Source organism: Pseudomonas sp. FW305-7 (assembly GCF_058786735.1).
Window position 1 is genome coordinate 1 of the sequence record NZ_JBYSZA010000040.1, and the last position, 46092, is coordinate 46092.

Genomic DNA, 46092 nt, shown 5'->3' on the forward strand with positions numbered 1-46092 from the left:
CGCGATAGCGGTGTGTCAGGTCATGACTGACACACCGCTATCGCGAGCAGGCTCACTCCTACAAAGGTTTTGTGTTGTAGGTTAGTTCTTTACTGCTTTCCAGATCTTGCCAACGACCGAGACAACCGCCAACACCACTGCACCGGCAATAATCCCCGCTACACCGTTGAGCAGCATCGGCACCACAAAGCCGGCACTTCCCGCCGCCGCGCCAACGCTTTCAATCCAGTGATGCACCACTGGAATGCCGTGAGTGAGGATGCCGCCGCCGACCAGGAACATCGCCGCCGTGCCCACCACCGACAGGGTTTTCATCATGTACGGCGCCGCCGTCAAAATACCGCTGCCGATTTTTCTGGCCACTTGCCCAGGCTTCTGCGTCAGCCACAAGCCGAGGTCGTCGAGCTTGACGATGCCCGCCACCAGACCGTAAACGCCGACGGTCATGACAATCGCGATGCCCGACATCACGATGACCTGCTGAGTCAGCGAGGCATCGGCCACCGTGCCCAGAGTGATCGCGATGATTTCTGCCGAAAGAATGAAGTCGGTGCGGATCGCGCCTTTGATCTTGTCCTTCTCGTACGCCACCAGATCAGTGGCCGGATCGGCTACGGCCTCGGTCAGCTGCGCGTGCTCGGCGTCATCTTCAGTCTTGCTGTGCAGGAATTTGTGCGCGAGCTTCTCGAAACCTTCGAAACACAGGTACGCGCCACCGACCATCAACAGCGGCGTCACCAGCCAAGGCACGAACGCACTGATCGCCAACGCCGACGGCACCAGAATCAGTTTGTTGACGAACGAGCCCTTGGCCACCGCCCAGACCACGGGAATTTCCCGCTCGGCGCGCACGCCGGAGACTTGCTGGGCATTCAGCGCCAAGTCGTCGCCGAGCACCCCGGCGGTCTTCTTGGCGGCCATTTTGCTCATCAACGCCACGTCATCCAGCACGGTGGCAATATCGTCGACCAGCACCAGCAAACTGCTTCCTGCCATGAATCCTGTTTCCTTCTATGTATGAATGTTGCGAAGCATAACGCGACCACAGACCACACGGGGCATTCTTGAGCGTCGCGCGAGGCCGGTGCTACCATGCGCAACCGCCAGAACAGGCAAGGAACCACCGGGTTTATGAGCACAATCCGCGAGCGCAACAAAGAACTGATCCTGCGTGCCGCCAGTGAGGAGTTTGCCGACAAGGGCTTCGCTGCGACCAAAACCAGCGACATCGCCGCCAAGGCAGGATTGCCCAAGCCCAACGTCTACTACTACTTCAAGTCCAAGGAAAACCTCTATCGCGAGGTGCTGGAAAGTATCATCGTGCCGATTCTGCAAGCGTCGACACCGTTCAACCCGGATGGCGTGCCGAGCGAAGTGCTCAGCGGCTACATCCGCTCGAAGATCCGCATCTCCCGCGACCTGCCCTTCGCCTCCAAGGTCTTCGCCAGCGAAATCATGCACGGCGCCCCGCACCTGAGCGCCGATCTGGTCGAGCAGCTCAACGGCCAGGCCAAGCACAACATCGACTGCATCCAGAGCTGGATCGACCGTGGCCAGATCGCCCCGATAGACCCCAATCATCTGATGTTCAGCATCTGGGCCGCGACCCAGACCTACGCCGACTTCGACTGGCAGATTTCTGCAGTCACCGGCAAGGACAAGCTGGACGAGGCGGATTACGAGGCGGCAGCGCAGACGATTATTCGATTGGTGCTCAAAGGGTGTGAGCCGGACTGATAGACCGTGGTGCGGCTATCGCTGGCAAGCCAGCTCCCACAGGGATTTGTATTGTTTACTGAATCTGCGTTCAACACAGCTCCCACATGGATTTGTGCTGTTTGCTGAATCTGGGTTCAACACAGCTCCCACAGGGATTTGTGCTGTTTGCTGAATCTGGGTTCAACACAGCTCCCACAGGGATTTGTGCTGTTTGCTGAATCTGGGTTCAACACAGAAACCTGTGGGAGCTGGCTTGCCAGCGATGGCGGCGACTCGGTCCTGGATTAAACCCAGATAGCATCCCACAGTGGATAGTCGCCAAGCTTTTCCACCAAGCCTGCCCGCAATGGGTTGGCCACTACATAGCGCGCCATTTTCACCAGATCATCTTCCCGCCTCAATGCGCGATCATGGAAACCCTGCTGCCAAAGCGGCCCACTTCTACCACTTGAAAGATTCACTTCACGCGTAATCAGGGACTTGGTCTCGCGCATCAACTTGTGCAGAGAACAATTCTCCAATTCGACAAGCCAATGGAAATGGTCAGGCATGACAACCCACGCCAATGATTTTGCCAGTCCAAGATCTTGCGCCCGACGAAACTGCCGAACAACCAATCGGCCCAACGCGAAATCGGAAAAGATCGGTTCGCGATCTAGTGTGTTAGTGGTCAGTAAGTAGATTCGATGGTGCTCGGCATAGCGGCCGGTTCGCAGACGATGTGATGCGGGAAGATCAGGCAATCCATTGCCCCTTCATGATGTGTTCATCAGAAGGCTAGACCTCAGTGGTCTATCTGGCTGTGCCAGTCTTTTATCTTGATGTGTCAGTCAGTCCGCCATCGCTGGCAAGCCAGCTCCCACAGGGATTTGTGTTGCTCGCTGAATCTGGTTTCAACACATAAACCTGTGGCAGTTGGTTTGTGTTGTTCGCAAAACCCACGTTCAACACAGAAACCTGTGGGAGCTGGCTTGCCAGCGATGGCTATCGATCAGACGCCAGAGAACATGCATTCACTGCACATCCGCGGCGATCTTTCGTTTCACCCCTCCTCGCCCATCACCCAACGCAGCGCCTGCGGAAACGAAGTTTTCCAGTCATCCGGGTAGAAGTGTCCACCTTCATGGGTACGGGACTTCACCTCATTGCCGTCACTGAACAGCTGGCGGAAATCGACCGTCATCTGCTGATTGCCCGGCCCTTCTTTTTTACCGTTGATCACAAACACCCTTTTGCCACGAGCCTTGCTCACTGTTGGGGTCGGCTGCATGCCGCCGGGTGAGACCAGCAGCGCACCCGCGTAATCCTCCGGATGCTGGGCCAGCAAGGCACCCGCGTGTTGCGAACCCTGGGAGAAGCCCATCAGGTAGACGCGTTTGCGGTCGATGCACTGCTGCGCTTCCAGCTCTTTCAAGCCTTTCTGTACAACCTTGTGCGTGCCTTCGAAACCCGGGCCGATCCAGCGGAAACTGTTGGTGGCATTGATCATTTCCGTGCCATTGATGCCGAGAATGATTGCCCCGGTATCTGCCAGTGGCTGATCACTTTCATCCAGTTCACCGTTGATGCCGTAACCGTGCAGCCACACCACGACCGGACGGCAAGCTTTGGGCGCGGGAATGCCGACAGACGGGTTGAGCACCGAAATCGCGCCGACCTTGCCGACGGCGATTTTCTTGTAGCGCTCCTGAGCATTGGCCAGCACGGATTTATAGGTGGCGGTGTCGCGCAACTCGGAGAAATCCTCGTCACCGGCCAGCAACGGGCCGAACCACAGGCCGCGATCATCGGCCTCTTTGAGAAAGCGCAGGGCCAGCTTGTCATCGCCACGGCGGGCAAACAGTGCAGCGACCTGGTAAGGCGCCTTCAGTTGCTTGGGATCTTCACGGGTGGCCGCCAGATAAACCGCAATCGCCTGCAGCGTATCGGTGTCTTCGAGCTTCTCGGCCCGTTCCATCAACTCGGACACATCGTCGGCATTGAGCAACGCGGACACCACCGGGCTAAGCGCCTGGAACGCGATTTCGTCGGCGTCCAGCGGTTCGGCGGCGTGCAGAAAGGTCGTGCAGAGGGTCATGGCCGTGGCCAGAGAAATACGAATGAGCGTTTTCACGCTGATCTTCCTTGATACAAAAACGGGGCGGCAGTCTATCGACGCCACCCCGATTCGTCACCACCTCAATGCCAACCGGGGTGATTGCGTTCAGATCAAGAAGCCACTCCCGCGTCCGCTTTCAAATCCAGCGCCTCCACCGCTTTGATCGCGACCTGTTCATCGATGTCCGACAGATCGCCGCTGATGCCGATCGCACCCAGCACGTTCCCCGCCTGATCGCGGATCAGCACACCACCCGGTGCCGGCACAACGCTGCCCTGGCCCATGCTGTTCAGCGCGGCAATAAACGCCGGACGTTGTTGCGCGTCGAGCGCCAACAGGCGTGAGCCCTTGCCCAGCGCGATGGCGCCCCAGGCTTTGCCGATGGCGATCTGCGGGCGCAGCAGGCTGGCGCCGTCTTCGCGTTGCAGAGTGATCAGGTGCCCGCCGGTATCGAGTACCGCGATAGTCAGCGGCGCGGCGTTGATGCCCCGCCCGGCGCTGATGGCCTGGTTGACCAGGTTGACTGCGACTTTCAAGGTTAAAGCGCTCATGGTGCCGTCCTCATTTTGTTATTGGGAAAGTCGTGGGTCTGCGGTTTTCTGCCGCAGCCCGATGCAACAAATAGAACACAATGAGTTATTTTTTTGTATACAATAATTCTCGAAAAGCGCCACATGCGACGAAAAGCCACAGTCATACAGGCTTCCGACGAATGAAACAGGCGCTTGAGAAAATGGATTGACCTGCGCCGTCCGCCGTGAATACACTCTGCGCAAAGCCACTTGTATACAATTACAAAACGTAAAGAGGCACAAAACCATGAGCAAAATGAGAGCAATCGAAGCCGCCGTTCTGGTGATGCGCCGTGAAGGGGTTGATACCGCTTTTGGCATCCCGGGCGCTGCCATCAACCCACTGTACTCCGCCTTGCAGAAAGTCGGTGGCATCGATCACGTCCTCGCTCGCCACGTTGAAGGCGCCTCGCACATGGCCGAGGGCTACACCCGCACCAAGGCCGGCAATATCGGCGTGTGCATCGGTACTTCCGGCCCTGCCGGTACCGACATGGTCACCGGGCTCTACAGCGCCTCGGCCGACTCGATTCCAATCCTCTGCATTACCGGCCAGGCACCCCGCGCCCGTATGCACAAGGAAGACTTCCAGGCGGTCGACATCACCAGCATCGTCAAGCCCGTCACCAAGTGGGCGACCACTGTTCTGGAGCCGGGCCAGGTGCCTTACGCGTTCCAGAAAGCTTTCTATGAAATGCGCTCTGGCCGTCCAGGCCCTGTGCTGATCGATCTGCCGTTCGACGTGCAGATGGCCGAAATCGAATTCGACATCGACGCTTACCAGCCACTGCCGCTGGCCAAACCGACCGCGACCCGCGTTCAGGTCGAGAAGGCCTTGGCTCTGCTCGATCAGGCTGAGCGCCCACTGCTGGTGGCCGGCGGCGGCATCATCAACGCTGACGCCAGCGACCTGCTGGTCGAGTTCGCTGAGCTGACCGGTATCCCGGTTATCCCGACCCTGATGGGCTGGGGCACCATCCCGGACGATCACCCGCTGATGGTCGGCATGGTCGGCCTGCAGACTTCGCACCGTTACGGCAACGCCACGATGCTCAAATCCGACGTGGTGCTGGGTATCGGTAACCGTTGGGCCAACCGTCACACCGGTTCGGTTGACGTCTACACCGAAGGCCGCAAGTTCATTCACGTCGACATCGAAGGCACGCAGATTGGTCGTGTGTTCACGCCGGATCTGGGCATCGTGTCCGACGCCGCTGCTGCACTGACCGTGTTCATCGAAGTGGCCCGTGAATGGCAAGCCGCCGGCAAACTGAAAAACCGCAGTGCCTGGCTGCAGGATTGCCAGCAGCGCAAAGCCAGCCTGCACCGCAAGACCCACTTCGACAACGTGCCGGTCAAACCGCAGCGCGTTTATGAAGAGATGAACCAGGTATTCGGCAAAGACACCTGCTACGTCAGCACCATTGGTCTGTCGCAGATTGCCGGCGCGCAGTTCCTGCACGTCTACAAGCCGCGTCACTGGATCAACTGCGGCCAGGCAGGCCCGTTGGGCTGGACCATTCCGGCAGCGCTGGGCGTGGTCAAGGCCGATCCGAGCCGGAAAGTCGTGGCCCTGTCGGGGGACTATGACTTCCAGTTCATGATCGAAGAACTGGCGGTCGGCGCTCAGTTCAAACTGCCTTACATCCACGTCGTGGTGAACAACTCGTACCTGGGTCTGATCCGTCAGGCCCAGCGCGGGTTCGAAATGGACTACTGCGTGCAGCTGTCCTTCGATAACCTGAACGCGCCGGAACTCAACGGTTACGGGGTTGACCACATTGCAGTGGCCGAAGGACTCGGCTGCAAGGCGCTGCGTGTGTTCGAACCGTCGGAAATCGCCCCTGCCCTGCGCAAGGCCGAACAGATGATCGAAGAGTTCAAGGTGCCAGTGATCGTCGAGATCATTCTGGAGCGTGTGACCAACATCTCCATGGGTACCGAGATCAACGCTGTCAACGAGTTCGAAGACCTGGCGCTGGTCGGCAACGATGCGCCAACGGCGATTTCGCTGCTCGACTAACTGCTGACCGCTCTCCCAGTGGGAGCGGGCCATGTGGCGAGGGAGCTTGCTCCCGCTGGGGCGCGAAGCGGCCCTGAAATCCTGGGTCTGCTACGCAGCCCAGCGGGAGCAAGCTCCCTCGCCACACAAGCTCGCTCCCAAATGGGGAACCTCACAAGATTTACGGGAGACCACCATGCCGCGTTTCGCAGCCAACCTGTCCATGCTGTTCACCGAACAGGATTTCCTTGCCCGTTTCGACGCCGCCGCCAAGGCCGGTTTCTCGGGCGTTGAATACCTGTTCCCGTACGACTTCAGCTCTGCCGAAATCAAGGCCAAGCTCGACGCCAATGGTCTGACCCAAGTGTTGTTCAACCTGCCGGCCGGTGACTGGGCCAAGGGCGAGCGCGGTATCGCCTGCCTGCCGGATCGCGTTGAAGAGTTCCGCGCCGGGGTCGATCTGGCCATCGCTTACGCACAAGTACTGGGCAATACCCAGGTCAACTGCCTGGCCGGTATCCGTCCGCAAAGCGTTGACGATGCCACGGTAGAAAAGACCTTCGTCGCCAACCTCAAGTACGCGGCCGACAAGCTGCAGGCAGCGGGCATCAAACTGGTGATGGAAGCGATCAACACCCGCGACATCCCGGGCTTCTACCTGAACAACACGGCGCAAGCCCTGTCGATTCGCGAGCAGGTCGGCAGTGCCAATCTGTTCCTGCAATACGACATCTATCACATGCAAATCATGGAAGGCGATCTGGCCCGCACCCTGCAATCGCACCTGGGCGAGATCAACCATGTGCAACTCGCGGACAACCCGGGGCGCAACGAGCCGGGCACCGGTGAAATCAACTACCGCTTCCTGTTCGAACACCTCGACCGCATCGGTTATCAGGGTTGGGTGGGTTGCGAGTACAAGCCGCTGACTACCACTGAAGCGGGCCTCGGCTGGTTGAAGACCCACAACGCAATCTGAGTTCGAGTTTTCAACATGGGTCTGGACTTGAAACCAGATCCCCTGTGGTGAGGGGATTTATCCCCGACCGGCTGCGCAGCAGTCGTAAAACCTGCACCCGGGATTGGAACTGATTGGCGCTAAAAACTGGGGCAGCTTCGCTGCCCATCGGGGATAAATCCCCTCGCCACAAAAGCCCATCGGTTGCAAACCGGGGGAAAGACAAAAACAAGAGGATTTTCTCATGGCTAAAATCGGATTTATCGGCACCGGCATCATGGGCCACCCAATGGCGGCGAACCTGCAGAAAGCCGGTCACAGCCTGTTCCTGTCGGCGCATCACGACGCCGCCCCGGCTGATCTGGTTGCCGCTGGCGCCGTCGCCCTGGCCAACCCGCGCGAAGTGGCGCAGGAAGCTGAATTCATCATCGTCATGGTCCCGGATACCCCACAGGTCGACGACGTGCTGTTCCGCGCCGACGGCGTGGCGGCCGGCATTGGCAAAGGCAAAGTCGTCATCGACATGAGCTCGATCTCGCCGACCGCCACCAAGGCGTTCGCCGCGAAGATCAACGAGAAAGGCGCGCAGTACCTCGACGCACCAGTGTCCGGCGGTGAAGTCGGCGCCAAAGCTGCGACCCTGAGCATCATGGTCGGTGGCGACGCCGATGCCTTCGAACGCGCCCTGCCGCTGTTCCAGGCCATGGGCAAAAACATCACCCTGGTGGGTGGCAATGGCGACGGTCAGACTGCCAAAGTCGCGAACCAGATTATCGTAGCGCTGAACATTCAGGCCGTCGCTGAAGCCCTGCTGTTCGCTTCGAAAAACGGTGCTGATCCAGCCAAGGTGCGTGAAGCGCTGATGGGCGGTTTCGCTTCCTCGAAGATTCTCGAAGTACACGGCGAGCGCATGATCAAAGGCACCTTCGATCCAGGCTTCCGCATCAGCCTGCACCAGAAGGACCTGAACCTGGCCCTGCAAGGCGCCAAGGAGCTGAACATCAACCTGCCGAACACCGCCAACGCCCAGCAAGTGTTCAGCACCTGCGCGGCCATCGGTGGCAGCAACTGGGACCACTCGGCGCTGATCAAAGGTCTGGAACACATGGCCAACTTCTCGATTCGCGACAAAAAATAATCTGCGCCTCTGGCTCACTCCCTGTGGGAGCGGGCTTGCCCGCGATGGCATCGACGCGGTCTGCCTGCAAGACCGCAGCGCCTGAATCGCTGGCAAGCCAGCTCCCACAGGGAGCGGGTCGCTGCACCGTTGTCGCTCCACTCCAATAACAAGAATTCCGGGAGCCCGCCATGTCGGTCGATCCGCAACAACTGCTGCGCGAGCTGTTTGCCACAGCCATCGACGCGGCCCATCCGAACCAAGTCCTCGAAGCTCATCTGCCCGCCGACCGCACTGGCCGCGTGATCGTCATCGGTGCCGGCAAAGCCGCCGCTGCCATGGCGCAAGTGGTCGAGCGCTGCTGGGAAGGTGAAGTCTCTGGCCTGGTAGTGACCCGTTACGGTCACGGCGCCCCGTGCGAAAAAATCGAAGTGGTCGAAGCCGCGCATCCGGTGCCGGACGCTGCCGGTCTGGCCGTGGCCAAACGCGTGCTCGAGCTGGTCAGCAACCTGACTGAAGACGACCGTGTGATCTTCCTGTTGTCTGGCGGCGGCTCTGCCCTGCTCGCCTTGCCGGCCGCAGGCATCACCCTCGCCGACAAGCAATCGATCAACAAGGCCCTGCTCAAATCCGGTGCGACCATCGGCGAGATGAACTGCGTGCGCAAGCACCTCTCGGCGATCAAGGGCGGCCGCCTGGGCAAGGCCTGCTGGCCTGCGACGGTTTATACCTATGCGATTTCCGATGTACCAGGCGACCTCGCTACGGTCATCGCTTCCGGCCCGACCGTGGCCGACCCAAGCACCTCCACCGAAGCGCTGGCGATCATCAAGCGCTACGGCATCGAGATCCCGGCATCCGTGCGCAACTGGTTGCAAAGCCCTGAGTCGGAAACCGTAAAACCCGGTGATCCGAGTCTCGCCCGCAGTCACTTCCAGTTGATCGCCCGTCCGCAGCAATCGCTGGACGCCGCTGCGGTGAAATGCCGTCAGGCCGGTTTCAGTACGCTGATCCTCGGCGACCTCGAAGGTGAATCCCGTGAAGTGGCGAAAGTCCACGCCGGCATCGCTCGGCAGATCATCAACCATGGCCAGCCACTCGCCGCGCCGTGCGTGATTCTCTCCGGTGGCGAAACCACCGTCACCGTGCGCGGCAATGGCCGTGGCGGACGCAACGCCGAATTCCTTCTCAGCCTGACCGACAGCCTCAAAGGCCAGCCCGGCGTCTATGCCCTGGCCGGTGACACCGACGGCATCGACGGCTCGGAAGACAACGCCGGCGCCATCATGACCCCGGACAGCTACGCCCGCGCCGCCGCCCTCGGTCTGAGCGCCAGCGATGAGCTGGATAACAATAACGGCTACGGCTATTTCGCAGCGCTCGATGCGCTGATCGTCACCGAGCCGACCCGCACCAACGTCAACGACTTCCGCGCCATTCTGATCCTCGAGAGTTCTAAATCATGACGCCTGATAAAAAGGTCAAAATCCTCGCCACACTCGGGCCTGCGGTCGATGGCATCGAAGACATCCGCGAGCTGGTCGAGGCCGGGGTCAACATCTTCCGCCTCAACTTCAGCCACGGCGATCACGCCGACCACGCCAAGCGTTATCAGTGGATCCGCGAAGTCGAGCGCCAGCTCAACTACCCGCTGGGCATTCTGATGGACTTGCAAGGGCCGAAACTGCGCGTCGGCAAGTTCGCCGACGGCAAGGTGCAGTTGCATCGCGGTCAGGCATTCCGCCTCGATCTGGACGCGACACCGGGCGATGAACGCCGGGTGAATCTGCCGCATCCAGAAATCATCGCCGCACTGGAAGCAGGCATGGATCTGCTGCTCGACGACGGCAAACTGCGTCTGCGCGTGGTGACCAAATACCACGACGCGATCGACACCACCGTGCTCAACGGTGGCGAGTTGTCGGACCGCAAAGGCGTCAATGTGCCGCAAGCGGTACTCGACCTGAGCCCGCTGACCGCCAAGGATCGTCGCGATTTGAGTTTCGGTCTGGAGCTGGGTGTGGACTGGGTTGCGCTGTCGTTCGTGCAGCGTCCGCAAGACATCCTCGAAGCCCGCGAACTGATCGGCGACAAAGCGTTCCTGATGGCGAAGATCGAGAAGCCGTCGGCGGTTGAACAGCTGCGCGAGATTGCCGAACTGAGCGACGCGATCATGGTGGCCCGTGGTGACCTCGGCGTTGAAGTGCCGGCGGAAAGCGTGCCGCAGATTCAGAAAAACATCATCACCACCTGCCGCGAACTGGGTAAACCGGTGGTGGTGGCGACGCAGATGCTGGAGTCGATGCGCTTCTCCCCTGCCCCGACCCGCGCTGAAGTGACTGACGTTGCCAACGCCGTGGCCGAAGGTGCCGATGCGGTGATGCTGTCGGCGGAAACCGCATCCGGCGAGTACCCGCTGGAAGCCGTGCAGATGATGAGCAAGATCATCCGTCAGGTGGAAAACGGCCCGGATTATCAGACTCAACTGGACGTGAGTCGGCCGAAAGCTGAAGCGACCGTTTCCGATGCGATCAGCTGCGCGATCCGTCGCATCAGCAACGTGCTGCCAGTGGCGGTGCTGGTCAACTACAGCGAGTCGGGCGCGTCGAGTTTGCGTGCATCGCGGGAACGGCCGAAAGCGCCAATCCTCAACCTGACGCCGAACCTGCAGACGGCGCGGCGTTTGAGCGTGGCGTGGGGCATTCACTCGGTGGTCAACGATCGCCTGCGTCAGGTCGACGAAGTCTGCTCGACCGCGCTGGAAATCGCCCAGGCACAAGGCATGGCCGAGCGTGGCGACACGCTGCTGATCACGGCGGGTGTGCCGTTCGGGCAGCCTGGATCGACTAACTCGCTGCGGATCGAAACGTTGATCTAAAGAAAGCTACACAACCTGTGGCGAGGGAGCTCGTCGAGTCGTCGCACCGTCCCGCTCGACTGCACAGCAGTCGTCGCTTTTAGGGCATGACGGTTTTCACAGAAAAACCGCATCAACCCATGTTGGGGCCGCTACGCGACCCAGCGGGAGCAAGCTCCCTCGCCACAGAGATTCATATAACAAAGAGATTCATTGTTTTTACTGGCCTCTTCGCGAGCAGGCTCGCTCCCACAGTTGATTTGTGAGCACCACAAAATCAATGACTGAACAAAGATTCAATGTGGGAGCCAGCCTGCTGGCGAAGCAGGCGACTCGGTTTCACTGACTTTTTAGAACTGCCATGCCTGCCAATCATTTCAACACCCACTGCCCCGACTGGGCCGAGGCTTTGCTCAACGGTTTCAGTCAGATATTCCTTCAGCGCCATCCGCTGTGCGGCCTGCTGTGCCTCTTGGCGATCCTGCTCACTGCGCCCGTGCTGTTTGCCGGTGCGCTGCTCGGTGCTGTCGCCGGGTTGCTCACCGCACAACGACGCAACTACGCCAAGGCGGATCGCCAGGCCGGGCTGTTCAGCTACAACGGCGTTTTACTCGGCCTGTTGCTGAGTCTGTATTTCCCTTGGTCGCCGATGCTGCCGCCGCTGATTCTCGCTGCCGGCGGCCTGAGTGCGATGCTCACGCAGCAATGGCTCAAATATGTGTACCGCAGCCGATCCATACCGGCCTACACCTCGCCGTTCGTGGCCATGAGCTGGGCGTTGTTGCTGTTCGCTGAACCGTCAGCGCCGATGGCTCACATCGAGATGAATACGCTGAACCTGCTCGCGGCCGAGCTCCGAGGCTTGGGCCAGGTGATGTTTCTCGACCATCCATTGGCAGGCGCGCTGATCGCCGCCGGTTTGTTGATCGCGGATCGCCGCGCCTTCTGCTGGGCGCTGCTCGCATCTGCCGTCGGCCTGGGCTCCAGCCTGCTACACCACGAAACCAGCGCTGCGCTTTTCGGCCTCGGCAGCTATAACGCCGTACTCGCCGCCCTCGCCTTCAGTAGCCAACGCCAACAACCGTGGTTGCCGCTGGTCGGCATCGTCCTCGCACTGCTGGTCACGCCGCTGTTTGCCGCCATCGGCTTGGCCACGTTGACCGCGCCGTTCATCCTCGCCTGCTGGCTGATTCGCGCCGGGATTCAAATGCTCGGCAAAGCCACGGTAGACAGTGCGTCTTGCGCTCACGGGGAGAATCAACCTAGGCTGCGCTGATCTTTGATTCAGGCGTTTTCCATGGACAGCAGCAGCAACTGGCGTGAACGGCTTTACGTCATGATTTTCCAGAGCGACACCCTCGCCGGGCGGCGCTTCGACGGCATCTTGCTGTTGATCATCCTCGCCAGTCTGGTGATCGTGATGCTCGACAGTATCGACAGCGTTCACCGCAACTACGCCGATGTGCTGGCGTACATCGAGTGGGGCTTCACGATCATCTTTCTCGGCGAGTACATCCTGCGTCTGTACTGCTCGCCCAAGCCGTTGCGCTATGCCTTCAGTTTTTATGGACTGGTGGACCTGCTGGCGATCGTGCCGGGCATCCTCGCGCTGTATTACAGCGATGCGCAGTACCTGCTGATTATCCGGATCATTCGGATGCTGCGGATTTTCCGCGTGCTCAAGCTCAGTCCGTACCTCAAGCAGGCCAACTATTTGATGTCGGCGCTGCGCGGCAGCAAGCAGAAAATCGTCGTGTTCCTGGTCAGCGTCTGCACCCTGGTGACGGTGTTCGGCACGTTGATGTACGTGATCGAAGGCCCGGAACATGGCTTCACCAGCATTCCCAAAGGCATCTATTGGGCTATCGTGACCCTGACCACGGTGGGCTTCGGCGACATCGTGCCGAAGACGCCGCTGGGCCAGGTGATTTCATCGCTGGTGATGATCACCGGTTATTCGATCATTGCCGTGCCGACGGGGATTTTCACCGCCGAACTGGCCAACGCCATGCGCGGTGAACAGCTGCAACACGACTGCCCGGTGTGCAAGAAAAACAGCCACGAACACGGCGCGGCGTTCTGCTCGCGCTGTGGCAATGCGTTATTTAAGAAACTGGAATAAGCACAGAGCTTTTTAATCTTTAAACGACTATGCGGGCGCCGTTATAGTCAGTGGCAAATGAACATCACCCCTGCTTCTACACAGATAAAACAAGGAATGCGCAGTGAAAAAACTCTTTGGCGCCTCACTTCTCGCCGCCGGCCTGGCCTTGGCCAACATCGCTCAGGCAGCCCCGACGCTGCTTAACGTTTCCTACGACGTGATGCGCGATTTCTACAAGGACTACAACACTGCGTTCCAGAAGCACTGGCAAGCCGAGCACAACGAAAACATCACCGTACAGATGTCCTTCGGCGGTTCGAGCAAGCAAGCGCGCTCGGTGATCGATGGCCTGCCGGCTGACGTCATCACCATGAACATGGCCACCGACATCAATGCCCTCGCCGACAACGGTCAACTGGTACCGAAGGACTGGGTCACCCGTCTGCCGAACAACAGCGCGCCGTTCACCTCGGCCACCGTGTTCATCGTCCGAAAAGGCAATCCGAAAGCCCTGAAAGACTGGCCGGACCTGCTCAAGGACGGCGTGCAGGTCATCGTGCCGAACCCGAAAACCTCGGGCAACGGCCGCTACACCTACCTCTCGGCCTGGGGTTATGTGCTGAAGAACGGCGGTGACGAGAACAAGGCCAAGGACTTCGTTGGCAAACTGTTCAAGCAGGCGCCAGTACTCGACACCGGTGGCCGCGCCGCGACCACCACGTTCATGACCAACCAGATCGGCGACGTGCTGGTGACCTTTGAAAACGAAGCGGAAATGATCGCTCGCGAGTTTGGTCGTGATCAGTTTGAGGTGATCTACCCAAGTGTTTCTGCTGAGGCCGAGCCACCGGTGTCCGTGGTCGATAAAGTCGTCGACAAGAAAGGTTCACGCGCTGCTGCCGACGAGTACCTGAAGTACCTGTGGTCGCCGGAAGGTCAGGAAATTGCAGCCGCTAACTACCTGCGTCCGCGTGATCCGGCGGTACTGGCCAAGTACACCGACCGCTTCCCGAAAGTTGATTTCCTTTCGGTGGAGAAGACTTTTGGTGACTGGCGCACCGTGCAGAAGACGCACTTCAATGATGGTGGGGTTTTCGATCAGATTTACAGCGGGCAGTAAGGTTTAGGCTGACATGAAAAAGGCGACCCTCAGTGGTCGCCTTTTTTGTGCACATCTGAATCCAACACAAACCCAATGTAGGAGTGAGCCTGCTCGCGATAGCGTTCTATCATTCAGCACATTTGGGGGCTGACAGACCGCTATCGCGAGCAGGCTCACTCCTACAGGGAATTGTGTTTAGGCAGTTACATCGGCGGGGTTACACCATCCTTTCCAGCGGAAATCGACTGCGCCGTCAGCGTGCCATCCGCACTCTGCGTCACGAACGAAACGATCTTCACCCCAACCTTGAGCAAGCTGCGATCCCCCGGCATCAAATTAACGATCGGCACATCCTCCGGCACCAGAATCTTCTGCTGGCCACCCTTGTAATTCACCGTCAAAACCCGGCCATTGCTGACCACCAGATCACCGACACTGCCATTGGTCATGCTGCTGCCCTTGGCCAGATCAAACGGCCGATGTCCATCGCCGCTGCCAGCCAACTCCGGCGGGAATACATGCACCTCCAACGCCTTGAGCGTGCCGTCTTCCTGTGGCATGGCCGCCGAGCCGATGTAGCTGCCGGGCTTGATGTCTTCGATATTGGCGAGGGTCACGGCGCGGACCTTGGTGTCCTGGGTCAACTGGATCACCACGTTCTCGCCACTGTTGACGTGGACTTTCAAGGAGGCGGCGCTGACGCCAGTGATCTCGCCGCGCACGCCAATGCGCATCCCCGGCGCGTCGGCCGCTTGCACGCTGTTCGCGCCCAGCAAGCCGAGCATGGCTATGGTTGCGGTGTAACGAAGCATCTGACGATACATTGCAATCCTCCGGTCATGAATGTTCAACAAGTCGATGCAAACATAAGCACGCTATCGAAGAAGATGTAAGTGAATGTATCATCGACCGTCAACGGCCGGACGCAAGGTCCACTGAAGAACATTGAACCGATGACAGCCCGTCATTCCGCAACGGAATAACTGATATCAATCGAAGGCGCCTTCTGCCCGCCTGGCTTGTCCCATAGCCTCACCGCATTCCCTTTCGCTGGATCGAGAAACCTTATGACCGCCACAACTCACGCAATGACCCGGGGAATGGTGCTGCTGTTCGCTTTCTGCTGCGGCGCCATTGTTGCCAACATCTACTACGCGCAGCCGATCATCGGCCTGATTGCGCCGGACATCGGCCTGACCGACACCATGGCCAGCTTCATCGTCTCGCTGACCCAGATCGGTTACGCGCTGGGCCTGTTCTTCCTGGTGCCGCTGGGCGATCTGCTGGAAAACCGTCGGTTGATGATCATCACCACGGTGGTGGCGATTGCCAGCCTGCTCAGTGCTGCGTTCACCGATCAGCCCAATGTATTTCTGCTGATCTCGTTGCTGGTGGGCTTCAGTTCGGTGTCGGTACAGATCCTGATTCCGCTAGCTGCACATCTGGCGCCGGAAGAATCTCGTGGACGCGTCGTCGGCGGGATCATGGGCGGCTTGCTGCTGGGCATTCTGCTGGCGCGGCCAGTGTCGAGCGTGGTCGCGGACCATTTCGGCTGGCGGGCGATGTTCATGATCGCGGCGGCATTGATGGCGGCGATCAGCGTGGTGCTGGCCCTGACTGTGCCCAAGCGCCAACCGGATCACAGCGCCACTTACGCGCAACTGATCGGCTCGCTGTGGACGCTGCTGCGTCAGCAACCGGTGCTGCGTCAGCGGGCGTTTTATCAGGGCTGCATGTTCGCCACCTTCAGCCTGTTCTGGACTGCGGTACCACTGGAGCTGGCACGCAACCATGGCCTGTCGCAAAGCGAGATCGCGATCTTCGCCCTGGTCGGCGCCATTGGAGCCATCGCCGCGCCGATCAGCGGACGCCTGGCCGACGCCGGCCATACCCGCATTGCTTCGCTGCTGGCCATGGTGTTCGCCAGCCTGAGCTTCCTGCCCGCCTTTATCCACCCGGCCTACAGCGTCATCGGTCTGGCCGTGACCGGCGTGGTGCTCGACTTCTGCGTGCAGATGAACATGGTCCTTGGCCAACGCGCGGTGTACTCGCTGGACGCGAAAAGCCGTGGCCGCCTTAATGCGCTGTACATGACCAGCATTTTCATCGGCGGCGCCTTCGGCTCTTCGGTGGCCAGCGCGGTATTCGAGCATGGCGGCTGGTTGTGGATCGTGATTGTCGGCAGCACGTTTCCGGTGTTGGCGTTGTTGCGGTTTTTGAGTGTTTCGCAGCGTGGTTCATTGGCAACGGCGTAAGACGTAAAAGCTTCGCGAGCAGGCTCGCTCCCGCAGGTTACTCATTGATCCCGCGGGAGCGTTGTCACTCAATACCGAACCAGTTTTTCCATCGCCGCATCCGCCAGAAAGGAGGAGCGGCTTTTCACGTTATGCTCACGCACGTAGCGATCAATTCGCTGGATCACGTAGCCGGGCAGCGTCACGTTGACCTTCTCGGTTTTGCCAAGATACGGCGAGATGTCCAGTTCCAGCATGCCCCAACCCATCTCGGCGAATTCCGGATTGTTGCGATGTGCCGCCGCAGAAGTTGGCAACGGAATGGGCTCTCCGTCCGCCGCGATCTCTTGCAGCATGATGTGTGCGATCTCAACCGCTGCGTTGTAGGCATCTTCAAAGCTATCCCCCGCCGTGACAGCGCCGGGAATATCGGGGATCTGAATACCGATGGCGGTGTTCTCATCACCCCACTCGATGCAGATGGGATATTGCATTATGGATCTCCTTCGAAACTGGCTGGCGGGTTGTACAGCCCGGCACGCCTCCTGATACTTTTGACCGCCCCCAACGGTAAATCCTTTTTCGGATGAGGCACGGGAATCGTGTACGGGTTGTAACGGTGCCTGAAGATGTGCTGGCTGCCGGTAATCCTGTCCAACGTCCATCCTGCCTCCTCCAGCTCCTTGATCAATAACCTGCTTTGCACCAACCGCCTCCTTGCCTCGGCCCGTTAAAAGTAACTCTAGAGTTATCTTTACTCAAGCATAGAAATCCGCAGAGCGACGCCCGGTTGTTTTACAGCGTGTGATTGAAACCGCTAAACCTTGAGCGCTGTGCAGCACTTCCATGAGCAATTTCTGTGGGCACCCAACAGGCACACAGCAAAACGGCGATCCGAAGATCGCCGTTTTCATTACTGTCCGAACTGCTTGCCCAACCCCGGCGGCACGCCGTGGATGTCGGTGTCTTCCCACGGGCCGTTGGGGCTGATGGAGCGGCTCCAGCCGTTGTTCCAGCGGAAGTAGGTGCGTTGGCGGTAGAAGGTGTTGGTTTGGCCGTCGAGGACGTAGACGCCGAGTTTCTGATCCCAATGGCTGTTGCCACCCGGTGGTGGAGCGAAGCTCGCCGAAGTACGCGGGACCGGTTTCGCCGGTTTGGCGGGGATGCTTTTGCCCGGTGTCGGTGAGGTCGACGGAGTCGGGCTGGGTTGCGACGGCGGAATTGGCGGCAGGTTGGTGGTCGGTTCCGGTCGTTGCACCGCACATGCACTCATGCCCAGGGCCAGTGTGAGGACTGTGATTCGGGCGATGGTGTGCATGGCGGTGCTTTCCTGTTTTTATTCCCGGTGGTTATTTGTCCGGGCTGTCGATGGTCAGTGTTTGTGGCGCGGTGGTGCTGCTGGCCAGAGGGCCGCTGCGACCGACCCACTCCCCGGCGGTCGGCTGACCGGCCCGGGAGATGCGCGCAACCAATTGGACTTCAGGGAAGTTCGACAGTTTCAACTGCGGCATCATCGCGTCGGCATCGCCCAGTTCGACGGTCACCGGCAGATCGGCCACGGTCAGGCGTTTGGCCGCCAGCGGCGCTGGAGGCCCGGACGTGGCGCGGGCAAAGATGAACACGCTGTCGCCCGGCTGCACCCTGCCTTTGAGTTCGCTGGCCAGATCGACGCGAACCTTGAGCAGTGCGGCAGTTTTGGCCGCTGGAGCCTCGGCGACCTTGCCGCCGCTGGCTTGCAGGCGCTCGGCGGCACGCTCGATCCCGCCTTGCAGCGCTTCGCGGGACTTGTCGTCCGGTGGCAATTGCGCCAGCAGACGATTCCAGTAATCGATGGCTTGCTGATAGCGCTCACCTTCGAATGCGGCGATACCCAGCAGACCGAGGCTGGTGACTTCTTTCGGATCGGCCTTCAGCGCTTCATCGGTCAGGGCTTGAATCTTGTCCGACCACTTTTTGCCATCGGCAAAATACTGCGCCTGCGCCCACTGCCCGAGCAGTTCCGGCTGGCGGCCGGCGAGGTTGGCGGCGCGTTCGAACATCTTCGCCGCGTCCGCCGGACGCTCCTGAGCCATGTAAGTGCGACCGAGGAAGTACAGGCCTTCCGCCGAATCCGGCTGCGCGGCAACCGCGCGCTCCAGACGTTGGGTCATCTCTTCCATCGACTGCGGTGCCTGGGCGAATTCGCGGGTCAGTTCGACTTTGTCGGCAGCACCGAAATGCAGGTACAGACCGAGTCCCAACACCGGTACAAGCACCGCCGCCAGCAACGGCAACGGCTTGCCCAGCTTCGACACGCGCGGCGCTGTAACGCCTTCGGTATCCGCCAGCAATTCACGCGCAGCCTCAGCGCGACCGCTGTCCATTTGCGCGGCGTCGAGCACGCCTTCAGCCTGTTGCGATTGCAACTCGGCCACGCGCTCCTGATACAGCGCAACGTTCAGGGCAGTGCGATCTTCTTCACGCTGGGCGCGACGTTCACGCAAAACCGGGATCAGCAGAAAACTCAGGGCGACCAGAAGCAACAGCCCTGCGGCAAGCCAGAAATCAATCATTCTTGGTTTTTATCCAACAGTTGGTCGAGGCGCTGACGCTCATCGGCGGAAAGCGATTGCGGGGTTTCGGCGCGTTGCCCGCGACGACGGCGGACGATCACCGCGATCACCACAAAGCCACCGAGCAGCAGCGCGGCCGGGCCGAACCACAGCAAGGCAGTCTTGGCATTCAGTGCAGGTTTGTAGCGAACGAAATCACCATAGCGATCGACCATGAAATCGATGATCTGCTGATTGTCCTTGCCCTCGCCGAGCATGCGGAAAATCTCTTTGCGCAGGTCAGCGGCAATCGGCGCGTTGGAATCGGCGATGTCCTGGTTCTGGCATTTGGGGCAGCGCAGTTCCTTGGTCAGTTCGCGGAAACGCTCGCGGTCACCTTCTTTGGCGAACTCGTAAGTATCGATGGCGGCGTGCGCCACACCGGCCAGACTCAAGCCCAATACCACAGCGGCTAAAAAACGCTTCATGGCTTGGCCTCATCGACCAGTGCCTGATACTTGGCCGCGAGTTTTTCGCGCCAGACCTGCTCGTCGATCACGCCGACGTATTTGTCACGAATGATGCCCTTGGCATCGATGAAAAAGGTTTCCGGCGCGCCGTAGACACCCAGGTTCAGGCCCAGCGAGCCTTCGTCGTCACGGATGTCCAGCGCATAAGGATTGTGAAATTCGGCCAGCCACTTCAGCGCATCGGCGTTGGTGTCCTTGTAGTTGATCCCGTAGATCACCACACCGCGCTCGGCCAGTTTGTTCAGCACCGGGTGTTCGACCCGGCAGGAAATGCACCAGGTGCCCCAGACGTTTACCAGGGCAGGTTTACCGAGAATGTCAGCCTTGGTCAGGGTCTTGTCGCCCTGCACTGCCGGCAACGAAAACTCCGGGAACGGTTTGTTGATCATGGCCGACGGCAGCTCCGCCGGATCAAGGTACAGACCGCGATAAAGGAATACCGCCACCAGCAGGAAAATCGCCAGTGGCACCAGCATCAACCAACGTCTCATGCAGCCGCTCCCGTCATGCCTAGCGCATCACGCACCTTGGATTTCACCTTGACCCGATAACGTCGATCCAGCGCAGCCAGCAAACCACCCAAACCGGTGAGCAAACCGCCGAACCAGATCCAGCGCACAAACGGTTTGACATGCACGCGCACCGCCCACGCGCCGTTTTCCAGCGGCTCGCCGAGGGCAACGTAGAGGTCACGGGTGAAACCGGCGTCGATCCCGGCTTCGGTCATCATCGAACTCTGCACGGTGTACAGGCGTTTTTCCGGGTGCAGCACGCTGATTTCCTTGCCGTCGCGAATGACCCGAATGGTGCCCTTGTCGGAGGTGAAGTTCGGCCCTTCGAAGTGCTTCGCGCCTTCGAAGACAAACTGATAACCGGCCAGCGCCATCGACTCGCCCGGCGCCAGACGCAGGTCGCGTTCGGCACTGTTCTGGCTCGACAACACCACGCCCAATGCACACACGGCGATGCCGAGGTGGGCGATCTGCATACCCCAGTAACTGCGGGTCAGGGTCGGCAGGCCTTTGATCAGGCCTTTGTGGCGGGTCTTGTCGAAAATGTCGCGCACGCCGGCGAGCAATACCCACGCGGCGAGCAGGAAGGTCGCGATCACCGCCCAGTTGAAATCACCGTAGGCGACGCCGGCCACGACTGCCAGCGCGACACTGCCGAGCAACACCGGGGTGAGCATGCCTACCAGCCATTTCACCGGGGTGTCTTTCCAGCGCACGATCACGCCGACCGCCATCACCAGCATCAGCAACGCCATCAACGGAATGAACAGCGCATTGAAGTACGGCGGGCCGACCGACAGTTTGGCGCCGCTGATCGCATCGAGAATCAACGGGTACAAGGTCCCGAGCAGAATCATCGACGCCGCTACCACCAACACCAGGTTGTTGCCCAGCAGCAGGGTTTCCCGTGACCACAAATTAAAGCCGACCTGACTTTTCACCACCGGTGCACGCAAGGCAAACAACGTCAGCGATCCACCGACCACGAACAGCAGGAAGATCAGGATGAACACACCGCGCTCAGGGTCGGAGGCAAAGGCGTGCACCGAGGTCAGCACGCCGGAACGTACAAGGAAGGTACCGAGCAGGCTCAACGAGAACGCGGCAATTGCCAGCAGCACCGTCCAGCTCTTGAATACGCCGCGTTTTTCCGTGACCGCCAACGAGTGGATCAGCGCGGTGCCAACCAGCCAAGGCATGAAGGATGCGTTTTCCACCGGGTCCCAGAACCACCAGCCGCCCCAGCCGAGTTCGTAGTAAGCCCACCACGAACCGAGGGTGATGCCGATGCCGAGGAAGGCCCAGGCGACGATGGTCCACGGCCGCGACCAGCGTGCCCACGCCGCATCAAGACGCCCACCGAGCAGTGCCGCAATGGCGAACGCGAAGGCCACGGAGAAACCGACATACCCCATGTAGAGCATCGGCGGATGGACGATCAGGCCGATGTCTTGCAGCAAAGGATTGAGGTCGCGACCGTCCGCCGGAATCTGCGGCAGGATCCGCGAAAACGGGTTCGACGTGAGGATCAGGAACAGCAGGAAACCGGTGCTGATCATGCCCATCACCGCCAGTACGCGGGCGAGCATGACTTGCGGCAATTGCCGCGAGAACACCGACACGGCAAAGGTCCAGCCACCGAGGATCAACGCCCACAGCAGCAGCGAACCTTCGTGGGCGCCCCACACCGCGCTGAACTTGTAGTACCACGGCAAGGCACTGTTGGAGTTCATCGCCACATAGCCGACCGAGAAATCATCGGTCATGAAGGCGTAAGTCAGGCAGCCGAAGGCAAACAGCAAAAAGGCAAACTGCCCCCATGCGGCCGGCTGGGCCAGACTCATCCAGAAACGGTCGCCGCGCCATGCACCGACCAATGGCACCACGGCTTGCACCAGCGCAAAACACAGCGCCAGAATCATCGCCAGATGGCCCAGTTCAGGAATAAATATCGCAGAAGTCATCGATCAACCCTCCTTAGCTGGGGTCGGTGCGGATTGACCACTGTCTTTCAACGCTTTGGTCACTTCCGGCGGCATGTACTTCTCGTCGTGCTTGGCCAGCACTTCATCGGCGACGACCACACCGTCCGCATTGATCTTGCCGAGGGCAACGATGCCCTGCCCTTCACGGAACAGGTCCGGGAGGATGCCGCGATAGGTGATGGTCACGGCTTTGTTGAAGTCGGTGACGACGAATTTGACGTCCAGCGAATCCGGAGAACGCTGCAGCGAGCCCTTCTCGACCATGCCACCGGCACGGATGCGCGTGTCGTGCGGCGCTTCACCGTTGGCGATCTGGGTCGGGGTGTAAAACAGATTGATGTTCTGCTGCAGGGCGCTGAGGGCCAGGCCGACGGCAGCGCCGACTCCGACCAGAATCGCCAGAATGATGATCAAACGTTTTTTGCGCAGCGGATTCACTTGCCGTTCTCCCGGCGCAGACGACGCGCCTCTTGTTGCAGATACCGCTTGCGGGCCACGATCGGCGCCGCCACGTTGAAGGCCAGTACCGCCAGACAGATGCCGTAGGCCGACCAGACATACAGGCCATGATGGCCCATGGCGAGAAAGTCGCCGAATGAAGCAAAACTCATCGAGCGGCCTCCAGACTGTGCTGCACTTCTTCTTTGACCCAACTGGCGCGGGCTTCGCGCTTGAGCACTTCCAGGCGCATGCGCAGCAACAGCACGGCGCCGAAGAAGCAGTAGAAACCCAGCACCGTCAGCAGCAGTGGCAGCCACATCTCGGCAGGCATTGCCGGTTTTTCGGTGAGGGTGAAGGTTGCGCCCTGGTGCAGGGTGTTCCACCACTCCACCGAGTATTTGATGATCGGAATGTTGATCACGCCGACGATGGCCAGCACGGCGCAGGCCTTGGCGGCACTGTCGCGGTTGCTGATGGCGTTGCCCAGCGCGATCACGCCGAAATACAGGAACAGCAGAATCAGCATCGAGGTCAGCCGCGCGTCCCAGACCCACCACGAGCCCCACGTCGGTTTGCCCCAGATCGCCCCGGTGACCAGCGCCACGGCGGTCATCCACGCGCCGATCGGTGCGGCGCATTGCAGGGCGACGTCGGCCAGTTTCATTTTCCACACCAACCCGACCACGCCGCAGACTGCCAGCATCACGTAGATCGACTGAGCGAGCATCGCAGCGGGCACGTGGATATAGATGATGCGAAAGCTGTTGCCTTGCTGATAATCCGGCGGCGCAAAGGCCAGGCCCCAGACGACGCCGACACCAATCAGCAGCAACGCTGCAATGCTCAACCACGGCAAGAACTTGCTGCTGATGCCGTAAAACCACTTGGGCGAGCCGAGCTTGTGAAACCAGGTCCAGTTCATACTGTTTCCATCACGGGTGCCGCTCATCGGTGTGAGCAGTCTCAGGGTCTTTGCTGGTTAAATTTTAACCAGACCTCATTATTCGCCGACGCTGATCTTCAGGCCAGCCGCTATTGCAAAAGGTGTCAGGGTGATCGCCAGGGCGGTCAGGCTACCAAGCCACAGCAGATACCCGGTCGCCGGCATGCCTTGCAAAGCCGCCTGCAGGGCGCCACTGCCAAGGATCAACACCGGGATGTACAACGGCAGAATCAGCAGCGCCAGCAACAGGCCACCGCGCTTCAAACCCACCGTCAGCGCCGCGCCCACCGCGCCGAGCAAGCTCAGTACCGGCGTGCCCAGCAACAACGAAAGCAGCAGAACCGGCAGACACGCGGTCGGTAAACCGAGCATCAATGCCAGCAAGGGCGAGAGTAAAACCAGTGCCAGCCCGGAAAAAAGCCAGTGTGCCAGCACCTTGGCCAATACCAGAAGTGGCAGCGGGTGCGACGAAAGGACCCACTGTTCCAGGGAGCCATCTTCAAAATCACTGCGGAAAAGCCCGTCCAGCGAGAGCAGGACCGACAAAAGCGCCGCCACCCAGACTAACCCCGGGGACAGGTTTTGCAACACTTGCGTTTCCGGGCCGACGGCCAGCGGGAACAAAGCGATGACGATGGCAAAGAAAATCAGCGGATTGGCCAGTTCCGCCGGGCGGCGAAACAGCAGTCGGGATTCACGGGCAACCAGCAGGCCGAACACACTCATACCGCCCAATTCCCCAGATCGATGTCGCGATAACCGGCCGGCATCCGGCTCAGGGTGTGGTGCGTGGTCAACACCACCAGGCCGCCGCGCTCGCAATGACCAGCCAGATGTTCTTCAAGTTGCGCCACCCCTTGCTTGTCGAGGGCGGTGAACGGCTCGTCGAGAATCCACAGCGGCGGGCTGTCGAGATATAAACGCGCCAGTGCCACACGGCGCTGCTGACCGGCGGACAACGTGTGGCAGGGAACATCTTCGAAACCGCGCAATCCTACGGCTGCCAGCGCTTGCCAGATGGCATCGCGTTCGGCGGGATGATGCAGGGCGCACAGCCAGGAGAGGTTTTCTTCCGGGGTCAGCAGGTCCTTGATCCCGGCGGCATGGCCGATCCACAACAGATTGCGCGCCAGTTCGCTACGCTGCTCGGTCAGCGGCTGGCCGTTGAGCAGGACTTCACCGTCGGTCGGTTGCATCAGCCCGGCCAACAGACGCAACAGACTGGTTTTACCGCTGCCATTTGGACCGCTGATTTGCACCATATCGCCACTGGCCAGTCTCAATTCGAGATTTTCGAAAAGCAGCCTCAAGTCACGTTCACACGCGAGGGCAACGGTTTGCAGGACAGGACTGGTCAAGGGATCACGGGCCTTATACGGTTCAAGTCGGCTCGGGTGCGGCCGTTAAAGAGATGCAGCATAGATGCATTGGCGGCTCGTTCTAGAGAGCTGCGTCAAACAATTGTTATGTTTTTTGAACGAAGCGCAAGACGGGCGGCATTATACATGTCGTGCCTTACTCTCAAGAGTGCAATTTCCTCAGGTTGTGTCCGCGTATGACAGGCGAAATGAACATCCTCCCGCTCCCGCCCACCACCCCGGCGACCGCTCGCCCGCAGGTGGGTGAGCTGCTCAAGCTGCTGACGCCGGTTGAAGGCTTGATCGGCGCCGGGCAGAGTGCCAAGGCCGAGGTGTTGTCGCTCAAGCAGGCGGATCAGACGTTTCAATTATTGCTGAAGGTGACGCTGGACAGCGGGCGGCAGACCACCGTGCAAGCGACCAGCAATCTGCCATTGCCGCAAGGCACCAGCCTGGCGATCACCCAGCCGTCGGCAGGCAATCTGGCGATCACTGTGCAACAGGCGATTGCCAGCAGCGTCGCCACCCTCACCCGCATCGACACCGCGCAACTGCCGGTCGGTACTTTGTTGCAAGGCAAGGTGCTGACCTCGCAGGTCGTTGCGCAGCCACCGGGTCAAGCGACGGTGTTCCGCTCGATGGTCAGCCTGCTCAATACCGCGTTGAGCGGCAGCACCCTGAGCATCGACAGCCCGCAACCGCTGCGTATCGGCACCCTGCTCTCGGCGCTGGTGGAAGATTCGCAAACCCTGAAATTCCTGCCGCTGAGCAGCCGTCAGGAGCAACTGGCGGTGAGCCAGCAACTGGTCGGCCAGCAGAGTCGCCAGGCATCGCTCAGCGGTTTACTCAACGCGCTGCAAAACCTGCCGGCCGATACCGATCAAACGTCGGCAGATTTGCGCGCAGCGGTGGACAAACTGCTGGCCGGCCTGCCTGACGTGCAGCAACTGAGCACGCCCAAAGGCCTGGCGATGGCGCTGGCCAACAGCGGCATGTTCCTCGAAGCCAAACTGCTGACCGGCCAGAATCCGACGCTAGCCCCGGACATGAAAGCCGGTCTGCTCAAGTTGATCGCGCAACTCACACCCGGCCTGCCCGGCAACACCAATCTGAATGCGATCATTGCCGCCAATACCTTGGCGCAGGCCATGCCGAGTTTCGTCCGCAATGCCCTCGGCATGCTCGGTCAAGTCAGTGCCAAACCGCTGCCAAACAGTTTCCCGCTGCCCGACCGACTGCTGCAAAGCCAGGACGGCGAAGGTGATCTGGAACATTTGCTGCGCCTCGCCGCCGCCGCTGTTTCCCGGCTGCAAAGCCATCAGTTATCGAGCCTGGAACAGACCGGCGTCACCGATGACGGGCGCCTGCTCAGCACCTGGCAACTGGAAATTCCCATGCGTAACCTGCAGGACATCGTGCCGTTGCAGGTCAAGTTCCAGCGCGAAGAAGCGCCGGAGAAAGAGCCGCAACCGAATGAGCGTCGCGACGAACGCGAGCCCAAACAACAATTGTGGCGCGTCGATCTGGCGTTCGACATGGAACCGCTGGGGCCGATGCAGATTCAGGCGCAACTGGTTGCCGGCAGCCTGTCGAGTCAGCTCTGGGCCGAACGGCCGTACACCGCCGACCTGATCGAAAACAACCTGTTCGCTCTGCGCCAGCGCCTGCTCGATCGCGGGCTGAACGTCGGCGATCTGGACTGCCACCACGGCACCCCGCCGCAAGGCAACCAAACCCGCCTCGATCACCGCTGGGTTGACGAAACCGCATGAATGACACCACCGCCCCACGCCAGGCCATCGCCCTCAAATACGACGGCAACCACGCCCCGACCCTCACCGCCAAGGGTGACGAGGAACTGGCCGAAGAAATCCTGCGGATCGCCCGCGAGTGTGAAGTGCCGATCTACGAGAACGCCGAACTGGTGCGCCTGTTGGCGCGCATGGAACTGGGCGACAGCATTCCCGAAGAGCTGTATCGCACCATCGCCGAGATCATCGCGTTTGCGTGGAATCTGAAGGGGAAATTCCCCGAGGGACAGGATCCGGATGCGCCGATGGTCGAGAAGGACATCACCGAACGTGGGGATGATTACTGATCGTTCCCACGCTCTGCGTGGGAATGCCGCCCGTGACGCTCTGCGTCACATTTCACAAGCGGAACGCGGAGCGTCCCAAGATGCATTCCCACGCAGAGCGTGGGAACGATCCCGGTACGACAATCAGTTCTTGTGAAGTTTGCGCATCAACTCCGCCTCAGCCTGGGTCAAACCGCAGGACTGAGTCAGTTCATCAACGCTCGCGCCCATCCCCACCAGTTTCGCCGCTTGGGCGAACGACAGGCTCGATGGATCGCGCTGCTCCAGCGCAACAATCTTGTCAGGCAACGGCCCGACGACCGCGCGCAACTCGTGCAGGGCTTCGCCCATGCGCACGTTGCCGTTCTGGTAGTCGTCAACGCGTTTGGCCAGGTCCTTGATGCGCTGATCACGCAGCGCATCGCCATGAGCCTGTTGCGCGGCAATCACTTTTTGCGCCTTGATGTACGACACAAACATCGCCAGCGTCCCTGCCCAGAAAAGGAACAGGACAATAACCGCAACCTCGAGAATCAAATCAGATGCTCTCCAGTTCCGACCATTCTTCTTCGCTCATCATCTTGTCCAGCTCGACCAGGATCAGCAACTCGTTGTTCTTGTTGCACACGCCTTGGATGAACTTGGCCGACTCTTCGTTACCGACGTTCGGTGCGGTCTCGATTTCCGACTGACGCAGGTAAACCACTTCAGCCACGCTGTCGACCATGATCCCGACCACTTGCTTGTCGGCTTCGATGATGACGATACGGGTGTTGTCGCTGATCTCGCCGGTGCTCAGGCCGAAGCGCTGACGGGTGTCGATCACGGTGACAACGTTACCGCGCAGGTTGATGATGCCCAGCACGTAGCTTGGCGCACCCGGTACCGGCGCGATCTCGGTGTAGCGCAGGACTTCCTGAACGCGCATCACGTTGATGCCGTAGGTTTCGTTGTCCAGTTTGAAGGTCACCCATTGCAGGATCGGATCTTCGGAACCCTTTGCCGCCGTCGCCTTGTCGTTCATACCCTAGCCCCTCGAAGTACCGCGCCTGGCGGTTTATGTTTCGTTTCCGGCATATCGATGCCGGTACTGTCTGTTATGTCGGTTTGTGGTTCGGCTTACTGCCGGACATGTGTTTTGCCCCGCCGCTGGCGATCAACTCGGCCAGTGCGGCGACATCGAGCAAGGCGCACATGTGTTCAATCACCGTGCCGGCGAGCCATGGCCGCTGACCTCGATGACTTCTCCATTTGATTTCATTCGGATCAAGACGCAACGAACGACTGACCTGATGCACCGCCAGGCCCCACTCGTAACCTTGTACCGAAATCACGTACTGCAAGCCCTGACGGAAGTCATCGCGATAGCGATCCGGCATGACCCAGCGCGCGGTATCCAGAACTTTCAGGTTGCCGGCCTGGCTCGGCAAGATGCCGAGGAACCATTCCGGCTGGCCGAACAGCGGCGTCAGTTCATGACCGGCCAGCGAATAGATCGAGCCGAGGCACACCAGCGGCACCGCCAACGTCAGCCCGGCCACGTCGAACAGCAGGCATTCGAACGCTTCGGAGGCCCAGACTGGACGGCCGTCGGTTTCCACGGGCGGTGGCGTATTGCTCGGCGGCAAATGCACTTCCACCAGCGGCGGCACCAGCGTCTGTTCGACGGGTTCGGGCAGCACTGGCGCAGGCTCGGCCACGACCGGTTCCGGCGTGGTTTTCAGAAGCTGGGTTTGCAGCAGTGGCGCCAATGTCGAAACGGGGGCGCGAACCGGCGCTGCCTCTTCGATCAACATCACCGGCGCCTTGGCCGCTGGAGCAACGGCGGGTGCAGCAACCGGCTTCACAGCCTGCTGCGCATCACGCGCCTGCTCTTCCAGCACCGCGGCCTGGAATTCATCCAGCGCCGCCGCACTTTCCACCTCTTCAGGTTCCGCTACGAATGCCGCTGGCAACTCGTCAGGAATCTCCTGCAACAAGCCATCCAGATAAGACTGCAAGGCCAACTGCGGCTTCGACGTCAACTTAAGCGGCCGATTCATGCTCAAGCCACCTGCGGAACAAGTTGTTGCGCCAACAGATGCTTGAGCAGCGCGCGATAAGCCAGCACGCCACGGCTCTTGCCGTCGAATTGCGAGGGCGTGACACCGGCACGGCTGGCGTCGCGCAGACGCGTATCGACCGGGATGTAACCCTGCCAGATCTCGTCGGGGAATTTGTCACGCAGCACGCGCAAGGTATGCATCGATGCCTGAGTACGACGATCGAACAGGGTCGGCACGATGCTGAACGGCAGCGCCTGTTTGCGCGAGCGGTTGATCATCGCCAAGGTGTTGACCATCCGCTCCAGGCCTTTGACGGCCAGGTGTTCGGTCTGCACCGGGATCACCAGTTGCTGGCTGGCCGCGAGGGCGTTGACCATCAGCACGCCGAGCAACGGCGGGCTGTCGATGACGGCGTAATCGAAGTCCTGCCACAACTGCGCCAGACTCTTGGCGATCACCAGACCCAAGCCACTCTGCCCCGGCGACTGGCGCTCAAGGGTGGCCAGAGCGGTGCTCGACGGCAGCAGGGAAATGCGTTCGTCGCTGGTCGACAACAGCAACTGCCCGGGCAAGCCTTGCGGCACAGTGCCCTTGTGCAGAAACAGGTCGTAGTTGCTGTGTTCCAGGCTGTCGGGGTCGTAGCCGAAATAGCTGGTCATCGAGCCGTGCGGGTCGAGATCGACCACAACCACGCGCTTGCCCGCCTCCGCCAGCAAACCGGCTAAAGCGATGGAAGAAGTGGTTTTACCAACACCACCCTTTTGATTGGCGACTGCCCAGACTCTCATTCAGTTCGTTCCTCCCGGCCGATATGCTCGACCGAGACATGGCTCAGCGTGTTAATGCGGGTGACGGAGAATTGACGGCACTCTCGCGTCCCGGCGTCTTGACCGGGGTCGGTGCAGTTTGTGTGCCAGCACGCTTGAGTGCGGCATCCGGTTGCGCGTTGGCGGTTCCGGTGCCCGTGAGGCTGCGGCGCACATCGAGGTTGCGCGATACCACCAGCACCACCCGACGGTTTTTCGCCCGGCCTTCGGCCGTGGCGTTGTTGGCCACTGGCTGGAACTCGCCGTAGCCCACCGAGGCCAGACGGCCAGGGTTCACACCCTGCATCGCCAGCATGCGCACGATGCTCGCCGAACGCGCCGAGGACAGCTCCCAGTTGGTCGGGTACTGCGCGGTGCGGATCGGTTGATCGTCGGTAAAACCTTCAACGTGGATCGGGTTGTCGAACGGTTTGAGGATCGCCGCGACCTTGTCGATGATGTTGAACGCGATGTCGCTCGGCATGGCGTCGCCGCTGCCGAACAACAGGCTGGAGTTGAGCTCGATCTCGACCCACAACTCGTTGCCGCGCACGGTCATCTGGTTAGAGCTGATCAGATCGCCGAACGCTGCGCTGATGTCATCGGCAATGCTCTTCAGCGGATCACTGGCCCCGGCGATACCGGCATCAACCTGCTCGGCATCCTTGACCAGCGGCTTGGCCGGGGTCACGGTCTTCGGTCGCTCTTCGCCAATCGGGATCGGTTTGAGCGAGCGGTCGGAGTCGGTAAAGACGCCGATCAGCGCCTCGGAAATAACCTTGTACTTGCCTTCGTTGATCGACGAGATCGAGTACATGACCACGAAGAAAGCGAACAGCAGCGTGATGAAGTCGGCGTACGACACGAGCCAGCGCTCGTGATTAACGTGTTCTTCCTGATGCCTGCGACGAGCCATAGTCCATTACCCCCATCAATCCATGAAGCCCTGAAGCTTCAACTCGATAGAGCGCGGGTTTTCACCTTCGGCGATCGACAAGATACCTTCCAACAACATTTCGCGATAACGCGACTGTCGCAACGCGATTGACTTCAGTTTGGCCGCGACCGGCAACAGGATCAGGTTGGCACTGGCCACGCCGTAGATGGTCGCGACGAACGCCACGGCGATGCCGCTGCCCAATTGCGTCGGGTCGGCGAGGTTGCCCATCACATGAATCAGGCCCATCACCGCACCGATGATGCCGATGGTCGGCGCATAGCCGCCCATGCTTTCAAAGACTTTCGCCGCTTCGATGTCGCGGGCTTCCTGGGTGTAGAAATCCACTTCAAGGATGCTGCGGATCGCTTCCGGCTCGGCGCCGTCGACCAGCAGTTGCAGGCCCTTGCGCGAGTAGCTGTCGGGTTCGGCATCGGCAACGCCTTCCAGACCGAGCAAACCTTCCTTGCGTGCGGTGAGGCTCCAGTTGACCACGCGGTCGATGCCGCCGGCCAGGTCCACTCGCGGCGGAAAGAAGATCCAGGCGAGGATCTGCATCGCGCGTTTGAACGCGCTCATCGGCGATTGCAGCAGCGCGGCACCGATGGTGCCGCCCAGTACAATCAGTGCCGCCGGGCCGTTGGCCAGCGCACCGAGGTGACCACCTTCAAGGTAGTTGCCGCCGATGATGGCAACAAACGCCATGATGATCCCGATAAGGCTTAGAACATCCATCAGATACACGCCTCGACGATGTGCTTGCCGATGTCGTCCAGACCGTACACCGCATCCGCAAGATCGGCTTTGACAATGGCCATCGGCATGCCGTAGATCACGCAGCTGGCTTCGTCCTGTGCCCACACAGAACTGCCGCCCTGCTTGAGCAGGCGTGCGCCTTCACGACCGTCGGCGCCCATGCCGGTCAACACGACCGCCAGAACTTTGTCACCGTAGGATTTCGCCGCCGAACCGAACGTGATGTCCACGCACGGCTTGTAGTTCAGACGCTCGTCGCCCGGGAGGATTTTCACCGCGCCACGGCCGTCGATCATCATTTGCTTGCCACCCGGGGCCAGCAACGCCAGGCCCGGACGCAGGATGTCGCCATCCTCGGCTTCCTTGACACTGATGCGGCAGAGCTTGTCCAGACGTTCAGCGAAGGCCTTGGTGAACGCTGCCGGCATGTGCTGGATCAGCACGATCGGCGCCGGGAAGTTGGCCGGCAATTGCGTCAACACGCGTTGCAGGGCAACCGGACCGCCCGTCGAGGTACCGATGGCAACCAGTTTGTAGGCTTTGCGTTTCGGTGCCGGCGACGAAGCGCTGGCAGCCGGCGCGCGCGTTGGCGCTGGCGCAGGTGCCGGACGTACCGGGGCGCTGGTGCTGTGGCTGCTGAAGCTCGATGCTGCCGGAGCAGGCGTCGGTGCAGGCGCAGCTACCGGAGCCGGCGCGCTGTAGGCACTGAAACGACGGTTGCTGCGCGAGATGCTATGGACCTTCTCGCACAGCAGTTGCTTGACCTTCTCCGGATTACGCGAGATGTCTTCAAAATTCTTCGGCAGGAAATCCACCGCACCGGCATCCAGCGCATCGAGGGTTACCCGAGCGCCTTCATGGGTCAGCGAGGAGAACATCAACACCGGGGTCGGGCAGCGCTGCATGATGTGCCGCACGGCCGTGATGCCGTCCATCATCGGCATCTCGTAGTCCATGGTGATCACGTCTGGCTTGAGGGCCAGGGCCTGATCAATCGCCTCTTTACCGTTGGTGGCCGTACCGACCACCTGGATGCTCGGATCCGCTGAAAGAATTTCCGAGACGCGGCGGCGGAAAAAACCCGAATCGTCCACCACCAGGACTTTGACTGCCATAAACACTCCATTAGGCGCAGCGGGACGTTGTCGCCCCGCCGCCCCGGATTCAAATACGCCGTGCGGCGTAACGCTTGAGCATGCTTGGAACATCGAGAATCAATGCAATGCGGCCGTCACCGGTGATGGTGGCGCCGGACATGCCCGGAGTCCCTTGCAGCATTTTGCCCAATGGCTTGATGACCACTTCTTCCTGGCCAACCAGTTGATCGACGACGAAGCCGATCCGCTGAGTGCCCACCGACAGGATCACCACATGGCCTTCGCGCTGTTCTTCATGAGCGGCGGAGCTGACCAGCCAGCGCTTGAGGTAGAACAAAGGCAAGGCCTTGTCCCGCACGATCACCACTTCCTGGCCGTCCACGACGTTGGTGGTCGACAGGTCGAGGTGGAAGATTTCGTTGACGTTGACCAACGGGAACGCAAACGCCTGGTTGCCGAGCATGACCATCAGGGTCGGCATGATCGCGAGCGTCAGCGGCACCTTGATGACGATTTTCGAGCCCTGGCCCTTGGTCGAGTAGATGTTGATCGAACCGTTGAGCTGGGAAATCTTGGTCTTCACCACGTCCATGCCGACACCACGGCCGGACACGTCGGAGATCTCGGTCTTGGTCGAGAAACCCGGGGCGAAAATCAGGTTGTAGCACTCGGTATCGCTCAGACGATCGGCCGCGTCCTTGTCCATCACACCGCGTTTTACCGCGATCGAACGCAGGACGTTCGGGTCCATGCCTTTGCCGTCATCGGAGATCGACAGCAGGATGTGGTCGCCTTCCTGTTCGGCTGCCAGCACCACGCGACCACCACGGGCCTTGCCCGACGCTTCGCGTTCTTCCGGCGACTCGATACCGTGGTCGACGGCGTTGCGCACCAAGTGGACCAGCGGGTCGGCCAGGGCCTCGACAAGGTTTTTGTCGAGGTCGGTTTCTTCACCCACCAGTTCCAGGTTGATCTCTTTCTTCAGCTGACGCGCGAGGTCGCGAACCAGACGCGGGAAGCGCCCGAAGACCTTCTTGATCGGCTGCATCCGGGTCTTCATCACCGCGGTCTGCAAGTCAGCCGTGACCACGTCGAGGTTCGACACGGCCTTTTGCATGGCTTCATCGCCGCTGTTCAGGCCCAGGCGCACCAGGCGGTTACGCACCAGCACCAGCTCGCCGACCATGTTCATGATTTCGTCGAGACGTGCGGTGTCGACCCGCACGGTGGTCTCGGCTTCGCTCGCCGGTTTTTCCGGTGGCGGTGCAGCGGCAGCACGGGCCGGAGCCGGTGCAGCAGCGGCAGCCGGTTTTGGCGCTTCGGCTTTCGCTTCAGGCTTGGCGGCAGGCTTCGGCGCAGCAGCAGCGGCCGGTGCTTTCGCAGGCGGCGTGGCGACTGTCGAAGCGGAGCCGGCAGCAGCGGCGCCGACTTCAGTGAACTTGCCTTTACCGTGCAATTCGTCGAGCAGCGATTCGAATTCGTGATCGCTGATCAGATCGCTACCGGCAGCGGCGGCCGCCGGTGCGGCAGGCACAGGTGCCGAGGCAATCGCCGACTCCAGCGCTTCGACGGCGAAGTTGCCTTTGCCGTGCAACTGATCGAGCAGTGCTTCGAATTCGTCGTCGGTGATGTCCGAGCTGTCGCCTGCTGCCGGCGCTGCAGGTTTGGCTGCCGCCGGCGCGACTGCGTCAGCTGCAAATTGACCTTTACCGTGCAACTGATCGAGCAGTGATTCGAACTCGGCGTCAGTGATTTCATCGCTGGCTGCCTCTTCGGCAGTTTGCGCAGGCGCAGCCGCCACCGGGGCTTCGGCTTCGGCCTTGACGGCGTTCAGCGAGTCCAGCAGCTGTTCAAATTCGTTATCGGTGATGTCGCCCGAATCGCCTTCGACGACCAGTTCTTCGATCATCTCGGCCACTGGCGAAGCCGGGGCTTGATCCGCCGATTGCGGCTCGGCCAGACGCGCCAGTGCAGCCAGCAGTTCCGGAGTCGCAGCAGTGATCGGTGCACGCTCGCGGACTTCGCTGAACATGCTGTTCACCGCGTCCAGTGCTTCGAGGACAACGTCCATCAGTTCTGCATCAACGCGACGCTCACCCTTACGCAGGATGTCGAACACGTTTTCGGCGATGTGACAGCACTCCACCAGCTCGTTGAGCTGAAGGAAGCCGGCGCCCCCTTTTACAGTGTGGAAACCGCGAAAAATTGCGTTGAGCAAATCTGCGTCATCCGGACGGCTTTCCAGCTCGACCAGTTGCTCGGACAGTTGCTCAAGAATCTCGCCGGCCTCAACCAGGAAATCCTGAAGGATCTCTTCATCGGCGCCGAAGCTCATTAATGGGGTGCTCCTACAGGTCTAAAAACCCAAAAAACCTAAAATTCCAAAACTCTAGAATCCGAGGCTGGATAACAAATCGTCCACATCGTCCTGACCGGACACAACGTCTTCTCGTTTATCGGCATGAATCTGCGGACCTTCACCCTGCGAGAGATGTTTTTGTGGATCTTTTTCTGCAAGCATCGCTGCACGGTCATGTTCGATGCCCGCAAAGCGGTCGACCTGACTGGCCATGAGCACGAGTTTGAGCAAATTGCTTTCGACTTCGGTGACCAGTTGGGTCACACGCTTGATCACTTGACCGGTAAGGTCCTGGTAATCCTGAGCCAGCAGGATGTCGTTCAGATTGCTCGACACCGCACGGTTGTCCGTGCTGCTGCGTGACAGAAAACCGTCGACCCGGCGCGCCAGTTCGCGGAACTCTTCAGCCCCGACTTCACGACGCATGAAACGCCCCCAGTCGGTACTCAAGGCCTGGGCTTCTTCAGCCAGGCCATTGACCACCGGCGTGGCGCTTTCCACCAGATCCATGGTGCGGTTGGCCGCGGCTTCTGTCAGCTTGACCACATAGCCCAGGCGTTCGGTGGCGTCGGTGATTTGCGACACTTCCTCGGCCTGCGGCATGTGCGGATCGATCTGGAAGTTGACGATCGCACTGTGCAGTTCACGTGTGAGCTTGCCGACTTCCTGATACAGGCCACGGTCACGGGTCTGATTGAGCTCATGGATCAGTTGCACAGCGTCGCCGAACCTGCCTTTTTCAAGGCTCTCGACCAGTTCGACCGCGTGTTTTTTCAGGGTCGACTCGAAATCGCCCTGTGAAGATTCGTTATGCTCCATAGCTCCCCCGCGCGTCATCAGCCGATGCGTTCGAAAATCTTCTCGATTTTGTCTTTCAACGCCTGAGCCGTGAAAGGTTTGACCACGTAGCCGTTCACACCGGCCTGAGCGGCCTCGATGATTTGCTCGCGCTTGGCTTCAGCGGTCACCATCAGCACGGGCAGATGCTTGAGTTTTTCATCGGCACGCACGTGGCGCAGCAGGTCGATACCGGTCATGCCCGGCATGTTCCAGTCTGTTACCAGAAAGTCGATGCTGCCGCTGTTGAGCACCGGAATGGCGGTAGTGCCATCGTCGGCCTCGACGGTGTTGGTGAACCCAAGATCGCGCAGCAGGTTCTTGATGATCCGCCGCATCGTTGAGAAGTCATCAACGATGAGGATTTTCATGTCTTTGTTCAATTCGACCTCCAAGCAGTCTTAAACGCGCCCAGCACCTGGGCGCGCCACTTCAATCAATCGGCGCAGCACTCGAAGACTGTCTGGAGCACAACAGAGCAAGACCGGTGCCGTTCATCACCGCACCAGCCTCGTTCGCAGTGTCCCCACACTGCCTTCAGCGCGCTCGCCACTCCCCCAAACGCCCCCGCAAACGGGCCGCGCACTGGCTGTGTAACTGGCTGACCCGCGATTCACTGACGCCAAGGACTTCACCGATCTCCTTGAGGTTCAGCTCTTCGTCGTAGTACAGCGCCAACACCAGTCGCTCACGCTCCGGCAAATTGGCAATCGCGTCCGCCAGCGCCGCCTGGAAGCGTTCATCTTCCAGATCGCGTGACGGCTCAAGATGAGCACTGGCGCCATCCTCGTGCAGCCCTTCGTGTTCGCCGTCCTGCAAGAGGTCGTCGAAACTGAACAAGCGACTGCCCAGGGTGTCATTCAAAATCCCGTAGTAATCGTCGAGACTCAATTGGAGTTCGGCCGCAACCTCGTGATCTTTAGCATCACGGCCGGTTTTAGCTTCAATTGCCCGAATTGCGTCGCTGACCATACGGGTGTTGCGGTGAACCGAGCGTGGCGCCCAGTCCCCTTTGCGCACTTCGTCGAGCATCGCGCCGCGGATTCGAATGCCCGCGTACGTTTCGAAACTGGCGCCTTTACTGGCGTCGTATTTGGTCGAGACTTCGAGCAGGCCGATCATCCCGGCCTGAATCAGATCCTCGACCTGCACACTCGCCGGCAATCGCGCCAGCAGGTGGTAGGCGATGCGTTTGACCAGTGGCGCGTAACGCTCGATCAACTCGTACTGCGCGTCACGTGCCGACTTCTTGTAGTAGTTCATACCGCTGGCGGTCATAACACAGGCCCTGCCGTTTGCTGCACGAGGCGCTCGACGAAAAACTCAAGGTGGCCGCGCGGGTTGGCAGGCAGTGGCCAGGTATCGACCTTCTGCGCGATCGCCTTGAACGCCAGCGCGCACTTGGAACGCGGGAAAGCTTCATAGACCGCTCGCTGCTTCTGCACTGCCTTGCGCACGCTTTCGTCGTAGGGCACGGCGCCGACGTATTGTAGGGCCACATCAAGGAAGCGATCCGTGACCTTGGTCAACTTGGCGAACAGGTTGCGGCCTTCTTGCGGGCTCTGCGCCATGTTGGCGAGGACGCGGAAGCGGTTCATGCCGTAATCGCGGTTGAGCAGTTTGATCAGTGCGTAGGCATCAGTGATCGAGGTCGGCTCGTCGCAAACCACCAGCAACACTTCCTGGGCTGCGCGAACAAAACTGACTACCGAGTCACCAATACCCGCAGCGGTGTCGATCACCAGTACATCGAGATTGTCGCCGATGTCACTGAAGGCCTGAATCAGACCGGCATGTTGCGCCGGGCTCAGGTGAACCATGCTTTGGGTGCCGGACGCGGCCGGCACGATGCGGATCCCGCCGGGACCCTGCAACAGCACGTCGCGCAATTCGCAGCGGCCTTCGATCACGTCGGCCAGGGTACGTTTGGGCGTCAGGCCCAGCAGAACGTCGACGTTCGCCAGCCCCAGATCGGCGTCCAGCAGCATGACCCGACGGCCAAGCTCTGCCAGCGCCAGAGACAAGTTCACTGACACGTTAGTCTTGCCGACGCCACCTTTGCCGCCGGTCACCGCGATCACCTGTACGGGATGCATGCTGCCCATGTTATTTCTTTACCTTGTCTTGCATAGACGGAGGCCACATTACTGGCTGCGCGTTCACAACCGGAACAATGCATGGCAGACCATCGATGTAGGTACAAAAACTGTTCATGATTACCTCAGCCAACCTGCTTGGTCGGGCTGTGATAGATATCAGCGAACATGTCGGCCATGGCTTCTTCGCTGGGTTCTTCCTGCATTTGCACGCTGACGGCGCGGCTGACCAGTTGATGACGGCGCGGCAGATGCAGATCATCCGGAATCCGTGGGCCATCGGTCAGGTACGCGACCGGCAATTCATGACTGATCGCCAGGCTCAACACTTCGCCAAGGCTGGCCGTTTCATCCAGTTTAGTCAGGATGCAGCCGGCGAGCCCGCAACGCTTGTAACTGTGATAAGCGGCGGTTAGAACCTGTTTCTGGCTGGTGGTTGCCAGCACGAGATAATTTTTTGCACGGATGCCACGCCCGGCCAGGCTTTCGAGCTGCATGCGCAGGGCTGGGTCGCTGGCTTGCAGGCCGGCGGTATCGATCAGCACCACGCGTTTGCGCAGCAGTGGATCCAGCGCCTGCACCAGCGACTGGCCCGGATCGACGTGGGTCACCGGCACATTGAGGATGCGACCGAGGGTCTTCAGTTGTTCCTGAGCGCCGATACGGAAACTGTCCATGCTCACCAGCGCCACATTCTGCGCGCCGTACTTGAGCACATAACGGGCCGCCAGTTTGGCCAGCGTGGTGGTCTTGCCCATGCCGGCGGGGCCGACCATGGCAATCACACCGCCCTCTTCCAGCGGCTCGACTTCCGGTACGGCAATCATCCGCGCCAGGTGCGCGAGCAACATGCGCCAGGCCTGACGAGGTTCTTCGATATCGGTGATCATCGCCAACAGGTCGCGCGACAGCGGGCCGGACAGGCCGATCCGCTGCAGACGGCGATACAGGTTGGCTTGCGCCGGACGGCTGCCTTGCAGCTGATTCCAGGCGAGCGTGCCGAGCTGGACTTCCATCAGCTCGCGCAGGCTGTTCAATTCAAAACGCATCGAATCCAGCGCACGCGGATCCACGCCGCCGGAGGACTGCGCAGGCGCCGGGGCCGGACGCGCCGGGGCGGCGTAAGTCGGCTCGCTCAGCGGCTCAGCGGCAGTCAGCGGCAGGCCAGCGGTCAACGGCAGCCCGGCGAAAATCTGGCGATTGCTATTGCCGTCGGCTTCGCCACGCAGGCTCAGTTCGGCCTGGGCGGTAACGATGCGCGACTGGGTCTTGCGCAGCTCGTCTTCTAGTTCCATGTTCGGAACCCGTGGCGCCAGCGCCGACAATTTGTAATCCAGTGCCGCCGTCAACTCGACACCGCCGGCAATGCGGCGATTGCCAATGATGGCGGCATCAGCGCCCAGCTCATCACGAACCAGCTTCATGGCCTGACGCATATCGGCGGCAAAGAAACGCTTAACTTGCATAAACCACTACCTCAGCCGTTGGGCCCTACTGTCGCAACGATGGTCACTTGCTTGTTGTCCGGTATTTCCTGGTAGGCCAGCACGTGTAGCCCTGGGACCGCGAGGCGGCCGAAACGCGAAAGCATCGCGCGGATCGGGCCTGCTACCAACAGGATCACCGGCTGACCTTGCATTTCCTGACGCTGCGCCGCTTCGATGAGCGACCGTTGCAGCTTCTCGGCCATGCTTGGCTCCAGCAGAACGCCCTCTTCCGAGCCTTGTCCTGCCTTCTGCAGACTATTGAGCAATATTTGTTCCAACCTTGGCTCCAAGGTGATCACAGGTAGCTCGGAGTCAGTGCCTACAATGCTTTGGACGATGGCGCGAGATACGCCGACCCGCACGGCAGCCACCAGCGCGGCGGTATCTTGACTCTTCGCGGCGTTGTTGGCGATGGCTTCGGCGATGCTGCGGATATCGCGTACCGGCACGTGTTCGGCCAGCATCGCTTGCAGCACTTTGAGCAACTGCGACAACGTGACCACGCCCGGCACCAGCTCTTCGGCCAGTTTCGGCGAGCTTTTGGCCAGCAATTGCATGAGTTGCTGGACTTCTTCGTGGCCAATCAGCTCGCTGGAGTGCTTGTACAAAATCTGGTTCAAGTGGGTCGCGACCACGGTACTGGCATCCACCACCGTGTAACCGAGGGATTGTGCCTGGGCACGCTGGCTGATTTCGATCCACACCGCCTCCAGGCCGAAAGCCGGATCTTTGGCGTTGATACCGTTGAGCGTGCCGTAGACCTGGCCCGGGTTGATCGCCAGTTCACGATCCGGGTAGATCTCCGCTTCGGCGAGAATCACGCCCATCAGGGTCAGGCGATAGGCGCTCGGCGCCAGATCGAGGTTGTCGCGGATGTGCACGGTCGGCATCAGGAAGCCCAGATCCTGCGAGAGCTTCTTGCGCACGCCCTTGATCCGTGCCAGCAGTTGCCCGCCCTGATTGCGGTCTACCAATGGTATCAGACGATAACCGACTTCCAGGCCGATCATGTCGATCGGGGTCACGTCATCCCAGCCAAGCTCCTTGGTTTCCATGGCGCGGGCCGGCGACGGCAGCAGTTCCTGCTGGCGCTTGACCTCTTGCAGTGCTTCGACCTTGGCAACGTTCTGCTTTTTCCAGAACAGGTAAGCGCCGCCAGCAGCCAGCGCCGCCATGCTCAGGAACGAGAAGTGCGGCATGCCCGGCACCAGACCCATGACCGCCATCAAACCTGCGGCCACCGCCAGCGCTTTCGGCGAGGCGAACATCTGGCGATTGATCTGCTTGCCCATGTCTTCCGAGCCGGAAGCACGGGTCACCATGATTGCCGCCGCTGTCGATAACAACAGTGATGGCAATTGCGCCACCAAACCGTCACCGATGGTCAGCAAGGCGTAAACCCGGCCGGCGTCGCCGAAGCTCATGTTGTGCTGGAAGATACCGACGGCCATGCCGCCGATAAGGTTGATGAACAGAATCAGCAGGCCGGCGATGGCGTCACCGCGAACGAATTTGCTGGCACCGTCCATCGAACCGTAGAACTCGGCCTCTTGGGCAACTTCCTGACGACGCGCCTTGGCCTGGTTCTGGTCGATCAGACCGGCGTTGAGGTCGGCGTCGATCGCCATTTGTTTGCCGGGCATCGCATCGAGGGTGAAGCGCGCGCTCACCTCGGAAATCCGCCCGGCACCCTTGGTCACCACGACGAAGTTAATGATCATCAGGATCGCGAAGACCACGATACCGACCACGTAGTTACCGCCGATCACTACTTCACCGAAGGCCTGGATCACCTTACCGGCGGCGGCGTGGCCGTCCTGACCGTGAAGCATCACCACCCGCGTCGACGCCACGTTCAATGCCAGCCGCAGTAACGTCGCGACCAGCAGAATGGTCGGGAACACCGCGAAATCCAGCGGCCGCAGCGCGTACACGCAGACCAGCAGGACGACAATCGACAAGGCAATGTTGAAGGTAAAGAACACGTCGAGCAGGAACGGCGGCACCGGCAGCATCATCATCGCCAGCATGACCAGCAGCAACAACGGCACGCCCAGATTGCCTCGACTGAGGTCGGCAACATTCGAGCGAGCAGTGTTGAATAACTGAGAGCGATCCACCGGTTTTCCCCGTTCCTTTAAAGCAAACTTTTGACGCCCAGAGCGGGCTCACGGCGGGTACTGCAAGAAGCCTTCCAACTTTTGCCATTGATTGAAACAGAGGGGTTTGAGCGTGAGTTTCTGCTGACCGCAATGTGAGTTCGCGGAATCTGCAGGTGTCGGACTAGCCGTGGCACACCACACATGACATCTAGAGCTGCCGAAGGCTGCGATCTTTTAACCTTCGCTTTTCCTCAGTGACCGTTCGTCGAAAACACGCCCGCACCTGTCAGATCTGACAGGTGCGCAATTCCCCGATCCCACGTTCAATCACTCCGTCGCCCCCACCATCGACCGGAGCCCGCCGCCATGACCACGTCCCAACACCCGCTAGCCCTCAAACCGCTGTACTTTCCCGCGCTGGTCGCCTTGAATCCCGCCGAGCATTACAGCGGTGGCATTCCTATCCGGGCGGTGGAAGACGATCTGCAAGGCATCATTCCCGCCTGGTTCAACATGAACATTGGCGACAAGGCCGAAGTGTTCTGGGGCAATGCCAATTCGGCAATCTGGAGCAAGACCCTCGATCTCGATATCGAACTCAACAAGGACCTGTCGTTCACCATTCCCAAGGCCCACGTGCTCGACGGCGAGGCCAAGCCAGTGTTCTACCGGATCACCTACAAGAACCAGACGTCGGAAGATTCCAAACCCGAACTGATCCTGCTGGTCAAGCTCACGCGGCCCGGCGAATACGATGACATCGCTGGCGATGACGGCCACTCCGATCTGAAGTTTTCCCTCGACCATGACGAGGTTGACCAAAACCTGCCGGCCAAAGGCGTGACTATGCGCATCGTGCCTTACCGCAACCTCACCCGCTACGATCGCATCCTCGCTCGCTGGGGCAGTCAGCAGGTCACTCACGTTGTCACGCCGGAACAGGCCCTGGACCCGGTCCGCCATCCGATCGACGTGGTGTTCAGTCGCGCCGTGATCGAGACGGCGGGTGATGGCCCGGAAGTGGCGGTGGCTTATCAGGTCGTCGATCGCTGCGGCAATTACCCGGACGAGCGCGCGCCGTGGTCGGCCATTCGCAAAGTGCTGGTGGATCTGGGCGGCAATCGACTGGACGTTCCATTGGTGCTGGTCAAAGGCCAGCCGGCCAACAGCATCAATCTCGATCAGCTCGGCGATGACGATGTGGAGGTCCTCGTCAACACGCCGGCAGCTGATTTCAAGGTCGGTGACAAGGTGTTCCTGACCTGGACGGGCACCCCGGCGCAAGGCTCGCAGATCATCGTCGGGCCACTTGAATTGCCAGTCGCGGTCGTATCGTTTCCTCTGAAATTTCCCATTCCCAATGCATCGGTCAGGGCCATCGCCAAGGGCAGCGCCTCGGTCGGCTACATCCGTCAGCGCAGCGGTGCAGCCGACCGCCCTTCGAAAAACGCCAGCGTCCCGGTGATTGGTGAAATCAGCCAATTGCGCGCTCCCACTGTGGCCGAAGCTCCGGGAGGGAACTTGCCGCCGGAGACACCTTGGGCGACGGTGAACATCCCCTGGTATCCCGGTCGCAACAGCAGCGACCTGATCAATTTGATCTGGCAGGCCCAGGCGCCGGGTGGTAGTACCGTCTATTACGAAGACCCGCGCACCGTCGGCAACGTTGCGGAAAATCAACCAGTGGTGCGCAACGTTAGCAATGCCGAAATCCAGCGTTTCAACGGCCTGAACGTCAAAGTCTTTTACATTGTCACCAACAGCGAAACCGCATTACTGAGCGTGCGCGAGTCGCTGGTGTTCCCGATGCAGGTCGGCGTGCCCTTGCCGACGTTTGACCGACCGGAAGTCGAGGGCGCAGACAATGACGTGCTCGATCCGGACAAGGTCCCGCCGATCGGCGCCACACTGGTGGTGCCGTACCTGGGCACCCGCGACAAGGACCGCGTGACCTGGCGCTGGCGCGGCTCGGCCAGCGGCGGCAGCACCAGCGACCATATCGACCTGATCCCCGCCACCGCCGGCAAACCTGTGCGCATCACCGTGGCCAAGCAATACGTGACGGCCAACCTCAACGGCACGGTGGTCGCTGATTACAGCATTCAGCGAGCGGGAGTTACGCTGGGGAACTCGCATGAATTGACGTTGCGTATTGGCGCGGCGCTGGATCTGGACGCGCCGAAGATCAAGGAGGCCAATGGCAGCACCAGCCTCAATCCGTTAGCGGCCAAGGACAGCCTGACTGCCATCGTCGACTACACCGGTATGGCCATCGGTGATGACATCATCGTCACCTGGACCGGCACGCCACCGAACGGCTCGGACACCTCCGCGAAAAAAACCGTGACCACGCTGGGGCAACAATCGATCCCGCTGAAAAACGCGGTCGTGGCCTTCAACTTGGGCAAAGCGGTGACGGTGAGTTACACCGTGACGCGTGGTGCTGCGCCGGTACCTTCGAAGGTTTTGCCGCTGACGGTGCTGACGATCCCGCATGAACATGCCCAACTGCCCAAGGCAACCATCGATGGCGCGTCCAACGATGATCTCGATGTGACCGCCCTGGCCAATGCGTTCACCCGCGTGGCTGCCTGGCCTTTGATTGCTGCGAATCAGAAAATCTGGCTGCGCTACAGCGGCACCAAAGCCGATGGATCGGAGTACAAAAAGACGACTTATGAGGGAGAAACGCTACGCGGTGATGGCGTGATCGTAGGGCCTTACCCGGCGACACCGGTGGCCGAGTTGCGCGGTCTCAAGGACAACTCGACACTGAAAATCGAATTCAAGGTCACTTTCGACGGCAGCCCCGATGAAGCCAAAGCCGTGACCTTCCCGTCGCGCGTCTACAACGTCAAAGCCGTGCAGGATGTGAAACCGGTGATCAGCACGGTGCAAGACTCCAAGGGTGAAGACATTCCACATAACGGTGGCACGGTCGATCCGAAGATCAAACTGACCGGCACCGCAGCACCGCTTCAGGAAGTCGAAGTATTCGACGGAGCTGCCACTAAAGGTAAACACCCGGTCAATGCCGGTGGCATCTGGACCTGCGATATCACACTGACCGGCATTGCCACTCGCACGTTCACTGCCAAGGCGCAGTACGGTACGGGGCAGGTATCGCTTGGCAGAATCCTCACCCTTTCGAATGCCATCAAGCCAAGCATCACCTCGGTGAAAGACTCGACAGGCATTGAAATTCCCTCTAACGGCAAGACGTACGATAACACTCTCAAATTGACCGGCGGCGGTACACCGCGCCTGAAAGTCGAGATCTTTGACGGGCCGACGTCCAAAGGTATAGCGGAGGTGCGTGCCGATAACGGCCGTTGGGAACTTGAGGTGAAAGCACTGAACGCCGCGCTGCACAGTTTCACCGCCAAGGCGCTGTACGCTCCGGGGGAGACATCTGCCGCAAGGACATTAACCGTAATGACGCGTCCTGAACTTATCGTGGATCCGTCCCTGCTCAGAATCAGCGGGTACAACATATCAATCGAAGGCTCGGGACTGCCATGGGTCCTGACTGGCGTCGATCCTATCGGAACCGCGTTCGATCGTAGAGCCGAAGGTGGGGTTCCTCCTTATATCTATGAATCCCTCGACGAGCGCATTGCTTCAGTTGATCGCCTTCTCGGTATCGTCAGAAGTCAAGGCAACGGAAGCACCACTATCAGAGTTCGCGACCAGGCGAATCAAATTAAGGAGTTCCCCGTCACCGTTTCCAATGTGGCCCATTACGTATCTTCCAATAATCAGAAATTCAATCATGAGGAATACCGCGCATGGGCGCAAAGCGTTGGTGCGGAACCAATCCCAGATCATGAATACGGCTATCACTGGAAAGTCCTAAATAAAAAATTCATAGCCACTGAGCACTTCTACCCAGACGGCTGGTGGAGTGGGGGTGTGACACAAGTCGGAGAAATTACCCGTGCAAGCCGAATGGGCTATAGCTCCCAATCAAAAGAATGGTGGAGCCACGGCGTGTCTTTGAGCAATCAGCTCCCGGGGTTTGCCATGTACCTTCCCGATCAAAAAAAACCTACCTGATCACATCAATAGTGCAACTTTGATTTGCCTTATCCACTGGCCCTCCAAGGGCCGTGGATGGGGTTGCTCCTAAACTTGCGCTCTTCCAATGATAAGAAATCTGCGTGACTTCTATTGGGACGGGCGCTTTCGATTAGGACTGGCCAGTCTCGAGCTCACCTCCGCCGGGGCGGCCGATATGCAGCAACAGGTCCACGCGGCGGCGATGTTGGTGTGCGATGGCTGTGTTGGTGCAGCAGGTCCAGGCTCGGGTTTGAAGGCTACAATCTTTTGCTTTTAAACAGACACGTTTAAATGACACGCCAAGACACGTAATCAGGCTACACGACCTTGCGTAATTGCCTACAGCTACGCCAGAATCCGCCGGCTTGTGC

44 protein-coding genes are annotated in these 46092 nt (G+C 60.0%); 13 read left to right on the top strand and 31 right to left on the bottom strand.

What is annotated here, in order from left to right; genetic code table 11:
• Window positions 1-81: 81 nt before the first annotated feature.
• Entirely contained in the window at window positions 82-996 is a 915-nt protein-coding gene (locus AC3WMT_RS28550) for a DUF808 domain-containing protein (RefSeq protein ID WP_103306809.1), read from the bottom strand.
• A 135-nt stretch (window positions 997-1131) separates the two neighbouring features.
• Here AC3WMT_RS28550 and AC3WMT_RS28555 point away from each other — a divergent pair, with 135 nt between their 5' ends.
• On the top strand, window positions 1132-1737 hold the full coding sequence (locus AC3WMT_RS28555) for a TetR/AcrR family transcriptional regulator (protein ID WP_007919931.1): 606 nt from the start codon (window positions 1132-1134) through the stop codon (window positions 1735-1737).
• Between the two features lie 266 nt (window positions 1738-2003).
• Here the strand turns inward: AC3WMT_RS28555 and AC3WMT_RS28560 are convergent, their stop codons facing one another.
• From AC3WMT_RS28560 to AC3WMT_RS28570, 3 genes are all read right to left on the bottom strand, one after another.
• On the bottom strand, window positions 2004-2462 hold the full coding sequence (locus AC3WMT_RS28560; protein ID WP_103306810.1) for an REP-associated tyrosine transposase: 459 nt from the start codon (window positions 2460-2462) through the stop codon (window positions 2004-2006).
• A 299-nt stretch (window positions 2463-2761) separates the two neighbouring features.
• Window positions 2762-3832, bottom strand: coding sequence for an alpha/beta hydrolase (locus tag AC3WMT_RS28565; protein ID WP_103306811.1), 1071 nt, complete (start codon window positions 3830-3832; stop codon window positions 2762-2764).
• A gap of 95 nt (window positions 3833-3927) precedes the next feature.
• Entirely contained in the window at window positions 3928-4368 is a 441-nt protein-coding gene (locus AC3WMT_RS28570) for a GlcG/HbpS family heme-binding protein (RefSeq protein WP_103306812.1), read from the bottom strand.
• A gap of 268 nt (window positions 4369-4636) precedes the next feature.
• Here AC3WMT_RS28570 and gcl point away from each other — a divergent pair, with 268 nt between their 5' ends.
• The 8 genes from gcl to AC3WMT_RS28610 all read left to right on the top strand — a co-directional run bounded on the left by gcl (window position 4637) and on the right by AC3WMT_RS28610 (window position 14547).
• Window positions 4637-6412 (top strand): glyoxylate carboligase, encoded by a 1776-nt coding sequence (gene gcl / locus AC3WMT_RS28575; protein WP_041479607.1) that lies wholly within the window; start codon window positions 4637-4639, stop codon window positions 6410-6412.
• A 175-nt stretch (window positions 6413-6587) separates the two neighbouring features.
• A complete protein-coding gene (hyi, locus tag AC3WMT_RS28580) occupies window positions 6588-7370 on the top strand; it encodes a hydroxypyruvate isomerase (protein ID WP_103306813.1) in 783 nt (260 codons plus the stop codon).
• 223 nt (window positions 7371-7593) lie between these two features.
• Window positions 7594-8487 (top strand): 2-hydroxy-3-oxopropionate reductase, encoded by an 894-nt coding sequence (locus tag AC3WMT_RS28585; RefSeq protein WP_064594449.1) that lies wholly within the window; start codon window positions 7594-7596, stop codon window positions 8485-8487.
• Between the two features lie 170 nt (window positions 8488-8657).
• Complete coding sequence (locus AC3WMT_RS28590; RefSeq protein WP_103306815.1) at window positions 8658-9932, top strand: glycerate kinase type-2 family protein; 1275 nt, start codon at window positions 8658-8660, stop codon at window positions 9930-9932.
• On the top strand, window positions 9929-11344 hold the full coding sequence (gene pyk, locus AC3WMT_RS28595) for a pyruvate kinase (RefSeq protein WP_103306816.1): 1416 nt from the start codon (window positions 9929-9931) through the stop codon (window positions 11342-11344). The genes AC3WMT_RS28590 and pyk overlap by 4 nt, the downstream gene beginning before the upstream one ends.
• Window positions 11345-11684: 340 nt before the next feature.
• Window positions 11685-12599: an urea transporter gene (locus tag AC3WMT_RS28600; protein WP_103306817.1), complete on the top strand. Its 915-nt coding sequence runs from the start codon at window positions 11685-11687 to the stop codon at window positions 12597-12599.
• 21 nt (window positions 12600-12620) lie between these two features.
• Window positions 12621-13445 carry an ion transporter gene (locus AC3WMT_RS28605; protein ID WP_103306818.1) on the top strand — a complete coding sequence of 275 codons (825 nt, stop codon included), beginning with the start codon at window positions 12621-12623 and terminating at the stop codon, window positions 13443-13445.
• Between the two features lie 103 nt (window positions 13446-13548).
• Window positions 13549-14547 carry a sulfate ABC transporter substrate-binding protein gene (locus AC3WMT_RS28610; protein ID WP_103306819.1) on the top strand — a complete coding sequence of 333 codons (999 nt, stop codon included), beginning with the start codon at window positions 13549-13551 and terminating at the stop codon, window positions 14545-14547.
• A 185-nt stretch (window positions 14548-14732) separates the two neighbouring features.
• Here AC3WMT_RS28610 and AC3WMT_RS28615 read toward each other — a convergent pair whose 3' ends face one another.
• Window positions 14733-15353: a DUF5666 domain-containing protein gene (locus AC3WMT_RS28615; RefSeq protein WP_103306820.1), complete on the bottom strand. Its 621-nt coding sequence runs from the start codon at window positions 15351-15353 to the stop codon at window positions 14733-14735.
• A gap of 243 nt (window positions 15354-15596) precedes the next feature.
• Between AC3WMT_RS28615 and AC3WMT_RS28620 the strand changes: the two genes are divergently transcribed.
• On the top strand, window positions 15597-16784 hold the full coding sequence (locus AC3WMT_RS28620; protein WP_103306821.1) for an MFS transporter: 1188 nt from the start codon (window positions 15597-15599) through the stop codon (window positions 16782-16784).
• A 68-nt stretch (window positions 16785-16852) separates the two neighbouring features.
• On the opposite strand, the gene AC3WMT_RS28625 is transcribed toward AC3WMT_RS28620, so the two are convergent.
• The 12 genes from AC3WMT_RS28625 to ccmA all read right to left on the bottom strand — a co-directional run bounded on the left by AC3WMT_RS28625 (window position 16853) and on the right by ccmA (window position 25063).
• A complete protein-coding gene (locus AC3WMT_RS28625; protein WP_103306822.1) occupies window positions 16853-17257 on the bottom strand; it encodes a type II toxin-antitoxin system HicB family antitoxin in 405 nt (134 codons plus the stop codon).
• Window positions 17257-17469 (bottom strand): type II toxin-antitoxin system HicA family toxin, encoded by a 213-nt coding sequence (locus AC3WMT_RS28630; RefSeq protein ID WP_103306823.1) that lies wholly within the window; start codon window positions 17467-17469, stop codon window positions 17257-17259. Before AC3WMT_RS28630 ends, AC3WMT_RS28625 begins: the two co-directional genes overlap by 1 nt.
• Window positions 17470-17676: 207 nt before the next feature.
• Window positions 17677-18081 (bottom strand): hypothetical protein, encoded by a 405-nt coding sequence (locus AC3WMT_RS28635; protein WP_103306824.1) that lies wholly within the window; start codon window positions 18079-18081, stop codon window positions 17677-17679.
• A 31-nt stretch (window positions 18082-18112) separates the two neighbouring features.
• Window positions 18113-19315: a c-type cytochrome biogenesis protein CcmI gene (ccmI, locus tag AC3WMT_RS28640; RefSeq protein WP_103306825.1), complete on the bottom strand. Its 1203-nt coding sequence runs from the start codon at window positions 19313-19315 to the stop codon at window positions 18113-18115.
• Entirely contained in the window at window positions 19312-19782 is a 471-nt protein-coding gene (locus AC3WMT_RS28645; protein ID WP_103306826.1) for a cytochrome c-type biogenesis protein, read from the bottom strand. The genes ccmI and AC3WMT_RS28645 overlap by 4 nt, the downstream gene beginning before the upstream one ends.
• Entirely contained in the window at window positions 19779-20315 is a 537-nt protein-coding gene (locus tag AC3WMT_RS28650; protein ID WP_099758373.1) for a DsbE family thiol:disulfide interchange protein, read from the bottom strand. Before AC3WMT_RS28650 ends, AC3WMT_RS28645 begins: the two co-directional genes overlap by 4 nt.
• Window positions 20312-22300, bottom strand: coding sequence for a heme lyase CcmF/NrfE family subunit (locus AC3WMT_RS28655; protein WP_103306827.1), 1989 nt, complete (start codon window positions 22298-22300; stop codon window positions 20312-20314). Before AC3WMT_RS28655 ends, AC3WMT_RS28650 begins: the two co-directional genes overlap by 4 nt.
• A 3-nt stretch (window positions 22301-22303) precedes the next feature.
• Window positions 22304-22759, bottom strand: coding sequence for a cytochrome c maturation protein CcmE (gene ccmE / locus AC3WMT_RS28660; RefSeq protein ID WP_103306828.1), 456 nt, complete (start codon window positions 22757-22759; stop codon window positions 22304-22306).
• Window positions 22756-22932, bottom strand: coding sequence for a heme exporter protein CcmD (gene ccmD / locus AC3WMT_RS28665; protein ID WP_103306829.1), 177 nt, complete (start codon window positions 22930-22932; stop codon window positions 22756-22758). The genes ccmE and ccmD overlap by 4 nt, the downstream gene beginning before the upstream one ends.
• Window positions 22929-23684, bottom strand: a complete 756-nt coding sequence (locus AC3WMT_RS28670) for a heme ABC transporter permease (protein ID WP_016987487.1) — start codon at window positions 23682-23684, stop codon at window positions 22929-22931. The genes ccmD and AC3WMT_RS28670 overlap by 4 nt, the downstream gene beginning before the upstream one ends.
• Window positions 23685-23762: 78 nt before the next feature.
• A complete protein-coding gene (gene ccmB / locus AC3WMT_RS28675) occupies window positions 23763-24431 on the bottom strand; it encodes a heme exporter protein CcmB (protein ID WP_103306830.1) in 669 nt (222 codons plus the stop codon).
• A complete protein-coding gene (gene ccmA, locus AC3WMT_RS28680; RefSeq protein ID WP_103306831.1) occupies window positions 24428-25063 on the bottom strand; it encodes a cytochrome c biogenesis heme-transporting ATPase CcmA in 636 nt (211 codons plus the stop codon). The genes ccmB and ccmA overlap by 4 nt, the downstream gene beginning before the upstream one ends.
• Before the next feature lie 197 nt (window positions 25064-25260).
• Between ccmA and fliK the strand changes: the two genes are divergently transcribed.
• Together fliK and AC3WMT_RS28690 are read left to right on the top strand one after the other, a co-directional pair.
• Window positions 25261-26835 carry a flagellar hook-length control protein FliK gene (fliK, locus tag AC3WMT_RS28685; protein WP_103306832.1) on the top strand — a complete coding sequence of 525 codons (1575 nt, stop codon included), beginning with the start codon at window positions 25261-25263 and terminating at the stop codon, window positions 26833-26835.
• Window positions 26832-27161 carry an EscU/YscU/HrcU family type III secretion system export apparatus switch protein gene (locus AC3WMT_RS28690; RefSeq protein WP_103306833.1) on the top strand — a complete coding sequence of 110 codons (330 nt, stop codon included), beginning with the start codon at window positions 26832-26834 and terminating at the stop codon, window positions 27159-27161. The genes fliK and AC3WMT_RS28690 overlap by 4 nt, the downstream gene beginning before the upstream one ends.
• Before the next feature lie 123 nt (window positions 27162-27284).
• On the opposite strand, the gene AC3WMT_RS28695 is transcribed toward AC3WMT_RS28690, so the two are convergent.
• The 14 genes from AC3WMT_RS28695 to flhA form a co-directional block, all read right to left on the bottom strand.
• A complete protein-coding gene (locus AC3WMT_RS28695) occupies window positions 27285-27677 on the bottom strand; it encodes a DUF2802 domain-containing protein (RefSeq protein WP_103306834.1) in 393 nt (130 codons plus the stop codon).
• Window position 27678: 1 nt separating this feature from the next.
• The gene (locus tag AC3WMT_RS28700) at window positions 27679-28164 is read right to left on the bottom strand and encodes a chemotaxis protein CheW (protein ID WP_025111919.1); all 486 of its coding nucleotides are present in this window, start codon (window positions 28162-28164) and stop codon (window positions 27679-27681) included.
• A 73-nt stretch (window positions 28165-28237) separates the two neighbouring features.
• On the bottom strand, window positions 28238-29182 hold the full coding sequence (locus AC3WMT_RS28705) for a CheW domain-containing protein (RefSeq protein WP_103306835.1): 945 nt from the start codon (window positions 29180-29182) through the stop codon (window positions 28238-28240).
• A gap of 2 nt (window positions 29183-29184) precedes the next feature.
• Window positions 29185-29973 carry a ParA family protein gene (locus AC3WMT_RS28710; RefSeq protein ID WP_103306836.1) on the bottom strand — a complete coding sequence of 263 codons (789 nt, stop codon included), beginning with the start codon at window positions 29971-29973 and terminating at the stop codon, window positions 29185-29187.
• A gap of 43 nt (window positions 29974-30016) precedes the next feature.
• The gene (gene motD, locus AC3WMT_RS28715; protein ID WP_064120990.1) at window positions 30017-30907 is read right to left on the bottom strand and encodes a flagellar motor protein MotD; all 891 of its coding nucleotides are present in this window, start codon (window positions 30905-30907) and stop codon (window positions 30017-30019) included.
• Window positions 30908-30922: 15 nt separating this feature from the next.
• A complete protein-coding gene (locus AC3WMT_RS28720) occupies window positions 30923-31663 on the bottom strand; it encodes a flagellar motor protein (protein WP_095190692.1) in 741 nt (246 codons plus the stop codon).
• Complete coding sequence (locus AC3WMT_RS28725; protein ID WP_103306837.1) at window positions 31663-32799, bottom strand: protein-glutamate methylesterase/protein-glutamine glutaminase; 1137 nt, start codon at window positions 32797-32799, stop codon at window positions 31663-31665. Before AC3WMT_RS28725 ends, AC3WMT_RS28720 begins: the two co-directional genes overlap by 1 nt.
• Before the next feature lie 49 nt (window positions 32800-32848).
• A complete protein-coding gene (locus AC3WMT_RS28730; protein WP_103306838.1) occupies window positions 32849-35116 on the bottom strand; it encodes a chemotaxis protein CheA in 2268 nt (755 codons plus the stop codon).
• Window positions 35117-35170: 54 nt separating this feature from the next.
• Window positions 35171-35959, bottom strand: a complete 789-nt coding sequence (locus AC3WMT_RS28735) for a protein phosphatase CheZ (protein WP_027613919.1) — start codon at window positions 35957-35959, stop codon at window positions 35171-35173.
• A 17-nt stretch (window positions 35960-35976) separates the two neighbouring features.
• Window positions 35977-36348, bottom strand: coding sequence for a chemotaxis response regulator CheY (locus tag AC3WMT_RS28740; RefSeq protein ID WP_024012118.1), 372 nt, complete (start codon window positions 36346-36348; stop codon window positions 35977-35979).
• 166 nt (window positions 36349-36514) lie between these two features.
• Window positions 36515-37255 (bottom strand): RNA polymerase sigma factor FliA, encoded by a 741-nt coding sequence (gene fliA / locus AC3WMT_RS28745; protein ID WP_003222919.1) that lies wholly within the window; start codon window positions 37253-37255, stop codon window positions 36515-36517.
• Window positions 37252-38082: a flagellar synthesis regulator FleN gene (fleN, locus tag AC3WMT_RS28750; RefSeq protein ID WP_003222917.1), complete on the bottom strand. Its 831-nt coding sequence runs from the start codon at window positions 38080-38082 to the stop codon at window positions 37252-37254. The genes fliA and fleN overlap by 4 nt, the downstream gene beginning before the upstream one ends.
• Before the next feature lie 116 nt (window positions 38083-38198).
• Window positions 38199-39539, bottom strand: coding sequence for a flagellar biosynthesis GTPase FlhF (gene flhF / locus AC3WMT_RS28755; RefSeq protein WP_103306839.1), 1341 nt, complete (start codon window positions 39537-39539; stop codon window positions 38199-38201).
• Between the two features lie 11 nt (window positions 39540-39550).
• Window positions 39551-41680, bottom strand: coding sequence for a flagellar biosynthesis protein FlhA (gene flhA / locus AC3WMT_RS28760; protein WP_103306840.1), 2130 nt, complete (start codon window positions 41678-41680; stop codon window positions 39551-39553).
• A gap of 348 nt (window positions 41681-42028) precedes the next feature.
• Between flhA and AC3WMT_RS28765 the strand changes: the two genes are divergently transcribed.
• On the top strand, window positions 42029-45718 hold the full coding sequence (locus AC3WMT_RS28765) for an immunoglobulin-like domain-containing protein (RefSeq protein WP_492578044.1): 3690 nt from the start codon (window positions 42029-42031) through the stop codon (window positions 45716-45718).
• Window positions 45719-46092 lie beyond the last annotated feature (374 nt).

Bases quoted from the DNA above. Each gene is read 5' to 3' on its own strand.
- AC3WMT_RS28550 (WP_103306809.1), bottom strand. From the start codon at position 996: ATGGCAGGAAGCAGTTTGCTGGTGCTGGTCGACGATATTGCCACCGTG.
- AC3WMT_RS28555 (WP_007919931.1), top strand. From the start codon at position 1,132: ATGAGCACAATCCGCGAGCGCAACAAAGAACTGATCCTGCGTGCCGCC.
- AC3WMT_RS28570 (WP_103306812.1), bottom strand. From the start codon at position 4,368: ATGAGCGCTTTAACCTTGAAAGTCGCAGTCAACCTGGTCAACCAGGCC.
- gcl (WP_041479607.1), top strand. From the start codon at position 4,637: ATGAGCAAAATGAGAGCAATCGAAGCCGCCGTTCTGGTGATGCGCCGT.
- hyi (WP_103306813.1), top strand. From the start codon at position 6,588: ATGCCGCGTTTCGCAGCCAACCTGTCCATGCTGTTCACCGAACAGGAT.
- AC3WMT_RS28585 (WP_064594449.1), top strand. From the start codon at position 7,594: ATGGCTAAAATCGGATTTATCGGCACCGGCATCATGGGCCACCCAATG.
- AC3WMT_RS28590 (WP_103306815.1), top strand. From the start codon at position 8,658: ATGTCGGTCGATCCGCAACAACTGCTGCGCGAGCTGTTTGCCACAGCC.
- pyk (WP_103306816.1), top strand. From the start codon at position 9,929: ATGACGCCTGATAAAAAGGTCAAAATCCTCGCCACACTCGGGCCTGCG.
- AC3WMT_RS28600 (WP_103306817.1), top strand. From the start codon at position 11,685: ATGCCTGCCAATCATTTCAACACCCACTGCCCCGACTGGGCCGAGGCT.
- AC3WMT_RS28605 (WP_103306818.1), top strand. From the start codon at position 12,621: ATGGACAGCAGCAGCAACTGGCGTGAACGGCTTTACGTCATGATTTTC.
- AC3WMT_RS28615 (WP_103306820.1), bottom strand. From the start codon at position 15,353: ATGTATCGTCAGATGCTTCGTTACACCGCAACCATAGCCATGCTCGGC.
- AC3WMT_RS28620 (WP_103306821.1), top strand. From the start codon at position 15,597: ATGACCGCCACAACTCACGCAATGACCCGGGGAATGGTGCTGCTGTTC.
- AC3WMT_RS28625 (WP_103306822.1), bottom strand. From the start codon at position 17,257: ATGCAATATCCCATCTGCATCGAGTGGGGTGATGAGAACACCGCCATC.
- AC3WMT_RS28635 (WP_103306824.1), bottom strand. From the start codon at position 18,081: ATGCACACCATCGCCCGAATCACAGTCCTCACACTGGCCCTGGGCATG.
- ccmI (WP_103306825.1), bottom strand. From the start codon at position 19,315: ATGATTGATTTCTGGCTTGCCGCAGGGCTGTTGCTTCTGGTCGCCCTG.
- AC3WMT_RS28645 (WP_103306826.1), bottom strand. From the start codon at position 19,782: ATGAAGCGTTTTTTAGCCGCTGTGGTATTGGGCTTGAGTCTGGCCGGT.
- AC3WMT_RS28650 (WP_099758373.1), bottom strand. From the start codon at position 20,315: ATGAGACGTTGGTTGATGCTGGTGCCACTGGCGATTTTCCTGCTGGTG.
- AC3WMT_RS28655 (WP_103306827.1), bottom strand. From the start codon at position 22,300: ATGACTTCTGCGATATTTATTCCTGAACTGGGCCATCTGGCGATGATT.
- ccmD (WP_103306829.1), bottom strand. From the start codon at position 22,932: ATGAGTTTTGCTTCATTCGGCGACTTTCTCGCCATGGGCCATCATGGC.
- AC3WMT_RS28670 (WP_016987487.1), bottom strand. From the start codon at position 23,684: ATGAACTGGACCTGGTTTCACAAGCTCGGCTCGCCCAAGTGGTTTTAC.
- ccmB (WP_103306830.1), bottom strand. From the start codon at position 24,431: ATGAGTGTGTTCGGCCTGCTGGTTGCCCGTGAATCCCGACTGCTGTTT.
- fliK (WP_103306832.1), top strand. From the start codon at position 25,261: ATGACAGGCGAAATGAACATCCTCCCGCTCCCGCCCACCACCCCGGCG.
- AC3WMT_RS28690 (WP_103306833.1), top strand. From the start codon at position 26,832: ATGAATGACACCACCGCCCCACGCCAGGCCATCGCCCTCAAATACGAC.
- AC3WMT_RS28700 (WP_025111919.1), bottom strand. From the start codon at position 28,164: ATGAACGACAAGGCGACGGCGGCAAAGGGTTCCGAAGATCCGATCCTG.
- AC3WMT_RS28705 (WP_103306835.1), bottom strand. From the start codon at position 29,182: ATGAATCGGCCGCTTAAGTTGACGTCGAAGCCGCAGTTGGCCTTGCAG.
- AC3WMT_RS28710 (WP_103306836.1), bottom strand. From the start codon at position 29,973: ATGAGAGTCTGGGCAGTCGCCAATCAAAAGGGTGGTGTTGGTAAAACC.
- motD (WP_064120990.1), bottom strand. From the start codon at position 30,907: ATGGCTCGTCGCAGGCATCAGGAAGAACACGTTAATCACGAGCGCTGG.
- AC3WMT_RS28720 (WP_095190692.1), bottom strand. From the start codon at position 31,663: ATGGATGTTCTAAGCCTTATCGGGATCATCATGGCGTTTGTTGCCATC.
- AC3WMT_RS28725 (WP_103306837.1), bottom strand. From the start codon at position 32,799: ATGGCAGTCAAAGTCCTGGTGGTGGACGATTCGGGTTTTTTCCGCCGC.
- AC3WMT_RS28730 (WP_103306838.1), bottom strand. From the start codon at position 35,116: ATGAGCTTCGGCGCCGATGAAGAGATCCTTCAGGATTTCCTGGTTGAG.
- AC3WMT_RS28735 (WP_027613919.1), bottom strand. From the start codon at position 35,959: ATGGAGCATAACGAATCTTCACAGGGCGATTTCGAGTCGACCCTGAAA.
- AC3WMT_RS28740 (WP_024012118.1), bottom strand. From the start codon at position 36,348: ATGAAAATCCTCATCGTTGATGACTTCTCAACGATGCGGCGGATCATC.
- fliA (WP_003222919.1), bottom strand. From the start codon at position 37,255: ATGACCGCCAGCGGTATGAACTACTACAAGAAGTCGGCACGTGACGCG.
- fleN (WP_003222917.1), bottom strand. From the start codon at position 38,082: ATGGGCAGCATGCATCCCGTACAGGTGATCGCGGTGACCGGCGGCAAA.
- flhF (WP_103306839.1), bottom strand. From the start codon at position 39,539: ATGCAAGTTAAGCGTTTCTTTGCCGCCGATATGCGTCAGGCCATGAAG.
- AC3WMT_RS28765 (WP_492578044.1), top strand. From the start codon at position 42,029: ATGACCACGTCCCAACACCCGCTAGCCCTCAAACCGCTGTACTTTCCC.